The 57,430-nt window shown below is 51.1% G+C and carries 48 protein-coding genes, 3 tRNA genes and 1 other annotated feature; of the genes, 9 read left to right on the forward strand and 42 right to left on the reverse strand.

Annotated features, from left to right (window positions below; genetic code table 11):
- Positions 1-19: 19 nt before the first annotated feature.
- The 6 genes from argS to pheS are packed head-to-tail and all read right to left on the reverse strand — an operon-like array spanning position 20 to position 10,400.
- Positions 20-1,729: an arginine--tRNA ligase gene (argS, locus tag WKT05_RS05270; RefSeq protein ID WP_340413211.1), complete on the reverse strand. Its 1,710-nt coding sequence runs from the start codon at positions 1,727-1,729 to the stop codon at positions 20-22.
- A gap of 8 nt (positions 1,730-1,737) precedes the next feature.
- Positions 1,738-4,113 carry an endonuclease MutS2 gene (locus WKT05_RS05275; RefSeq protein WP_340413212.1) on the reverse strand — a complete coding sequence of 792 codons (2,376 nt, stop codon included), beginning with the start codon at positions 4,111-4,113 and terminating at the stop codon, positions 1,738-1,740.
- A gap of 29 nt (positions 4,114-4,142) precedes the next feature.
- Positions 4,143-6,413: a peptidase U32 family protein gene (locus tag WKT05_RS05280; protein ID WP_340413213.1), complete on the reverse strand. Its 2,271-nt coding sequence runs from the start codon at positions 6,411-6,413 to the stop codon at positions 4,143-4,145.
- Positions 6,400-6,957, reverse strand: coding sequence for a hypothetical protein (locus WKT05_RS05285; protein WP_215508808.1), 558 nt, complete (start codon positions 6,955-6,957; stop codon positions 6,400-6,402). The genes WKT05_RS05280 and WKT05_RS05285 overlap by 14 nt, the downstream gene beginning before the upstream one ends.
- Positions 6,958-6,967: 10 nt before the next feature.
- Positions 6,968-9,364, reverse strand: coding sequence for a phenylalanine--tRNA ligase subunit beta (gene pheT / locus WKT05_RS05290; RefSeq protein ID WP_340413214.1), 2,397 nt, complete (start codon positions 9,362-9,364; stop codon positions 6,968-6,970).
- Positions 9,365-9,377: 13 nt separating this feature from the next.
- Positions 9,378-10,400 (reverse strand): phenylalanine--tRNA ligase subunit alpha, encoded by a 1,023-nt coding sequence (gene pheS, locus WKT05_RS05295; RefSeq protein WP_340413215.1) that lies wholly within the window; start codon positions 10,398-10,400, stop codon positions 9,378-9,380.
- Between the two features lie 150 nt (positions 10,401-10,550).
- On the opposite strand from pheS, the gene WKT05_RS05300 reads away from it, so the two are divergent.
- Positions 10,551-10,624 (forward strand) — tRNA-Cys (locus WKT05_RS05300).
- Between the two features lie 129 nt (positions 10,625-10,753).
- Here WKT05_RS05300 and WKT05_RS05305 read toward each other — a convergent pair.
- From WKT05_RS05305 to hpt, 8 genes are all read right to left on the reverse strand, one after another.
- A complete protein-coding gene (locus WKT05_RS05305; protein ID WP_340413216.1) occupies positions 10,754-11,017 on the reverse strand; it encodes a DUF2700 domain-containing protein in 264 nt (87 codons plus the stop codon).
- Between the two features lie 57 nt (positions 11,018-11,074).
- A tRNA-Gly gene (locus WKT05_RS05310) sits at positions 11,075-11,149 on the reverse strand.
- Between the two features lie 3 nt (positions 11,150-11,152).
- Positions 11,153-11,228 (reverse strand) — tRNA-Phe (locus WKT05_RS05315).
- 82 nt (positions 11,229-11,310) lie between these two features.
- Positions 11,311-12,204 carry an Hsp33 family molecular chaperone HslO gene (gene hslO / locus WKT05_RS05320; protein ID WP_340413217.1) on the reverse strand — a complete coding sequence of 298 codons (894 nt, stop codon included), beginning with the start codon at positions 12,202-12,204 and terminating at the stop codon, positions 11,311-11,313.
- A gap of 9 nt (positions 12,205-12,213) precedes the next feature.
- On the reverse strand, positions 12,214-12,942 hold the full coding sequence (locus tag WKT05_RS05325; RefSeq protein ID WP_340413218.1) for a class I SAM-dependent DNA methyltransferase: 729 nt from the start codon (positions 12,940-12,942) through the stop codon (positions 12,214-12,216).
- Complete coding sequence (locus tag WKT05_RS05330) at positions 12,935-13,669, reverse strand: SIR2 family NAD-dependent protein deacylase (protein WP_340413219.1); 735 nt, start codon at positions 13,667-13,669, stop codon at positions 12,935-12,937. Before WKT05_RS05330 ends, WKT05_RS05325 begins: the two co-directional genes overlap by 8 nt.
- Positions 13,670-13,676: 7 nt before the next feature.
- Entirely contained in the window at positions 13,677-14,552 is an 876-nt protein-coding gene (locus WKT05_RS05335) for a CPBP family intramembrane glutamic endopeptidase (protein WP_340413220.1), read from the reverse strand.
- Complete coding sequence (gene hpt / locus WKT05_RS05340) at positions 14,503-15,024, reverse strand: hypoxanthine phosphoribosyltransferase (protein WP_340413221.1); 522 nt, start codon at positions 15,022-15,024, stop codon at positions 14,503-14,505. Before hpt ends, WKT05_RS05335 begins: the two co-directional genes overlap by 50 nt.
- Positions 15,025-15,111: 87 nt before the next feature.
- Here hpt and WKT05_RS05345 point away from each other — a divergent pair, with 87 nt between their 5' ends.
- Entirely contained in the window at positions 15,112-15,573 is a 462-nt protein-coding gene (locus WKT05_RS05345; protein ID WP_340413222.1) for a DUF4364 family protein, read from the forward strand.
- 58 nt (positions 15,574-15,631) lie between these two features.
- On the opposite strand, the gene WKT05_RS05350 is transcribed toward WKT05_RS05345, so the two are convergent.
- The 4 genes from WKT05_RS05350 to WKT05_RS05365 all read right to left on the reverse strand — a co-directional run bounded on the left by WKT05_RS05350 (position 15,632) and on the right by WKT05_RS05365 (position 21,558).
- Positions 15,632-16,129, reverse strand: a complete 498-nt coding sequence (locus WKT05_RS05350; protein WP_340413223.1) for a methyltransferase family protein — start codon at positions 16,127-16,129, stop codon at positions 15,632-15,634.
- A 171-nt stretch (positions 16,130-16,300) separates the two neighbouring features.
- Complete coding sequence (locus WKT05_RS05355; protein ID WP_340413224.1) at positions 16,301-18,964, reverse strand: valine--tRNA ligase; 2,664 nt, start codon at positions 18,962-18,964, stop codon at positions 16,301-16,303.
- Positions 18,965-18,993: 29 nt separating this feature from the next.
- Positions 18,994-19,181 (reverse strand) — a binding site (T-box leader).
- 49 nt (positions 19,182-19,230) lie between these two features.
- Complete coding sequence (gene trpS / locus WKT05_RS05360) at positions 19,231-20,220, reverse strand: tryptophan--tRNA ligase (RefSeq protein WP_340413225.1); 990 nt, start codon at positions 20,218-20,220, stop codon at positions 19,231-19,233.
- Positions 20,221-20,241: 21 nt separating this feature from the next.
- Positions 20,242-21,558, reverse strand: a complete 1,317-nt coding sequence (locus WKT05_RS05365; RefSeq protein ID WP_340413226.1) for an amidohydrolase — start codon at positions 21,556-21,558, stop codon at positions 20,242-20,244.
- 149 nt (positions 21,559-21,707) lie between these two features.
- On the opposite strand from WKT05_RS05365, the gene rpsD reads away from it, so the two are divergent.
- Together rpsD and murC are read left to right on the forward strand one after the other, a co-directional pair.
- Positions 21,708-22,301: a 30S ribosomal protein S4 gene (gene rpsD / locus WKT05_RS05370; RefSeq protein ID WP_215507993.1), complete on the forward strand. Its 594-nt coding sequence runs from the start codon at positions 21,708-21,710 to the stop codon at positions 22,299-22,301.
- Between the two features lie 69 nt (positions 22,302-22,370).
- Positions 22,371-23,771: a UDP-N-acetylmuramate--L-alanine ligase gene (gene murC / locus WKT05_RS05375; protein WP_340413227.1), complete on the forward strand. Its 1,401-nt coding sequence runs from the start codon at positions 22,371-22,373 to the stop codon at positions 23,769-23,771.
- A 91-nt stretch (positions 23,772-23,862) separates the two neighbouring features.
- On the opposite strand, the gene WKT05_RS05380 is transcribed toward murC, so the two are convergent.
- From WKT05_RS05380 to ftsE, 12 genes are all read right to left on the reverse strand, one after another.
- A complete protein-coding gene (locus tag WKT05_RS05380; RefSeq protein WP_340413228.1) occupies positions 23,863-27,327 on the reverse strand; it encodes an S-layer homology domain-containing protein in 3,465 nt (1,154 codons plus the stop codon).
- A 422-nt stretch (positions 27,328-27,749) separates the two neighbouring features.
- Positions 27,750-28,448, reverse strand: a complete 699-nt coding sequence (locus WKT05_RS05385; protein WP_340413229.1) for a hypothetical protein — start codon at positions 28,446-28,448, stop codon at positions 27,750-27,752.
- Between the two features lie 114 nt (positions 28,449-28,562).
- Positions 28,563-29,288 (reverse strand): class B sortase, encoded by a 726-nt coding sequence (locus WKT05_RS05390; RefSeq protein ID WP_340413230.1) that lies wholly within the window; start codon positions 29,286-29,288, stop codon positions 28,563-28,565.
- A 116-nt stretch (positions 29,289-29,404) separates the two neighbouring features.
- Entirely contained in the window at positions 29,405-30,127 is a 723-nt protein-coding gene (locus WKT05_RS05395) for an amino acid ABC transporter ATP-binding protein (RefSeq protein WP_215507981.1), read from the reverse strand.
- On the reverse strand, positions 30,111-30,800 hold the full coding sequence (locus WKT05_RS05400) for an amino acid ABC transporter permease (protein ID WP_215507980.1): 690 nt from the start codon (positions 30,798-30,800) through the stop codon (positions 30,111-30,113). Before WKT05_RS05400 ends, WKT05_RS05395 begins: the two co-directional genes overlap by 17 nt.
- A gap of 65 nt (positions 30,801-30,865) precedes the next feature.
- Positions 30,866-31,780 (reverse strand): transporter substrate-binding domain-containing protein, encoded by a 915-nt coding sequence (locus tag WKT05_RS05405; protein WP_340413231.1) that lies wholly within the window; start codon positions 31,778-31,780, stop codon positions 30,866-30,868.
- 323 nt (positions 31,781-32,103) lie between these two features.
- Positions 32,104-34,932 carry an excinuclease ABC subunit UvrA gene (gene uvrA, locus WKT05_RS05410; protein WP_340413232.1) on the reverse strand — a complete coding sequence of 943 codons (2,829 nt, stop codon included), beginning with the start codon at positions 34,930-34,932 and terminating at the stop codon, positions 32,104-32,106.
- A 15-nt stretch (positions 34,933-34,947) separates the two neighbouring features.
- Positions 34,948-36,918, reverse strand: a complete 1,971-nt coding sequence (gene uvrB, locus WKT05_RS05415) for an excinuclease ABC subunit UvrB (RefSeq protein ID WP_340413233.1) — start codon at positions 36,916-36,918, stop codon at positions 34,948-34,950.
- Between the two features lie 24 nt (positions 36,919-36,942).
- Positions 36,943-38,106 (reverse strand): S41 family peptidase, encoded by a 1,164-nt coding sequence (locus WKT05_RS05420; RefSeq protein ID WP_340413234.1) that lies wholly within the window; start codon positions 38,104-38,106, stop codon positions 36,943-36,945.
- 62 nt (positions 38,107-38,168) lie between these two features.
- Entirely contained in the window at positions 38,169-39,452 is a 1,284-nt protein-coding gene (locus WKT05_RS05425) for a murein hydrolase activator EnvC family protein (protein ID WP_340413235.1), read from the reverse strand.
- Between the two features lie 24 nt (positions 39,453-39,476).
- Positions 39,477-40,382, reverse strand: coding sequence for a permease-like cell division protein FtsX (ftsX, locus tag WKT05_RS05430; RefSeq protein ID WP_215507962.1), 906 nt, complete (start codon positions 40,380-40,382; stop codon positions 39,477-39,479).
- Positions 40,369-41,055, reverse strand: a complete 687-nt coding sequence (gene ftsE, locus WKT05_RS05435) for a cell division ATP-binding protein FtsE (protein ID WP_215508006.1) — start codon at positions 41,053-41,055, stop codon at positions 40,369-40,371. Before ftsE ends, ftsX begins: the two co-directional genes overlap by 14 nt.
- 81 nt (positions 41,056-41,136) lie before the next feature.
- Here ftsE and WKT05_RS05440 point away from each other — a divergent pair, with 81 nt between their 5' ends.
- Entirely contained in the window at positions 41,137-41,694 is a 558-nt protein-coding gene (locus tag WKT05_RS05440) for a 5-formyltetrahydrofolate cyclo-ligase (RefSeq protein WP_340413236.1), read from the forward strand.
- On the opposite strand, the gene larB is transcribed toward WKT05_RS05440, so the two are convergent.
- Positions 41,679-42,350: a nickel pincer cofactor biosynthesis protein LarB gene (gene larB / locus WKT05_RS05445; protein ID WP_340413237.1), complete on the reverse strand. Its 672-nt coding sequence runs from the start codon at positions 42,348-42,350 to the stop codon at positions 41,679-41,681. The genes WKT05_RS05440 and larB overlap by 16 nt on opposite strands.
- 103 nt (positions 42,351-42,453) lie before the next feature.
- On the opposite strand from larB, the gene WKT05_RS05450 reads away from it, so the two are divergent.
- The 3 genes from WKT05_RS05450 to WKT05_RS05460 are packed head-to-tail and all read left to right on the forward strand — an operon-like array spanning position 42,454 to position 46,042.
- Positions 42,454-43,206: an ABC transporter ATP-binding protein gene (locus tag WKT05_RS05450; protein ID WP_445323185.1), complete on the forward strand. Its 753-nt coding sequence runs from the start codon at positions 42,454-42,456 to the stop codon at positions 43,204-43,206.
- Positions 43,203-44,750: a COG1361 S-layer family protein gene (locus WKT05_RS05455; protein WP_340413239.1), complete on the forward strand. Its 1,548-nt coding sequence runs from the start codon at positions 43,203-43,205 to the stop codon at positions 44,748-44,750. The genes WKT05_RS05450 and WKT05_RS05455 overlap by 4 nt, the downstream gene beginning before the upstream one ends.
- Complete coding sequence (locus WKT05_RS05460; RefSeq protein WP_340413240.1) at positions 44,750-46,042, forward strand: ABC transporter permease; 1,293 nt, start codon at positions 44,750-44,752, stop codon at positions 46,040-46,042. The genes WKT05_RS05455 and WKT05_RS05460 overlap by 1 nt, the downstream gene beginning before the upstream one ends.
- 100 nt (positions 46,043-46,142) lie before the next feature.
- Here the strand turns inward: WKT05_RS05460 and WKT05_RS05465 are convergent, their stop codons facing one another.
- From WKT05_RS05465 to WKT05_RS05515, 11 genes are all read right to left on the reverse strand, one after another.
- On the reverse strand, positions 46,143-46,502 hold the full coding sequence (locus WKT05_RS05465; protein ID WP_340413241.1) for an FMN-binding protein: 360 nt from the start codon (positions 46,500-46,502) through the stop codon (positions 46,143-46,145).
- A complete protein-coding gene (gene tkt / locus WKT05_RS05470) occupies positions 46,502-48,493 on the reverse strand; it encodes a transketolase (RefSeq protein ID WP_340413242.1) in 1,992 nt (663 codons plus the stop codon). The genes WKT05_RS05465 and tkt overlap by 1 nt, the downstream gene beginning before the upstream one ends.
- On the reverse strand, positions 48,483-49,298 hold the full coding sequence (locus WKT05_RS05475) for a WecB/TagA/CpsF family glycosyltransferase (RefSeq protein ID WP_340413243.1): 816 nt from the start codon (positions 49,296-49,298) through the stop codon (positions 48,483-48,485). Before WKT05_RS05475 ends, tkt begins: the two co-directional genes overlap by 11 nt.
- Positions 49,273-50,373 (reverse strand): polysaccharide pyruvyl transferase CsaB, encoded by a 1,101-nt coding sequence (csaB, locus tag WKT05_RS05480; RefSeq protein WP_340413244.1) that lies wholly within the window; start codon positions 50,371-50,373, stop codon positions 49,273-49,275. Before csaB ends, WKT05_RS05475 begins: the two co-directional genes overlap by 26 nt.
- The gene (locus WKT05_RS05485) at positions 50,351-51,721 is read right to left on the reverse strand and encodes an O-antigen ligase family protein (RefSeq protein WP_340413245.1); all 1,371 of its coding nucleotides are present in this window, start codon (positions 51,719-51,721) and stop codon (positions 50,351-50,353) included. Before WKT05_RS05485 ends, csaB begins: the two co-directional genes overlap by 23 nt.
- Positions 51,706-52,266, reverse strand: coding sequence for a hypothetical protein (locus tag WKT05_RS05490; RefSeq protein ID WP_340413246.1), 561 nt, complete (start codon positions 52,264-52,266; stop codon positions 51,706-51,708). Before WKT05_RS05490 ends, WKT05_RS05485 begins: the two co-directional genes overlap by 16 nt.
- Before the next feature lie 2 nt (positions 52,267-52,268).
- Complete coding sequence (locus tag WKT05_RS05495) at positions 52,269-52,751, reverse strand: DUF4330 domain-containing protein (protein WP_340413247.1); 483 nt, start codon at positions 52,749-52,751, stop codon at positions 52,269-52,271.
- Entirely contained in the window at positions 52,741-53,868 is a 1,128-nt protein-coding gene (locus WKT05_RS05500) for a glycosyltransferase (RefSeq protein ID WP_340413248.1), read from the reverse strand. Before WKT05_RS05500 ends, WKT05_RS05495 begins: the two co-directional genes overlap by 11 nt.
- Before the next feature lie 11 nt (positions 53,869-53,879).
- A complete protein-coding gene (locus tag WKT05_RS05505) occupies positions 53,880-54,332 on the reverse strand; it encodes a hypothetical protein (protein ID WP_340413249.1) in 453 nt (150 codons plus the stop codon).
- A 109-nt stretch (positions 54,333-54,441) separates the two neighbouring features.
- Positions 54,442-54,783: a type II toxin-antitoxin system PemK/MazF family toxin gene (locus WKT05_RS05510; protein ID WP_215507919.1), complete on the reverse strand. Its 342-nt coding sequence runs from the start codon at positions 54,781-54,783 to the stop codon at positions 54,442-54,444.
- A 14-nt stretch (positions 54,784-54,797) separates the two neighbouring features.
- Positions 54,798-55,958 carry an NAD(P)H-hydrate dehydratase gene (locus WKT05_RS05515; RefSeq protein ID WP_340413250.1) on the reverse strand — a complete coding sequence of 387 codons (1,161 nt, stop codon included), beginning with the start codon at positions 55,956-55,958 and terminating at the stop codon, positions 54,798-54,800.
- A 234-nt stretch (positions 55,959-56,192) separates the two neighbouring features.
- Between WKT05_RS05515 and tyrS the strand changes: the two genes are divergently transcribed.
- Complete coding sequence (gene tyrS / locus WKT05_RS05520; RefSeq protein ID WP_340413251.1) at positions 56,193-57,419, forward strand: tyrosine--tRNA ligase; 1,227 nt, start codon at positions 56,193-56,195, stop codon at positions 57,417-57,419.
- The last annotated feature ends 11 nt before the right edge of the window (positions 57,420-57,430 follow it).

The following is a 57,430-nucleotide window of genomic DNA, read 5'->3' on the forward strand; positions in this document are numbered from 1 at the left end:
AGAGGCTTTCGCCTCTTTCTTACATTTTGTCCGGGGCTTCGATGCCCAAGAGATCCAAACCGATGCGGATCATGTTTTTGACGCCGTATACCAAAAGCAGGCGAGCCTGTTTCAGTGCGTCGTCCTCGACGAGAATGGGCGTATTGGTGTAGTATTTATTGAAAATTTTCGCACAGTCCGTAATGTAGCGGGTCACGAAATAGGGTTCGTACTTTTCGTGGCTGTCGACAATCACTTGGTTGAAGCCATAAAGTTTTTGCAAGAGTTCCTTTTCTTCTTTTGTGTTGAGCAGGGATGCATCGACGGGCGCATTTACGTCGAAGCCGCCTTTTTCCAGAAGCGAGTTCATGCGGGCGTGGGTGTATTGAACGTAGGGGCCCGTCTCGCCGTCGAAGCTTAAGGTGCGGTCCCAGTCGAAGACATAGTCTTTAATCCGTTGATTAAAGAGCTCCTGGAATTTCACGGCGCCGATACCCACTTGATGGGCCAGCTCGTCGCGATTGTCCATTTTCTTGCCGCTCGCTTCTTCACGCTCTTTTAAAATATCTTCCACTTTGTCTACGGCGCGGTTTAGAACATCTTCCAAATAGACGACCTTGCCCTTGCGGGTGGAGAGGGTGCCTTCCGGCAGAGAGACCATGCCGAAGGGCACGTGGATGCAGTCGTCGGCCCAGTCGTAGCCCATTTCTTTTAGTATGGCTTTGAGTTGTTGGAAATGGAGATTTTGTTGGCTGCCTACGACGTAAATGTTTTTGTAGAAGTCGTAGTGTTCTTTTCTGAAAATGGCCGTGGCAATGTCGCGAGTCAGGTAGATGGTGGAGCCGTCGCTTTTAATAATAATGGACGGGGGCAAATTGTATTTGTCCAAATTAATAATCTGTGCGCCTTGATCTTCCACTAAAAGGCCCTTTTCCTTAATTTCGTCTACGGCTTTCACCATTAATTCAGAGTAATAGGATTCACCGCGATAGGAATCGAAGGACACGTCCATCATGTCGTAAACTCGCTCGAATTCTTTTAAGCTCAGATCGCGGAACCATTGCCAAAGGGAGACGGCTTCTTCGTCGCCGCTTTCCAGCTTTCTGAACCACTCTCTGGCATTGTCCAGAAGTTCCTTATCTTCTTCCGCTTCTTTATTGATGCGCACGTAAAGTTTCACCAGCTCGGGAATGGCATTTTTCTCGATGACTTCGTCGTCGCCCCAACGTTTGTAGGCTTCGATCATCATGCCGAATTGGGTTCCGTAGTCCCCTAAGTGGTTAATGGCTTCGACCTTATAGCCAAGATGTTTGTAAATGCGCTTAATGGCGTCGCCGATAATGGTTGTGCGAATGTGGCCGATATGGAAAGGCTTGGCGATGTTTGGCGAAGAGTATTCCACGATGACGGTTTTGCCTTCACCGAGATTCGATGCGCCAAAGCGATTCCCTTCTTCGACCACGGCTTTCAGCACGTGTTCGGCCAGGGTTTTCGTGTCGATAAAGAAGTTTAAGTAGGGGCCTGCAACGGCAATTTCCGCGATGCCTTCCATGCCTTCAAGCTTTTCTTTCAGCTCTTGGGCGATGATGGCCGGGTTTTTCCGCATGGTCTTTGCCAGGGTAAAGGTAGGGAAAGCATAGTCTCCCATCTTCTTGTCCGGCGGCGTTTCAATTTTTAAAAGTAGTTCGTTTTTCTCCAGCCCCGTTTCCCGAGCCAGCCCGTCTGCAATTTGTTCTTTAAAATCGATCATAGTCTCTCCTATCTTAAGTATGCAATGGTCACGCCACTGCCGCCTTCTGCCGGCTCGGCATCTTCCTGTTTTTTAACCGAGGGATGGTGGCGCAAGTATTCTTTTACTTTCTTGCGAAGCATCCCCGTTCCCTTTCCGTGAATAATTCGAATTCGGTCAAGGGAAGCTAAATACCCGTCGTCCAACGCTTTTTCCAAAATGGGCTCCGCCTCTTCGAAGGTTTTTCCGCGAATGTCGAATTCTACCTTGGCGTGCTTTTGCTTCTTTTGCCGCACTTTCGACGCGTTGACTTTTTTCTCCGTCACGGCCCGGGGCTCGCTGCGAATCAAGGACACGGCAGGCAAGGTCATTTTCATGAGACCCGCCTGCACCAGGACATCGCCTTTGTTGTCGGGCCCTTCCAGCACCGTGGCGGACACACCCAAGGACTCCGCGTAGACTTCGTCTCCCGGCTTCAGAGCCTTGGCCGGCTTGGCCGCCCGCTTCAGCACGATGCCTTCGTCTTTGTCGCGGTACTTTTTTCCCCCTTCACGCAATAGATCCTGAGCCTGTTGCAGGGTTTGGGCATCTTCTTTTCTCAGCTGCTCGCGAATATCCCGTATTTCGGAGACGGCGAGGTCCGCATCTTCCTTAGCGGATTTTACGATGCGGCGGGCTTCATCTCTCGCGCGCTGCAAAATCTGATCCTTCTCGGCATTCAGCCGATTCGCCGTCTTCTTCGCCTCCGCCATTTCCCGCTTATACTCGCCGGTAAGTTGTACCAACTCCGCTTCACGCTTTTCCAGGCGGCTCCGCTCCGCTTCCAGGGTGGTGAGCACGTCTTCAAAGGCAATGTCTTCGCCTTCCAAAAAGTCCTCGGCGCCCTCTAGGATTTCTTTCGGAAGCCCGAGGCGGGAAGAAATTTCAAAGGCATTACTCTTGCCGGGTACGCCCACGTGGAGGCGATAGGTAGGCGTCAATGTTTCCACGTCAAATTCCATGGAAGCATTTTGCACGCCTTCCCGGGTTAAGGCGTAAAGCTTCAACTGCGTGTAGTGGGTGGTGGCCATAAAGCTCACGCCCTTGGCCATTAGGTGTTCGATAATGCTCAAAGCCAAAGCCGCCCCTTCCGTAGGGTCGGTACCAGCACCTAATTCATCGAAGAGAACCAGGCTGTTTTCATCGACGATTTGTAAAATATCCACGATGTGCACCATGTGGCCGCTGAAGGTAGAGAGGGACTGCTCGATGCTTTGCTCGTCGCCGATGTCGGCATAGACGCCGCTGTAAATGCCCACGGTGGTCCCCGGATCCGCGGGAATGTGCAGGCCGTATTGGGTCATGAGCACCATGAGGCCCAAGGTCTTCAAGCTTACGGTCTTGCCCCCGGTGTTGGGACCGGTAATGATGAGGCCCCGATTCTCTCCGCCTAATTCCAAATTCAATGGCACCACCTTGTGGCGATCGATTAAGGGGTGGCGGGCATTAACGAGCTTCGTGACCCGAGACTTAGAAAGTTTCGGGCGAATGGCGTTTTGATCCGAGGCCAATTTCGCCTTGGCAAAGATAAAATCCAGCTGACCGAAGAGCCGCTCGTTTTCCGCAAAGGCTTCCGGGTACTGACCCACTTCTTGGGAAAGTTCCGCTAAAATACGCTGAATCTCTTCCCTTTCTTCCAGCTCCAGCTGACGGATCTCGTTGTTCGCCTCCACAATGGCCATGGGCTCGATGTAGACCGTTTGGCCCGAGGCGCTCATGTCGTGAACCAAGCCCTTGACTTTGCTTCTCGCGTCGTGGCGCACGGGAACCACGTAGCGGCCTTCCCGCATGGTGACGATGGAATCTTGCAAGGATTCCTGTAGGTCCTGCGAATTTAAGATGGCCTGTAATTTATCCCGCACCTGATCTTTTTTTCGCGCCAGGCTACGGCGAATGGTCTTCAACTTCGGCGAGGCGTCGTCGTAAATGGAATCTTCCGATTCGATGGTGGCCTCGATGCGCTCCCTGAGATCACCCTGAGTCCACAGGGCCGATACCATGGCCCGTATGGAGGGGTAGGGATCTTCCACAGACTCGTCCACGACGGCCATGTACTTGCGCATGCGGGAGACCCCGCGAAGGGAATCGCCAATCTCCAGAAGCTCGCTAATATGGAGCACGCCGCCGCGAGAAGCGTAGTGGGCGCTTTTCGCCACGGGGCGAGCACCGGACAAGGGAGGGGCCGATCGTTCCACCAAGAGGCGTAGCGCCTCTTGCGTTTCCTCTTGCCTCTGTTCGATGCGGTCGGGATCGGCGGAAAACTTCATGGTTTCGCAACGCTTCTTGCCGATGCTCGACGTGGTGAGATTCTTTAATTGTTCGACAATGTCGTGAAATTCAAGAATGGCTTCGATTTTAGGCGCCATGCCTCCTCCTCTTCTCTATGCTTACGCGATTAAATAATGCCGCGATTAAAATGGCCTCGGGTAAATTCACTGACCACGGGTTTTTTCACGGCCTTTCCTTCGATGACCCGGCTCGCTTCCATAATGATTTTATTTAAGTTCTCGCCGATGCGCCCGCGAATTTTCAGCGCCGAGGGATTCATGGCCATGACGGACTTCGCCCGGTCGCCGAGGTAAATGGGGACGCTGTTGTAAATTTCCGTCATGTCGCCTATGCGGCGGAAGGAAAAGGCGGCGTTGCGCTCGTCTCTTAGCCTGTAATTTTTCCTGAAGGCGCAAGTGTCGCAGTGGCGGTTTACACCGCAGCCTTTGACCAAACTCATAGGGCAATGGCGCATGGTCATGGAGCGGGGGTAGCCGTAGTATAAAATTTCGCCGCAGGTGCCAAAGCGGCGATAAAGGGCTTCCAATTGCTGCCTTTTGCATTCGAAAGACGGAATGACGCTCTCAGCTTCCTGAAAGTGGCGGAAGCTGTAACTGTTAAAGACATTGAGCCCTTCTCCTGCCACGGCAACGCCCGCCACTTCTTCGAATTGCCCCAGATTTTGAACGATGCCGCCATCGAAAAAGTTTTTTATTTTCTCGTAGCCTGCCGGCGTTTCGTAGGGAAAGCTGTAGTAAACCGGCACGTCCACGCCTTTTAAAAAGTCCATGGCTTCTTTTGACGGCAGAAAATACAGCTCCAGGCGATTGATGACGCCATAGGGCAAGTCATAAATCGCCGCTTCCTCGGAGATCTCCACGGTGAGCAAGGTATTTTCCACGGCTTTTTTTCTAAAGCTTTCGAAAAAAGTGAAACTCGGACGCACCCGCCGGTCTTTTTTCTCGTAAAGGGCCAGGGCTCGCCTACGCAGGTCGTTTACCGTCGAAATAGGCAGGAAGACATCGTCGTCTACGTCCAGCTTCACATCTTTTAATGCGTAGACGGAGCCGTCGAACTTTCCAAGGTTTTCGCGAATATGATCCTTATTCACCTTCGCTTTTTTGGCTCGCTCCAGGGGATCGTCTCCTACGGCCTCAGCCCGGTGATCGCCCGTTAAGGTGAAACGGGGCAACTCGCCGATGTGGGCGTAGAAATGCCCTTCAATATCTCGGTTGTAGGCGATTTCTTCCGCTTCCCTCCCGGCGGCTTCGTTGAGCTTCACCGACGAAAGGCGAAGCACCGTGGTGCCCGCATCGGGCACAAAGGGAAGGTGCAGGGCCTCTTCCGCCTTGCCTGCAAACGTGTGGCGCTTCTTTTCTCCCGCCACGGTAAATTCCAAGAGATCCCCCTCGTCGGGTTCTCGCTTCCAATCCACCGTGGTGCCCTGTTGAGCATCGCCGTTTACCACCACGCCGATTTTCACGCCGCGGTGATTGGGCCGGGACTCGGTAATAAAACTGTTGCCGAAGTCGCCGAAACCCACTCCCTTGGTGTAGGAGCGGTTAAACATTTGGGCCATATCTTCGATTTTAAAATCCTCGCCGCCTAAGGCTTTGTTGTAATTGCTCGTCACCACCGCCACATATTCCGGGCTTTTCATGCGTCCTTCCAGTTTAAAGGAATAGACGCCGGCTTCCGCCAGTCGATCCACAAACGCGATGGTATTTAAATCCCTGGGGCTAATGACATACCCCTTGTCGTATACGGGATTTCCCTCAGCGTCCTCGATGGTGTACTGTTTCCTGCATGGCTGGGCGCAGTTGCCGCGATTGCCGCTTCTCGCGCCGATGTAAGAGCTCATTTCGCATTGACCGCTTATGGAGACGCAAAGGGCGCCGTGGCAAAAGGCTTCGATGTCAAGGTCCGTGCCTTCTTTGATGCGGCGAATTTCATCGGCAGAGATTTCTCGTCCCACCACCACGCGGCTGAAACCCATGTTTTCCAAATAGCGGGCGCCTGCAAGATCCATGACGCTCATTTGCGTGGAGGCGTGGAGTTCAAAATCAGGCAAGTAGTTTAAGACCAGCTCCGCAAAGCCGATGTCCTGTACGATCAAGGCGTCCACGCCTATTTCATAGAGATCCGCCGCATAATTCAAGGCCCGCTCGCATTCCTCGTCGGAAAGCAAAATGTTTAAAGTGACGAAGACGCGCTTACCCCTGACATGGGCATAGGAGACAGCTTTCGCCATCTCCTCTGCCGTGAAATTCTGTGCACTTGCTCTGGCGGAAAATTCCTTCCCTCCAAGATAGACGGCATCGGCGCCGCTGTTTATGGCCGCGTAAAAAGACGCCATATTGCCCGCCGGTGCCAACAGTTCCAGATTATTCCTGTTCATGGTCACCGCGCAAGACGTAAATTTCTTTATTCAGATCCACAAGACGCATTTGCGTTTCGTAGTTCTTTTCTTCCAGGGCGCGAATCTTTTCGTCCCGTTCACTTAATTGCTTTTCAGCGGATTCTTTTTCTTCGATTAAAGCCGCCTTTTCTCGCTCCAGTCTTTTCTTTTCGTCGTCTAACGATTTTAGGCGAGCGTCCGATTCTTGAAGCTTCTTGTCCTTTGCTGCCAGGGCATCGGAATTTTCTTTCAGACTTTTTTTCAGCGCGTCGATTTCTTCAAGCTTTTCCTTCACCCCTTGGGCGTCTCCCGCCAAGGCATCGGCGGCTTCTTGAGCCCGGGCCTGCTTGTTCTTTTCATCCAACGCATTTAAGAGACTTAAAATATAAACCTGTACGTCGTTTAAGCGGTAGTTAAGGCTTTCCACTTCTCGGATGCGCTCGTTGGCCTCATCCGCCAACGCCTTGACGTATGTCTCGTCGTCTTCGCCGATAACGTGAAAGGTCATGCCTGCAATTTCAACCTGTACGCGCGTCTTTGTCATCTTACACCTCTTATTCAGATCGTAATTTGGCGTTAAACTGTCCTTCAATTCCTTCAATAATGCCGTCGACAATGTGGGCAATTTCCGATTCTTTTAAGGTACGGTCGGCGTGACGGAAAGCAAGCTTCAGCGCAATGCTCTTCTTGCCTTCTTCGATGCCCTTGCCGAAGTAAACGTCAAAGACAGCCACCGATTCCAAAAGTTCGCCGCCTTCTTTTTCCACATAGTCAAGCAGATCTTGTGCCGCAAGTTTCTTATCTACGATAAAGGCCAAGTCCCGTTCGATGGAGGGGAAGCGGGCGATGGGCTTGTAGGTGATAATGTCTTTGGCTTTTTCTACGATTTTCGAGAAATCCAATTCGGCCATATAAACAGCTTGCTTCATTCCTAAATCCGCTTGTGCCTTCGGATGAATGCAGCCGAAGCGGCCGATGCATTCGTCTTCGATATAAACTTCCGCTTGACGTCCCTTGTGGAACAGGGGGAAGTCTTGAACTTGAACGAAGCGCACCCCGTCGATGCCGAGGCGTTTTAAGACCGTGGCCACGGTTTTCTTCAGGTAGTAGAAATCTTCTTCGCCGTAGAAGCCGATGGCGAGCTTCATGTATTCCTTGGGCAGGCCGTCGGCATCTTTGTCGACAGAGAACACATTGCCGAATTCAAAGCCGTAGGCCGAGGGATTTTTGTAGCTCATGTTCTTTACGAAAATATCCAACATATTGGGGAGAAGGGTGGTCCGCATAATGGAATACTCTTCGCCGAGGGGATTGGAGATTTTCACAGCCTCTCTCAGGGGATCGTCGGCCGCCAATTGAATCCGATCGAAAGCCGAGGGGCCCATGAAGGAGTAGGTCATAAATTCGTCGAAGCCGGCGGCGAGAAGCACGTCTTCCGCACGCTTTTGTACCCGGCGGAACAGGCTCTTGCCCCCGCGGGTCAAGGTGCCCTTTAAAGGAAGGGGCGTAATGTTTCCGAAGCCGTAAATCCGACCCACTTCTTCCGCTAAATCTTCCCAAATGTGCAAATCGCCTCGGAAAGTGGGGATCGTTGCGTGAAGCACGTCGCCGTCGAGGGTGGTGGGAATCAACAAAGATTCCAAAATTTTTACCATGCCTTCGCCGGAAATCTCCGTGCCCAAAAGGGCGTTGATGCGGCTTACCTTGGCATCCACCGTCCATGGAGCGACTTCCTTCGGATAGTGGTCGAAGCAACCCTTAGCTACTTTTGCCGCGCCGATTTCAACGGCCAGTTCGCAGACGCGATCCACGGCTTCTTTAGCCATATTCGGGTCCAGGCCCTTTTCGAAACGACTGGAGGCTTCAGAGCGGAGGCCTTGGCGTTTCGATGTCTTGCGAATGTGATCGGCTTCGAAATTGGCGCCTTCTAACACGACCATGGCCGTCGTTTCGCTGACACCGGAAATGTCGCCGCCCATAACGCCGGCGAGACCGATAATGCCTTCCTTGTCGGCGATGACGATGTCGTCTTCACATAAAATGTGTTCGTTGCCGTCTAAGGTGTGCATCTTTTCCTTGTCCTTTGCCATGCGAACGTGGATTTCTTTGCCTTTTAAATGGTCCAGATCGTAGGCATGGAGGGGTTGACCGTATTCCAACATGACGTAGTTGGTTAAGTCGACGATATTGTTAATAGGGCGCACGCCGGCGGCCATTAAGTCGTTTTGCATCCATTGCGGCGACGGTTTGATCTCAACATCGGTGAGCATACGGAGATAGAAGCGGGGCGCATTTTCCGTTTCCACATTGAGGCCGTTAAAGGCATCTTTCATGGCTACATCGCTGTTTTCCGTGACAGTGATGGTCTTTTCCTTTAACGCGCTGTTGGTGGAAGCCGCCGTTTCAACGGCCATGCCGCGCACGCTTAAGCAGTCCGGGCGATTCGGCGTGATTTCAAGCTCGATGACTTCCTTGTCCAGCTCCAGCAATTTTACATAGTCGCTGCCAAGGGGCACATCCGCAGGCAAAATATGAATCTCGTCCCGCGAATCCTTGGGGATGACGGAGGTATCCATGCCCACTTCTTCCAAAGAACACATCATGCCTTCGCTGGGCAGGCCGCGCATTTCCGTCTTTTTAATCTTCATGCCGCCGACTAGGGTGGCGCCATCTAAAGCGACAGGCACAACGGCGCCTTCAAAGACGTTTTTTGCCGCCGTTAAGATTTGTTTTACTTCGCCGCCGACATCGATTTGGCAGACCACCAATTTGTCTGCATTGGGATGGGGTTCGATTTTTAAAATCTTTCCTACGACGACGCCTCCGAGCCCTTTGCTGCGATCGATAATGGATTCCACGTGATTGCCCGTGGCGGTGATTTCATCGCACATGCTCCGCGTGTCGCCGGGAAGTTCAACGTATTTTTCAAGCCAAGATTTGGGTAATAACATCCTTCAGTACCTCCTAGAATTGGGACAAGAAGCGGTCGTCGTTTTCAAACATGAGGCGAATGTCCGTAATGCCGTATTTTACCATGGCGATGCGGTCGATGCCCATGCCGAAGGCAAAGCCGCTGTACACGTCCGGGTCGATGCCGCAGTTTCTGAGGACATTGGGGTGAACGACGCCGGCGCCCAAAAGTTCCATGCTCCAGCCCGTGTGATTGCAGGCGGGGCAGCCTTCCCCGTGGCAAACGAGGCAAGTAACGTCAACTTCCGTGGAAGGTTCCGTAAAGGGGAAGTTGTGGGGGCGGTATCTGATTTGCATATCGTCGCCGAACATTTCTTTGACGAAAACATTTAATGTATCGATTAAATTGGCCAAGCTCACGCCTTTATCCACGACCAGTCCCTCGAATTGATGGAACATGGGCGAGTGGGTGTCGTCCACGTCGTCAAAGCGGAAGACGCGGCCGCTGCTCACGATGCGAAGGGGCGCGCCGTATTCTTTCATGGCGCGGATTTGCATGGGCGAGGTGTGGGTACGAAGCAAGGTCTTGTCGTCAATATAGAAGGTATCGCTCTTGTCTCTGGAGGGGTGGTTTTTCGGCGAGTTCAAGGCGTCGAAGTTGTTTTCCACGCTTTCGATCTCCGGCCCGTCCACAACGGTAAAGCCCATTTCAACGAAAAGATCTTCCAATTCCTCTTTCGTCTTTAATAGGGGATGGCGGTGGCCGACGCGGAGTTTGCCCGCATCCAAGGTCACGTCCAAATACTCTTCTTCCATACGCGCCTCGTAGACGCTTTCTTTGAGGTTGACGATTTTTTCTTCAAGCTTTTCTTGAACTTTTTCCCGTACCTCGTTGGCAAAACTACCGACGACGGGGCGTTCTTCCTTAGACAACTTACCTAAGCCCTTTAAAATTTGAGTTAATTCACCTTTCTTACCAAGGTATTGCAAGCGAATTTTTTCCAAATCATCCATGGTTTTGGCGCCGTCAATGGCAGACAATGCGCCGGATTCCAATTTTTTAAGTAACTCTTTCATAAGTACTCCCTTCGGTATGTGCTCTGATCTAATGGTTCATTATACCACAGAATATTGGTCCATAAGGCTTTAGACGGTAATTTCTGAGCCAAAAAAATCCATCTTGCTTATATTTTATCTCTATGTTATACTTACATAGTCAATGCGTAAGGCGACATAGCCAAGTGGTAAGGCGCGGGTCTGCAACACCCTTATCCCCGGTTCAAGTCCGGGTGTCGCCTCCAAACCGTCGAGTGATCTCGGCGGTTTTTTTATGCCCTTTTTTCCTTCTTTCGACGCCACGCTTTCGTTCAGACATAAAAAAATAGCACCTGCTGAAACAGGTGCGCAAGCAAATAGTCCGGGCTTAAATGCTATTTACCCTTTGTATTCATCCCGATGATCATGCCTAACAACATGCCGATGGAGGTTCCGATGGCCAAGTTTTCCACGCCCCAGGCGATTCCCACTGCCGTACCGAGACCCATGCCCATGGCCATGCCCTCGGCCATATGATCCTCGGCTTTCTTCTCTTCGCTCCCATCCTCCGTATCCTCCATCTTTTTTGCTCGATGAACGGCATAAACGGCTAGCACACCGATTAATATCAGCGGCAAAAGGATTCTGATGATTTTCATTGAGTGGCCTCCTCGTCATGTATTTTAGCAAGAAAAAAGCCCGGTATAAACCGAGCTTGGAGCGGAAGACGAGATTCGAACTCGCGACCCTCGCCTTGGCAAGGCGATGCTCTACCACTGAGCCACTTCCGCAAATGGTGCCCAGAGCCGGAATCGAACCAGCGACACGCAGATTTTCAGTCTGCTGCTCTACCGACTGAGCTATCTGGGCAAGGTTATCAGCGACAACCTTTTTCTATCTTACAGAAACTTTACGGATCTGTCAAGAAATTTTTAGAGGGGTAGAAAGGAATCTACGCCTCGTCCTCGTGGGCCGAAAGCATGGCCGTAAGCTCCGATTCATCGAATTGGTACCGGCGATTGCAGAAATGGCAAGTGGCTTCGCAGCCCTTGTCTTCTTCGATCATTTCGCGGATCTCGAAATCAGGCAAAGCGGCAATGGACTCCGCCACTTTCTCCTTGGAGCATTCGCAAACATAGGCGATGGGCGCCTCGCTTAAAATTTTCAAATCGTAGCCAGGCAAGAGGGCGTGCAAAAGCCCCTGTGTATCAAGCCCTTGGGCCAAAAGTTCCGTCACGGACTTGACGCCCTTTAATGTTTTTTCCAGATGATCGATGTCCTCGCTGTCGGCACCGGGCATGATTTCGATGATGAAACCGCCGGCGTGTTTCACGCTTAAGTCCGTATCCACGGCGACGCCGAGGCCGACGGCCGAGGGAATCTGCTCCGATTGATACAAATATTGAGCCACATCTTCGCCGATTTCGCCGCTAACCAGGGCGACTTTTCCCGTGTAAGGCTCCCGCATCCCCAAATCCATGGTCACGGTCAAGGTGCCGGGTAAGCCTACGGCGGCGCCTACATCCAGCTTGCCGTCGGATTCGCGGCTGGGAAGATCCGCTTGGGGATGATCCACATAGCCTTTGATTTGACCGTTGTTTCTGCCGGTGACGACGATTTTCCCGAGGGGTCCCGCGCCGTCGACAATCATGGTCATGGACTCCTCTTTGCCTTTTAATTTATTTCGCAAGAGTAGCCCGGCAATCAAGCTTCGTCCCAGGGCCGCCGTGGCCGTGGCCGAGGTTTGATGGGTGATGCGGGCGGTCTCCACCATGGCCGTGGCCGTAGCCACACTCACCTTAATGGTTCCCTTTTCATTCATTGCACGAATACATGTATCGGTCATAACACTCCTTTATTTGTCGATTCCCGCGACAAAACTGATCCGCTTGGATTTTTCTGTCGCAGGAGAAAAACTATAGCCGTCGTACATGGCGAGCGCCTTCATGCCCGCTTCTTTCAACACGTTTTCCACGGTGTCAATGCTGTATGCATACTCGTCGTGAACTTCGTCGAAACGGGTGTAGGATCCGTCCTCTTCTTCTAAAAAGGCGGTAATGGCGTAGCGATTCACCCGGCCGTCAAAATGATTTTGCCAGGTCATAAAATAGCCTTCTTCGTCGCGAATTTCTTTTAAATCGCCGTATTCCCGAAAGCGGGCGGCGGTATTTAAGTCGAAGAGAAAACGGCCGTCCTCCTTTAAATGGGCACGCACCTGTTTGAAAGAGGTCAAAAGATCCGCCTCCGTCGGCAGGTAATTGAGTCCGTCGCAGAGGCATAGGATGAGGTCGAAGGATGTGCTGAAGGAAAAATGCCGCATGTCCATTTTCACCCACTTGGCTCTGGGGTTTTTGTAGAGCCTGCCGTAGGCCTGCATCAGCATGTCTTCCGAGCGATCGAATCCCATCACCGTGCCCAGGTCGGTGAGCTTTTCCGTCAGCTTTCCCGTGCCCATGGCCATTTCGAGAATGGCAAGGCCCTCCCTTTCGCCGAGGACTTTTTTTACCCAGCGAAAAACCTCGTCGTAATCGTAATTGGCCATAACGGCGTCGTAGATCAGGCTAAACCCTTCGTATTCACTCACTGAGTCGCTTCTCCAATTCTACCAAGATCGGCGAGGCTTCCCCGTCGAAAATCACATCGGCGTTGTGGTCGTAGGGCGTGGTGCCCTTGTTGATAATAATTAAATGCTCCACCATTCGCGGTAAGTAGGCCACGGGCATTACCTTTAGAGAACTCCCCACCACGATCATGGTATCGGCCTTTTCCGTTGCCCGCATGGCGTCGTCGAAAGCCTGAGGCATGGCATCGCCGAAAAGCACCACATTGGTTCGCATGTCGGCGCCGCATTTCGGGCACTTCGGCGGAATCTCGCCCGACTGCACCCGTTCGTCGAAGGCTTTAAAATCTTCCCGATAATTGCAGCGCTCACAGCGGGCCGTGGAGGCGTCGCCGTGGACTTGTAACACCTGTTTCGCACCGGCCGCCTGATGCAGATCGTCGATGTTTTGCGTAATGATTTCGTGAATAAAGCCTTTTTCCTGCATCTTCGCCAAGGCCACGTGGCCGGGATTGGGCTTTTTGCCCTCCAAATCCTTTAAAATCGTGTAGCCTTCTTTGTAAAAACGCGCCGGATTGCTTTCCAACACGCCGACGGACAGGGCATCTTCCGGAATGAAATTGGTGTAGTAGCCCCGATCACTTCTGAAATCGGGAATTCCCGATTCCGTGGAAATGCCGGCGCCGGTCAAGCAGACGGCGTACTTCGCGTGTTTTAAAATTTCTGTCGCTTGTGCTAATTTATCCATCATCGACCTCCTATACCATCAATTGAATTACATACACTACCGCAAGCATGGCGCAGGGGATCCACTCTTTTTTGCGCAACAGTTTTTTCCCTCGAGGCAGGGGCCGCTTCATGGATGTACGCAAAATAAGGGCGATGCCCAAGACGCTTGCCACAAGAAGAAATAGGGTGGTGGCATTTTTTATGCCCCCTAACCGCAAGACGACCCCCGCCTTTGAAAACGAGGCGATCCATCGTTCGTTGAAAAAGTGAATGAACAGGATGGACGACAAATTATAAATGAAATGAGAGAAAATACAGGCCCTTAAACCGCCGTAAAGGTAGATGTAGCCCAGAACCAAGCCAAAGAGCAACGGCGCCAAACTGTTTTGCGCCTCGAAATGAAAAAGGGCGAAAAGCGCCGCCGATAAAATCACGGCGCCTCTCGGGCTGCGACGGGAAAACTGTTCACATAAGACGCCGCGAAAAAAGAATTCTTCCATAATCGCCGGCGCCAAGGCCATGGTGAGGATTTGTTTAAAAAGCCCCACATCTCCCCTGAGCAGATCGAGGTTTTGATTTTCCAAAAGATAGATGCGGCTCAATCCCTCTAAAAAAATGCCGTTGATCACGAGAATAATGGGAAAAACGGCCACGGTCAAAAGAGCCGCCTCGCCCAATGCCATGCCCCTGTGCTTTTTGGCGCCCAGTCGACCCCTGAAGTAGATGGCCGGGACAAAAATCGCCACCGCCTCCGTGAAGACGATGCCGAAAAAAGGATCCCTTCGGGAAAACAGCGGCCCTAAAAGCAAAAACAGAATCCCGGCCAAGACGCACCAATAGAGCAGGCCGATAAAACTAATCTTCGTAGGTGTAGATGTAGGGTTTGTTTCTGTAGTACGGCCCATAATTCAATCCATAGCCTACGATAAAGACATCGTCAATGGTAAATCCTGTGAAGTCTGCGGAAAAGTCTACCTCTCTGCGAGAGGGTTTGTCCAGCATTACCGCGGTCTTCAAGGACGCCGGCCCCATTTTATTGATGGCTTCCGCCACTGTTTTCAGGGTGTGGCCCGTGTCGATAATGTCGTCGACGATAAGCACGTGGCGACCGCCTACTTCACTGCGCAAGTCGCCGAAGACCTTTACATCTCCTGTAGAAGATTCGTTGTTTTCGTAACTGGATGTGGTCATAAAGTCGATTTCCATTTTGCTTTCCATGTCCCGCACCAGGTCCGAACAAAAGACGAAGCTGCCGCGCAACAGGCCGATGACGAGAATCTCCTCGCCGTCGTAGGCATCATCGATTTCTTTCGCCAGTTCCTTCACGCGCCGAGCAATGGCTTCTCTGGAATACAACACCAATTCTTTCTTTTCCATAGGCTCCTCCTTTTTACTATTGTTTCATTATATCAGAATCCGACCCATCTTTTCCCCTTCGGTGCTATAATTCTTGTAGGTGATATTATGAAAAAAGAAACGCTGCACACATTGGCGGCGGACAAACTCTATCTGCTTTCCTCCATCGACGCCTGGAACGGTGCGCCCGGCCGAAAGGCATTTTACGACGCCGTTTTAAACGAAGGGCGCATGAACTACTTCTTTCTCTGCCAATACATGAGCGAATTATTAGATGCTGATTTGATCAAACGGGTGGACGACGCCTTCTTTCTTACTGATGAGGGCAAAAATGTCCTCGCCATGTTCGGCGACGAAGCCGAGCCCATGGCCGGGAGAGAAAAAACGCCTGAAGTACACTACGCCGTTTACGACGAAGGCCATTTCAGGGTCTATCAAAAACGCGTGGACGATGCGCTCGTCTTTTCACTGGCACTTTCAAAAGATGCCTTTGATTTGAATCTTTCCGGCTCAGATGAGGCACAGGTAGAAGAATTGATGCAACGCATAGAAGAAGATAAGAATCGGTAATTTTTCTCCCACAACAAGAAAACCATTGGGCACAGTGTCTCAATGGTTTTTTTAAACCTCATGATTTCCTTTTCGGAAACCACGGAATCACGCGGTTCACTTCTTTACAATAAGCCGCATATTCCTCGCCGAATTGACGAAGGAGCCACTTCTCCTCCGTCTGTTTCATTAGCAGCGTAAGCATCGCCCAAAAAATAAAAGGCAGAATCAACAAGATCACATTGGCGGCGAAGAGCAAGGCGCCGGTGAAGATGAAGATAAAGGCGGTATACACCGGATTTCGAACTACGCTGTAGACGCCTGTGGTAATTAATTCCGAGGCACGGGCCTTAGCATTGATTTTTTGAATGATTACTGCCTGTATCCAAAGGTAAAGCCCGGCGAGAAAAAAGAAAATCCCTGCCGCGATGAATAAATACCTTCCCTTTTCCATGCGCCCCACGGCAATAAAGCCCTTGTTCCGACAAAGAATGCCCATGGCCGTCAAAAAAAGACAACTCAACACATACATAGGGCCCACGCCAAAAGCAGGCATATTCCCGCGATCCGATCCCATAATTCCTCCCTGATTTTTTATTTTCGCTCTTTGATACTCATTCTCTTTTCTATTATATCGCAAAAGAAAAACCGGAGCATGGAAAAACGGATGCTTTCACCTTCAGCATCCGTTTTTCGCTATGAATTCAATTAATCGCAGGTGGTCAAACTCAAAATACTTTCTTAAAACCTAATCCGCCAATTGTTTTTCGACGAAAGCGGCCCGCTCTTTTAAGTTTTTGAGGTTTTCTTTATACATTTCCAGTTTTTCCCGCTCTTTTTGTACGACTTCGGGTTTCGCTTTGCTGACGAAGTTTTCGTTGGCCAGCTTCTTTTCCGCCCGCTCGATTTCCGCCTCGGTTTTTTCCATGTCTTTTTTCAGCCGTTGGGCTTCTTTGTCGTAATCGACCAAGTCTTTCATTGGAAGGAAAAGTTCCGCTTTTTCCACAACCACGGAGATAACGTCGTCGGAAACGGCGTCACGATCGGGAATTCGCTCGATGGCGGTGCAATTGGCCAAATTGGCGAAATGAGCTTTCAACTCGTCGTAGACTGCCGCCCGGGCGTCGTCGTCGGTTAAGAGGTAGAGCTTGCTCTTTCTAAAGGGCTCGATATCCATTTCCGCTTTGGCATTGCGAATGCCGCGAATGGCTTCTCTGAGAATGGAGATTTTTTCCACATCGTCGTGGTAGCTGTAGATGCCGCTTTCCGGCCAGTCACTGACGATGAGATCGCCCTCGGTGGACGGAAGGAAGGCGTAAATTTCTTCCGTAATGTAGGGCATAAAGGGATGGAGCATCTTTAAAATCTTTTCCAATACATCCAACAGGACGCCGTAGACTACTTCTCGGTCTTCGATGTCGTCGCCGTAGAGGCGGGGTTTCACCATTTCGATGTACCAGTCGCAGTATTCGTCCCAAATAAAGTCGTGTACGGCTTCGGCGGCCATGCCGATGTCGTATTTTTCGATTTTTTCCTGAACTTCCACGATGGTTTCGTCGACGCGGGTTAAAATCCAGCGGTCTTCCGAATGGAGTTTGTCCTTCATAACCTTGGCGTCGTAGAAATCCTCCGGCAGATTCATCAGCACGAAGCGAGACGCGTTCCACAATTTATTGCAGAAGTTGCGGTTGTTCTCTACCCGCTTGTAGCTGAAGCGCATGTCGTTGCCCGGTGTGGATCCGGTAATCAATGTAAAGCGAAGGGCGTCGGCGCCGTATTGGTCGATGACATCCAAGGGATCGATGCCGTTGCCCAAGCTCTTGGACATTTTGCGGCCCTGTTCGTCGCGAATGAGCCCGGTGAGGTAAACGTCGGTGAAGGGCAATTCCTCGGTGATTTCCAGGGCGGAGAAGACCATGCGGATAACCCAGAAGAAGATAATGTCGTAGCCTGTGATTAACACATCGGTGGGATAGTAATAGTCCAAATCCGGCGTGGAATCGGGCCAACCCATGGTGGAGAAGGGCCACAAGGCGGAGCTGAACCAGGTGTCTAATGTGTCTTCGTCTTGGCGAATGTTTTTGCCGCCGCAGGCACTGCAAGTGTGGACGGCTTCTTTCGATACCATCACCTCGCCGCAGTCGTCGCAATAGTAAACGGGCAGGCGATGGCCCCACCACAATTGACGGGAGATGCACCAGTCGCGAATATTTTCCAGCCAGTGGGTGTAGATCTTTCCGAAGCGTTCCGGAACGAAGTGGAGCTCGCCTTTTTCGTAGGCTTCCAGTGCGGGCTTGGCCAATTCTTCCATGGCGACGAACCATTGCTTGGAAAGCATGGGTTCGATGACGGTTTTGCAGCGCTCGCAGTGGCCCACGGCGTTGTGGTGATCGTCGATTTTCACCAAGTAGCCGCCTTCGTCGAAATCTTTGATGATGGCTTTGCGTGCCTCTTCGCGGCTCAGACCTGCATATTTTCCGGCGTTTTCGTTGAGTCGGGCTTCTTCATCCATAATCAGCAATTGGCCCAAGTCGTGGCGAGCGCCGACCTCGAAGTCGTTGGGGTCGTGGGACGGGGTGATTTTTACGGCGCCGGTGCCGAATTCTGATTCCACGTAGCTGTCGGCGATAATGGGAATCTTCCGCCCGATGACGGGGATGACGGCATGCTTGCCCACATAGTTTGTAAAGCGTTCGTCGTCGGGGTTCACGGCGATGGCCAAGTCCCCGGGAATGGTTTCCGGTCGGGTGGTGGAGATCATAATGGCGTCGTCTTCGCCGTCGATGGGATAGCGGAAGGTCCACATTTTGCCTTCTTGCTCTTCGTGTTCCACTTCCGCATCGGAAAGGGCGGTTTTGTCGTGGGGGCACCAGTTAATGATGCGGTCGCCCTGATAAACCAGGCCTTTGTTGTAGAGGCGAATAAACATTTCTTCGACGGCGGCGGATAAGCCTTCGTCCAATGTAAAGCGCTCTCTGGACCAGTCGCAGGAAACGCCCAGTTTCTTTAATTGGTTTTTAATGTTGCCGCCGTATTCTTCCGTCCAGGCCCAAGCGGCTTCCAAGAATTTTTCCCGGCCCAAACTGTCTTTGGATTTGCCTTCGTTGCGAAGTTTTTCCACGACTTTTACTTCCGTGGAAATGGACGCATGGTCTGTCCCCGGAATCCACAGGGCGCTGTAGCCTCGCATACGCTTGAAGCGGATCAAAATGTCTTGCAGGGTGTTGTTCATGGCGTGTCCCATGTGCAAGTTCCCCGTCACATTCGGCGGCGGCATGACGATGGTAAAGGGCTTTTTGCCCGCTTGCTTATCCTTTTCGCGATCCGGCGTAAACTCGCCTTTTTCCATCCAATGGGCATAGATGCGTGCTTCGAAATCCTTGGGATTATAGGTTTTCTGCATACTGTTCATAATTCCTCCTACAAAAAAAATCTCGCCCTGAAAAGGACGAGATTCCGCGGTACCACCTTTATTCCGTATTGCTACGGCACTTCTTCCCCATAACGACGGGACGCCGTTTCGCTCTCGCGAAAAATGATGAAGGCGACCTTCAATTGCTTCGCCGACCGCTTCCACCACCCGCGATCTCTCTTTAGACGAGGAACAATCTACTCCTCCTTCACTTGTGTAAAGATAGGTTCATTATAGAAAATCTTCTGTGAAAAATCAAGACTTGTTTAAAATTGTACTAATCCGACTTTTCTATAGACTTTTCTTAACGTCTTTTGTGCCAGGTAAGACGCTTTTTCCGCGCCTTCTCTGCAAATGGCTTCCAATTGCTCTTTGTCGCCGCGAATGGCGTGGAAGCGCTCTTGCACCGGAGCAAGGCCTTCGACCACCGCTTCGCCTACGGCTTCTTTTAATTCGCCGTAGCCTGCGGATTTAAATTCACGTTCCGCTTCTTCCGGGCTAATGTGTTTAAAGGACGAATAGATGTCCAGAAGGTTTTTAACCCCCGGTTGCTCGTCGGTATAGGCGATGGTTCCCTTGGAGTCGGTAACCGCCCGTTTGATTTTTCGGCGGATGACATCGGGTTCGTCTAAGATTAAAATAAAGGCATTTTCGTCGGGATCGGATTTGCTCATTTTCGATGTGGGATCTTGCAAGCTCATGATCTTCGCTCCCACCTTCGGCGCCATAATGTCCGGAATGGTAAATGTAGGCGAATAACGGGTGTTAAAGCGTTCGGCAATGTCGCGGGTGAGCTCGATGTGTTGCCGTTGATCTTCCCCGACGGGCACGAAGGAGGATTGATAGAGGAGAATGTCCGCCACCATAAGTACGGGGTAGTTTAAAAGCCCGGCGTACACTTCTTTTTGTTTTTTGGATTTATCCTTAAATTGGGTCATGCGATTTAATTGGCCGACGGAGGTAATGGTGTTTAAAACCCATGCCAATTCCGTGTGCTCAGGCACTTGGGATTGGATGTAGAGAATCGATTCCTTCGGATCGATGCCGCAGGCCACATAGAGTGCGATTAAATCCAGGGTCCGCTTTCTTAAATCGGCGGGATTTTGGGGCACGGTAATGGCGTGCATATTGGCGACGCAGTAAATGCATTGGTACTCTTTCTGCAAATTGGAAAAATTGCTGAGTGCGCCTAAGTAATTGCCGATGGTCAAACTACCGGAGGGTTGAATGGCCGAATATACCACTTTCTTATCCATAATGTCCTCTCTTTCCGCGGCCTAAAGGTCGCCTTTTATTGCATCGCTTAATTCTTTACGTTCTAAAAGTTGTTGGAATTTTCTCTCCACCTCTGCCCGAATGTCGTCGAGGTTAACCCGGGTCAGTTTCCGGTCCTTCAAGACAAATTCGCCGCCGATTAAAACGTGTTTCACATCTTCCGCCTGCGCCGAGTAGCACAGGGCGCTGATTAAATTATTTCTCGGCGTAAAGCTCGGTGAATTTAAATTAAAGCAGGAAATGTCCGCCAGCTTTTCGACTTCGATGGAGCCGATTTCATCTTCGCGTCCCAACGCCTTTGCCCCGTTAATGGTGGCCATGCGCAGCACATCTTCCGCCTTCAGTACCTCGGGATCGTAGCTTGTGCCCTTGGCGATAAGACTGGCTATGTGCATTTCCTCCAACATATTTTGATTGTTGTTGGAGCTGTCGCCGTCGGTACCCAATGCCACGGTAAGGCCTTTGTCCATCATTTTTTGAATGGGGGCGATGCCGCTTGCCAGTTTTAAATTGCTGGAGGGGTTGTGTACCGGGAAAAATTTCTCGGGATCCACCAAATCCATGTCCTCTTCCGTCATATGCACGCAGTGAGCGGCAATGGTGTGTACCTGATCCAGCCCCAAGTCCCACATGTAGCGAATGGGCGTCGTGCCGTACAGGTCCGCGGCGTCGTCCATTTCCTTCATGGATTCGGACAAATGAGTGTGGAGTATGCCGTCCAATTCTCCGGTAAGTCGGATGATGTCTTTAATGTAATCGCCGCTGCAGGTGTAAATGGCGTGGGGCGCCGGTGCCACTTCCACCAAATCGTCGCCCAGGCCGTGGCTGTTAATGTAGAGCATGCGTGTTTCTTCTAATTTTTCATCTCCGCCGCCGTCGATGTCTGTGAGTCCGCGGGTCAAGAGCCCCCGCATACCGATGGCGATGGCCGCCTGAGCCACCATGTCCAAGTGGTAGTACATATCGCAGAACGTCGTCGTTCCCGATAAAATCCCCTCCGCCATGGAAAGCAAACTGGCCCAATAAATGTCTTCGCGGGTCAAATGGGCTTCCATGGGCCATATGGCCGTGGTAAGCCACGTGTTCAGATCCATGTCGTCGGCGTAATTTCTGAAATAACTCATCCCCAAATGGGTGTGGGCATTGATAAAGCCCGGCACGAGCAAAAGATCCCGACCGTCGATGATCTCTGCTCCGTCCAGTGTGCAGGCATCTGCAATGGCCGCAATCTTGCCGTCTTTTATCTCGATGTCTTTGTGGTCAAAAACCTTTCCGGCCAACACATCGACGTATTGCGTGTCTTGAAAAATGGTATGCATAAGTCCTCCTCGCAAGTCTTTCTTTAGTATAGCACAAGGGATAAAAAAGCGGAATATAGCCTTTTTTCTCTTTACATATCATCAATTTTCTTGTATAATACCAGAGGTTCTAAATTATCGCGGCAAATTATAATTTAGGAGTGAAGACAATGGCAAAAATGATGGGACCTAGATTCAAACAATCCAGAAGATTAGGTCTGAATGTATGTGGACATCCGAAGGCGATGAACCGCGCCGGCAGAGGCACGGCTCGTTCCGACAAGAAGTTAACCGAATACGGCAAGCAATTGTTGGAAAAACAAAGACTCAGAGCTTACTATGGCGTAATGGAAAAGCAATTTTACCGCTACGTCCTCGATGCACAAAAAGCTGAAGAAGAAACCGGCCCTGCACTTGTTAAGCGCTTAGAAGTCCGCTTAGATAATTTAACGTATCGTATGGGTTTTGCTTCTTCCATTCGTCAAGCAAGACAAATGGTTACCCACGGTCACATTCACGTAAACGGTAAGAAGATCAACATTCCCTCTTACCAAGTCCAAGTCGGCGACGTGATTTCCTTAAGCGACCGCGGCCGCAAAGTTGACATGTTCAAAGAAAACTACGAAACGAACTTCGTCAACGCCTATCCCTACATCACGAAGGAAAAGAACAATCGAGCTACCTTAAGCTCCGAACCCGCTCGTGAAGATATCCCTGTTGAAATCGAAGATCAACTGATCGTCGAATTCTACTCCGGAAAATAAGAAATTGCGGATTTTCCGCAATTTTTTTATTTGTCGTCTTATAAATAACTACCAGGAAGTGAGGTAAGTATGTTTCAATTCCGATTTGGAACGACGGATTATCACCATATCCACTTTATCGGCATCGGCGGCATCAGCATGTCCGGCCTCGCGGCTCTGATGCTTTCAAAAGGTTACACCATCTCCGGCAGCGACCGAAAGGCTTCGCCCATTACGGAGCACTTACAAGAATTGGGCATTACGGTTTACGAAGACCACGATCCCGCCCAAATCGAAGATGCGGATCTCGTCGTTTACACCGACGCCATTCAGATGGACAATCCCGAATATCGGGCGGCCATTGCCAAAAAAATCGACGTCGTAGATCGCGCCACCTTCTTAGGCGCCGTCATGAAGAATTTCCACGTGTCCATCGCCGTTTCCGGCACCCACGGCAAGACCACCACCACGTCCATGATCGCCACGGCCATTAAAGACGAGCCCTTCTCCCCGACCATTATGGTCGGCGGCAACCTCGGCGAAATCAGCGGCAATGTACGCATCGGCGAAGGGGACTTCTTCCTCACCGAAGCCTGCGAGTATCGGGCCAATGTATTGAAATACTTCCCTTCCACGGCGATTATTTTAAACATCGACGAAGACCACCTGGACTTCTTCGACAACATCGACCACATTCTGGAAACCTTCCGTGCCTACGCCGGCAACCTCGGCGAAGGGGATGTGTTGATTTTAAATAAAGACGACGACTACGCCTACAGCATGAAAGACTCCACCAAGGGCCGGGTCGTGACGTTCAGCTACAAGGGCGATGCCGATTACGAAGCCCGTAATATCGTCATCGATCCCCACACCGGTCGCCCCGCCTACGATTTATACATTCGCGGCGAAAAGATTGCGCCCATTCAGCTGCAAGTGATGGGGCTGCACAATGTGTCCAATTCACTGGCCGCCATTAGCGCCTGTGTGGAAAACAACATTCCCGTGGAAGATGCCATCAAAGGCGTCCTCGGCTACCACGGCGTGGGCCGCCGCTTGGAATTTAAAGGCGAGGTGAACGGCATTCGCGTCATCGACGATTACGCCCACCACCCGACGGAGATCGCATCTACCCTCCACGCCTTAAAGCCCACGGTGAAAAATCGGCTGATCTGTATCTTCCAGCCGCACACCTACACCCGCACGAAGCTTTTGTTGGACAGCTTCAGCCACAGTTTTAAGGAATCGGACATGACCATTATCGCCGATATTTATGCGGCGCGGGAAAAAGACTACGGCGACATCCACTCCAAGACTTTAGTGGAAGCGGTAAAGGCCAATCACGATTCAGCCATTTACATCGGCGAACAGGACGATATTTTGGACTATATCAAAGACAAAAGCCGCCCCGGCGATGTGATCCTCACCATGGGCGCCGGCGATATCTATCGCGTCGGCGAACGCTTCTTGGAAGACCTTAAAGGGCAAGCATAAAAAACAGGACTGAGCACAACCCCCGACACTCATGCGGTGTCGGGGGTTTTTTCGCCCAATGGAAAACTCCCGGCAGAACCGGGAGTTATTTTTATCTTAACTTATTCATGTTAAACACAATTTGAGCGATTTCCGCTCTCGAAAGTTGTTTCTTGCCTTGGAATGTGCCGTCTTCCATTCCGTTAAGAATTTTCGATTTAGAAAGTTCTTTTACGGCTTCTCTCGCCCATTTAGGGATCTTATTTTGGTCTTTAAATTGTTTTGCCTGACCGTCGAAGTTGATTTTCTTCATTTGCTTGTAGCGGTAAAGAATGGTTGCCATTTCTTCTCTTGAAATGGTCTTATTCGGCGCGAAATGGGTCGCGTCCATTCCGTTTACAAGGCCCATTCCCTTGGCCCAGTTTACATACTTGCCGTAATAGGCACCCATATCAATATCTTGGAAACTGATATTCGCGGTGAACACGTTTACTTTTTCGAATCTACCTAAGATGGCAATGAATTCTGCCCGTGTCATGGCTTTATTCGGTTCAAAGCGATCGCCTTTTACAATATCTTCAAAGAGTTTTTCCTTCAAGCTAAAATTGATGGCTTCTTTTGCCCAGTGGTTTTCAACATCCACGTAAGTCGGCGATTGCTCCTTGGCCTTTTCCTTGTGTTTCTCCTGTTCCTTCGGCGGAGCAGACTTGAAAAAATTAAAGTTGTACCATCCTCTTCTCGGAGCGGCTTCTTCCTTTCTCTTCGGTTTCAAAGGACTTGGAGGCGTCGGTTTCGAAGGACCCGGAGGCGTCGGCTGTGACGGATTCGGTTTCTGCGGATTGTTCGGATCAGGCGTCGGCTTCGACGGATTCGGTTTCTGCGGATTGTTCGGATCAGGCGTCGGCTTCGACGGATTCGGTTTCGACGGATTGCCCGGATCAGGCGTCGGTTTCGAAGGACCCGGAGGCGTCGGCTGTGACGGATTCGGTTTCGACGGATTGCCCGGATCAGGCGTCGGCTTCTTCGGATCCTGCGGTGTCGGCGCAGGCGGCGTTGATTGATCTTGTTTTACTTCCTCTAAGACCTGCTTCAGACCCTTGATTGCCGCATTCATACCGTCAAGCGATTGCCCTTGAAGTGCCGTTTCAGCATCCTTTAAGGTATTTTTGAGTTTTTCCTTCAGATTCGATGTTGGGGAAAGATTGATCGCCTTTGCTTCTTGAACGAGTTTTTCCAGCTCAATTTTAGCCGCTTCCAAAGTTTTTGCCTTGTTCTTTTCGGCTAAATTTTCCGCATTCTTACGAGCAGCGTCTTCTTGAATGGATTGAATTTCAGCGACACTGCCAGCGCCATTGATTTGCTCCACATACTTCGATACCTCATCCGGCTCTAAATCAGAGAGCTTTTTCACTTCTTCAATCGCCATCTTGCGCGCATTTTCAAGTTCCGTCTTTGCCGCGGCTTTTTCTTGATCGCGTTTTTTGTATCTTTCTACAATAGGTTCGATCTGGACGAGCGCTTTTGTCGCCATAATTTCTTGTCTCGCCGAGTTGACTTCACTCTCGCTTAAATTTTTGAATTCTGCAATTTTATCCAGTGCAGCGGACTTAGCTTTGTTTAAGTTAAACTGAACCGCACCGTCATATGCTTCTTTTACGAGATCGAGAGTATCGGCTTCTTGAATTTCCTTCGTAAACCGCTCTTTGTCATCGGCGCTTAATAAAGCGAGAGCCTCCAACTTGCCAATATACTCTTTCTTGGCATCGTCGAGATCTTTCTTCTTCATAGCAGCTTCACTTAACGATTCATACTTTTTAACGACCTCATCAATTTGTTCCTTATCTGCCGCAGCTTTTAAGTCATTATCCGCTTGACTCAGCTGATCGGCCGTTAAGCCCGGGAGACCTTGAATCTTCGCGAGAGCGTCTTTTTTCGCTTCGAGGATCTTCGCCGCATTTTCCGCTTCCTGATTCTTTGCCTCTGCTTCCTTTAAGAGGGTTTCTACATCGGGTATCGTCGTGGCAGCTTGAATCTTTTTGATGATCTCCGTCTTATACGCCTCGTGTTCCCCTGTAAGGAAGGTGTATTTCTCATTAATCGTTTTAATGGCAGCTACTTTTTTCTCATTCAGAGGGCGATTCTTTTCGTCTTCTATCTTCTTATCTTCGGCTTGCGCATCCTTTACGAGCCTTTCAATTTCTTCTTTGGATGAAGCGTGAATTATTTGCCCTGTATAATATGCTCTCCTACTTTCATTTAGGTTTTTTAAGTTCTCGATGGTTTTGATCGCTTCTTGTCGCTTGGCTCCATGCTTATCGCCGAGATTTGGTAGAATGATGGTTTCTAAAGCATTGGTAGCCTTATCCACCTCTTGTTGGGTTCTTCCTTCCTTCTGAAATGTACTCTGAATGTTGGTAATGGCTTCTTTAAACTTACCTTTTTCCTCGTCGGAGTATTGATTGAGTTTTCCGAGAAGTTGGTTCGCCTTCCTCATATCCACCTTATAGGTCTTTGTTACGACCGTAGAGGGCTTAAAGTTTTCTCCCTCTTGAGAAAATTTAATTTCCGTGTTGTTCGGCGTATCCTTTGGGACGGCATAAAACACCCCGCCATTTACCAATTGAAGTTCTTGAGGCTTATTTGTCTTTTCAAGGGTAAAGGTCTTTTCTTCACTTCCCTTTACAACCTTCAACTTCGGCAATTTCTTTTGAATGGGCGTCGGATCCAGGTTCGGATTATCGGGCAGAGAAATGGTGAAGCCCGCCATTTTATCTTTGCTTTCTCTCTCTTTGCTTTCTCTCTCTTTAAATTCTACACTAGGCGCATCGTAGGTATCTTTAAGAACCATTTTTTTGCTAATGGTTTTTCCCTTGCCCTTTTCTTGGTGGACGACGACGTACTCGTCGCCTGCATTCGCTCCATAGGTGCTCTTCAACTTTTCCATGGGAAAGTCGTAGGAAATCGCGTTCGGAACATTCTTTTTGTCGAACAAGAAATTTTTCCATTTACCATCTTTCTTGGTGTAAATGTACATGTTCAAAGACCCCGTCATTTGCGAAGAGATCATGATCTTATCTTTGGTCTGTTCCACAACAGGCTCTAAGCTTTTTTCGCCTTTAATAGAGACACGGCCAACTTTCGTTTCTTGGTTGCCCTTTACGACGTAAAGCTCGACGACATCGCCGCCGCTAAATTCTCTGAAGGGGATAAGCGGTACTCCGCCGGCACCCATGATTTGATCAGAGGTGTAGTCCTCTTTGATGTGCTCTTGTTTTACCGGATCCAGTAAGTTCTTTTTATAGGTTTCACCGCCGACGATGAGCTTCATTCGCAGCGTATCGCCAAGTTCGAGTTTGTTGTCATCTTTCAATTTTTTCGTATTGATGTGCAGTTTTGTGTCGCCGATTTCAGGTCGTTTGTGGAAATACATTTCCATCTCTTGCCCTTGGCTTTGTACAATTTCATTGCCCATTGTTCCCGTTTCGGCATAGACAACACCGCCGGAAAATGACGTAGATAACGTCGCAAGGCTTAATGCCAACGCAAGTGTTTGATTTACTTTATTATATTTTCCCATAAATCCTCCTTCTGTATTTTTATTTTATAGGAGAATCACTTGCCCTGTCACCTCTTCGCCATTTCACAGTTTTTTCACCAAGCCCTCGTTTGTAATTTACGATTTTAACCATTCTTTCATCCCTGCCCTTGTAAACCCCGTTTAAATATTCATTCTATTTCAATATTTTTATTTTTTAAAATAGGCATAGAACATACAACTCGTTCATACGATGCTCAAAATGCATTATTTTTCAAATCTTCAATTTCTTTTTTTTATTTTTACACAAACGGCTCTCACGAAAATTTCACTGATAAAAAATCCTATTTACTTCTTTCTTCCTATTAAATGCTTTCTTCCTTTTCTTGCCTGTTTTTCCCATGAAAAATCCCCCGATTCTTCCGGGGGATCTGTCTTGTTTTTGAAAAATGAATTAACGGCGCCTAATTGGCGTCCTTCCGAAAGCGGGCCGCTTTTTCATTGAGGATGCCTTCCAATTGATTGTAGGTGTTCATCATCTTCGGCTTCTTTGAATTCCCTCGAAGGGTAGTTAATCTTTCCCGCGCCCGGTCAAAATGGCCTTCTGAAATCTCTTCCATGAGATAAAGTTGACCCACGCTTTCTCCATAGGTGGCGTGCTCTTCAAAGCTTGCGAAAAAAACCTCGTTCGCTTTGAAAATACGGTCGAAGGACGGCAGATCCTCCAGTTTAAAATAAGCTATGGCCAGATTGAGGCGGTAGACCAACTTGAGGTTCTTGTTTTTTAAATAGTTCACGTCCATGGATTCATAGAGATCCACCAACTTGGCGGGCTGATTTAAATCCAGATAGCCTGCCCCTAAATTAAGCTTCATGATGTTTTGAAGGTATTTATTCCGCGTTCCCGAAATCAAGTTCTCCAATTCATCGACGAATTTTTTGTAGTCTCCCCCTTCGTAAAGGGCCATGACGGGCTTCAACTGTCGTAACTTGTAAAAATAATAGCCGGTGTTCACGATGGCCACAAGAAGGATTAAGGCCAAGCCTAATTTCCAATAGACGGAAAGAAAAGCCCTCTCGTCGATGTGAAGGACGTTCGTTAAAACCAAAAGGACGATTCCCAAGACCACGCCGGAGAGAATCACTTTCAGGCTATGTTTCATCGTCGTCTCCTTTTTAGAATTTTTCTCATTATACCATGGTCCTGCTGACGATCGAAGCAAAAAAAGTCGCAAAAATAAAAAGCGTCTCATCGACAAAGAGACGCTTGTTTGCGCTTAGTTTTCCTCCACGAGGCGGCCGTGAAGGACCATGCGCTCTTCTTTTCCCGAGCAGGTTTGCAGGGTAATGATCTTTTCTCCCTGCCAGTTCAAGGGGCCTTTCAGAATATTTTTTGTTTCCAGTCGCGTGCGGAAGGCGGCGAGGCGCTTGCCTTCGTAGTGAACGGAGCGGAAATCTTCGTAGGGACCCGCCTTGTATGCAGCAAAAATTTCATAGACTTTTCGCCCTTGTTCCGTGTCCACGATGATTTTCGGCGCCGTCTTCACAAAGGCCGGATCTTCATAGGACAAAAGGGGATGAAAGACTTTGCCGCTTTTCACGCGGTGGCCGTAGATAATCGTGTTCCCGTCTGAAAAATCCACCTTGTTTCGGTAATCCATAAAGGGCACGCCGAGGGCGTTTCGGCTTTTCTCGATGTCGTGATTTAGGTAATAGTCGTTGTCCTTCCCCTGCACCACGGGCAGGGAGAGGGGCGTTCCGGGAATTTCGATCCACGCCACCAAATCGGGGTAGTCTTTTTTCAGGGTCGCGATTTTCTCTGCCGCCGCTTGATCATCATCTTCCGCGCCTGCCTTTTCTCCCGCTCTGTACTTTTCCTCGATGCGGGCTTCGTTTCGATCGTAGATGTATTGATCTTTGTAATAGAGGCCGATCTTTCCCAGAGAAAACACCAGTACGAGGATTAAAACGAGCCGCAAGCCGTTTAATACATTTTTATTCATAGCGCTCCTTTCCCCAGATTCATACCCGTTTCGAAAACACATTCCCAAAAAAAATCGAGCGGCCTTATGCCCCTCGATTCTTCGGAATGATAAATAGGAATGTGTCTGCAATGATTTTACAGCACTTTGTTTAAGAATTCTTGCGTCCGAGCTTCTTTCGGGTGGCCGAATACTTCTTCCGGCGTGCCTTCTTCAAGCAAGTAGCCTTCGTCTAAGAAAAGGATCCGATCCCCCACTTCTCTGGCGAAGCCCATTTCGTGGGTAACCACCACCATGGTCATGCCCTCTTTGGCAAGCTGTTGCATAACGTCCAACACTTCGCCGACCATTTCCGGGTCCAGTGCCGACGTGGGTTCGTCAAAAAGCATGACCTTAGGCTCCATGGCTAAGGCACGCACAATGGCAATCCGTTGCTTTTGCCCGCCGGAGAGTTGATTGGGGTAGCTGTCTTTTTTGTCCAAAAGGCCGACGCGGTCCAAGAGCTTTTCCGCCTTGGCTTCAGCCGCCTTTTGATCCACGCCCTTTACCAACATAGGCGCCATGGTAATATTTTCCATGACGGTTTTGTGGGGAAAGAGATTAAAGGATTGAAAGACCATGCCCATGTCTTCGCGAATTTTTTCGATTTCCGTGTTCTTGTCGTTAATGTCCACGCCTTCGAAGATGATTTCGCCGCCGTCGGCTTCTTCCAGGCGATTCAAGCAGCGCAGGAAGGTAGACTTCCCGGAGCCCGAAGGCCCGATAACGACGACCACTTCCCCGTCTGCGATTTCCGTGGAAATGCCTTTTAAGACTTGGTTGTCGCCAAAACTTTTTGTCAGATTATGAATGCGAATCACTGTTAGCCAACCTCTTTTCAAACACACTGATGACCTTGGAAAGGCCGGTTACGAGAATCAAGTAGATAAGCGCCGCCGTTACATAAGGCATAAAGGGCTTGTAGGTGGCCCCTTGGGCGACTTTTGCCTGATACATTAGGTCGCTTACGCCGACGAGGGCAACGATGGCCGTTTCTTTAATTAAGGTAACAAACTCGTTGGCCAGAGCGGGAAGCACGGTCTTAATGGCTTGGGGCAAGATAATGTAGCGCATAATTTGGCTTTTCTTCATCCCCAAGGACGCTGCCGCTTCCCCTTGGCCGCGATCCACGGCGTTGATCCCGCCGCGAATGATCTCCGACACATAGGCCGAGGAGTTCATGCACACAGCGATCAAGCTTAAAGCAAAGGGATTTTTTAAGGCCGCGTATTGATCCGGCAGAACGCTGGAAAAACCGTAGTAGAATATCGTTACTTGAACCAATAATGGCGTGCCCCGAAAAATCTGCACGTAAATTTTGGCGATGGCTTGCAGGGGCTTTAACTTCGACCGACGAAGCAGCACGATCAAAATACCCAAGAAAAAACCGAAGAACACCCCTAAAAAGGAGAGCTTTAGGGTCATTAAGGTGCCCTCTAAATAGGATGAACCGTACTTACCCATAAAGGCCATCCATGAATTCATTAAGTTCATTTTTCCTCCTCGATAGAAAAAACTGTTTCACCAGGAAACAGTTTTAACTCTATGGTTCGGGCAATTTATTTGCCGTTGTTTTCTGCTGTGGCTTCCTCAGCACCTTCATTACCAGTGGATTCGTCGGCCAGTTTTTCGTATTCTGCGATCAAGTTTTTGATCTTGCCTTCATCGATTAGTTTTTGTACCACTTGGTTAATGTAAGCGGTCAAGGCGTCGTCGCCTTTTTTATTGGCTACACATACGCCCGGTTCTTCAGGAACACCTGCGTCGATGACGACGAGTTCGGGGAATTGCTTGGCGTATTGTTCACCGGAGCTTTTGGAGATAACCAGTGCATCGGCGGTTTTGTTCTTCACTTCCATGGCAAGGTTGTTTAACTTGGAGAGGCTCTTTAATTCGACATCTTTCGGGAAGTTTTCTCGAACGGTTTCTTCTTGAATGGAGCCGGTTTGTGCGCCGACGACCTTGCTGGCAAAGTCTTCCATCTTCTTGTATTTGTCTGCATCTTCTTTGCGAACGAGAACCACTTGTTCGTTGGTGAAGTACGGTACGGAGAAATTCACCGCTTCTTCACGTTCCGGCGTGGCGGAAAGACCGGCGATACCGATGTCTGCTTGGCCGGAGGTGATACTCGGAATAATGCCGTCGAAGTCCAAGTCCTTGATCTCGAGTTCGACGCCCATTTCCTCGGCAATGGCTTTGGCGATTTCAATATCGAAACCGACGATTTCGTCTTTACCGTCTTTTAAAAGGTGCCATTCGTAAGGGGGGTAGTCGGCGCTGGTAGCCAAGACCAATTTGCCGTTGTCCTTAATTTTCTTCACGGCGGCGTCCATGTCTTCTTGGCTCACTTGAGCGGCCTCTTTTTTGCCTGCGTTGTTCGCTGCGTTTTCACCGTTTTTCGCACCGGATCCGCAACCGACCAATGCAAATGCCAGTACCATGGCTAAAATTGTAAGTAGTGCTGTCTTTTTCATTTTATTCTCCCTTCAATCTCAAATACATCGGCTGTCATTCCTGTCGGCATTGTCTTTTAGGGCCGGACGCGCAAGTCGAATGGATTCTTCCCTTGCGACAATTCCGATCGCTCTCGAAAAATTTTTCTGTATTCAAGATTAAGGCCTCCTTCTTTGTTTTTTCTTTTGTGAGATTATACTATAGTACGTTAAAATCTACAAGAAAATCCGAAAGAAAACGAGAAACGGTGTTTCTCGCCGAGGCCTTTCTCGAAACCCATTCCCTTTTGCGAAAAATCTTCTATAAACGGTGCCCCTCATTAAATGCCTTGCATCGCATCCCTTTATTTCTCCAGCAGCGGTTTCAAATAGATGCCCGTGTAGGAGGTTTCGTTTTTCGCCACATCCTCGGGCCTGCCCGTGGCTACCACTTCGCCGCCACCGTCGCCGCCGTCGGGGCCAAGGTCGATAATGTGATCCGCCACTTTAATGACGTCCAGATTGTGTTCGATGACCACCACGGTGTTGCCCATGTCCACGAGCTTCGAGAGGACACCTAAGAGCTTTCGAATGTCTTCGGCGTGGAGGCCGGTGGTGGGCTCGTCGAGGATATAGAGGGTGTTGCCCGTTCCCCGCTTGGATAGCTCCGTGGCCAACTTGATTCTCTGAGCCTCGCCGCCGGAAAGTTGGGTGGAGGGCTGACCGAGCTTAATGTAGCCAAGGCCCACTTCCTGCAAGGTGGTGATTTTTCGCAAGATCCGCGGGTGATTTTCGAAAAATTCCGCCGCCTGATCCACGGTCATGTCCAAGACGTCGGCGATGTTTTTTCCCTTGAATTTGACCTGAAGGGTCTCCCGATTGTAGCGCTTGCCGCCGCAGACTTCGCAGGGCACGTAGACGTCGGGGAGAAAATGCATTTCCACTTTTAAAATCCCGTCGCCCTTACAGGCTTCGCAACGGCCGCCCTTCACATTAAAGGAGAAGCGGCCCTTGGCGTAACCGCGGATTTTCGCCTCGTTTGTTTGGGCGAAGACGTCACGAATGGAATCGAAGACGCCGGTGTAGGTGGCGGGATTGGATCGAGGCGTGCGGCCGATGGGGCTTTGATCGATGGAGACGATTTTGTCCACGTGCTCCAAGCCCTCGATCTTTCCGTATTTTCCGGGACGCACTTTGTTTTTGTTGACCTTTTGCGCCACGGCCTTTTTCAGGATTTCGTTAATAAGGGAGCTTTTCCCCGAACCGGAGACGCCGGTGACACAGATAAACTGACTCAGAGGGAAGTGCACGTCGATGTTTTTTAAATTGTTTTGCGCTGCGCCGTAGACGACGATTTCATCCCCCGTGTAGGGACGCCGCTCCTCGGGCACGGCGATTTTTTTCTTTCCGGAAAGGTATTGCCCTGTGAGGGATTCTTCCACTTGAATGATCTCGTCGTAGCTGCCCTGTGCTACAATGTGGCCGCCGTGGACACCGGCACCGGGGCCGATGTCCAAGATTTCGTCGGCTTCCCGCATGGTGTCCTCATCGTGTTCAACCACAATCAGGGTGTTGCCGATGTCCGTAAGGTTCCGGAGGGATTTCAGGAGCATGGCATTGTCTTTTTGGTGGAGGCCGATGGAGGGCTCGTCAAGTACGTAGGTGACGCCGACGAGGGCGGAGCCGATTTGGGTGGCGAGGCGAATGCGCTGGGCTTCGCCGCCGGATAAGGTGCCCGCCATGCGCGCCAGGGTGAGGTAGCCCAAGCCCACTTCTTTTAAAAAGGAGAGGCGCTCGTGGATTTCCTTTAAAATCTGATCGGCAATGCTTCGATCCATGTCGCTAAGTTCCAGTGAATCGAAAAATTCCATGGCGTCGATGACGGAAAGGAGGGTGGATTCGTAAATGTTTTTTCCGCCCAGCTTAAAGACCAAAGATTCCACCTTGAGCCGAGCCCCGTGGCAATCGGGACAGGGAATATCGGAGAGGAAAGGCTCGATTTTTTCTAAGGTGCGATCGCTGGCATTTTCCGAGTAGCGTCGATTTAAATTCTTCAGAATGCCCTCAAAGGGGCCGCTGTATTCTTTGTCTCCGCTGAAGTAGGAATTAAAGACGAAGTGCAGCGGCTTTTTCGTGCCGTACATTAATTCGTCGATCATGGCTTTCGGTGCCTCTTTAATCGGCGCCTTGGTGGAAAAATCGTATCTTGCCGCGATTTGGTCGATGATTTCTTTGTAGTAGGTGCCTTCCGTGGTGCCGTAGCAGGCGATGGCGCCTTCGTCGATGGAAAGGTCCTTGTTGGGAATGATGAGCTCCGGATCCGCCCGACGGCTGCTTCCCAAGCCCTTGCAGGTAGGGCAGGCTCCCATGGGCGTGTTAAAGGAAAAAGACCGGGGCGTGGCCGGCTCGATGGCAATGTCGTGTTCCGGGCAGGAATAACTCGTGGAGTAAAGCTTTTCGTTGCCGTCCATGGTGTCGACGATGACCGTGGAGCCGGAGATCTCAAGAGCCGTCTCGATGCTGTCGGTAAGGCGGCTCTCGATGCCCTCCCGAATAATGATTCGGTCCACGACGACAAAAATGTCGTGCACCTTGTTTTTATCCAGCTCGATCTCTTCTTCCGTTCGGTGCATTTCCCCGTCGATAATCATGCGCAGAAAGCCGTCTTTACGAATGCGGTTTAAGACCTTTTTGTGCTGTCCTTTTTTCTGACGCACCACCGGTGCCAAGAGCTGAAAGCGGGTGCCCTCTTCCATTTCCATGATCTTGTCCACGATCTGATCTTCCGCAAAAGCCTCGATGGGCTTGTTGCACACCGGGCAATAGGGCTTCGCCACCCGTGCGTAGAGCAGGCGGATGTAGTCGTAAATTTCCGTCACCGTGCCCACGGTGGAGCGGGGATTTTTCGACGTGGTCTTTTGATCGATGGCGATGGCCGGGCTCATGCCCTCGATGTAATCCACCTCGGGCTTATCCATTTGGCCCAAAAATTGCCGCGCATAGGAAGACAAGCTTTCCACGTAGCGCCGCTGCCCTTCGGCGTAAATGGTGTCGAAGGCCAAGGAGCTTTTTCCGGAGCCGGACAGGCCCGTAATGACGGTCATTTTATTTCTCGGAATATAGACGTCGAGGTTTTTTAAATTGTGTTGGCGCGCCCCGTGAATGTGGATCGCCTGTTCAATGGATGGGTTCATCTATTTCCTTTCTCTCTATTCATTTAATCCGTAGCGTTCTTTTATCTCTTTTATTTGATCCCGAATGCTCGCCGCCCGCTCGAAATCCAATTGCTCGGCGGCTTTAAACATTTCCGTTTCGAGGTTTTTCAGCATGGCCAGAATATCTTCCTTGGCAAATTCTTCGTCGAAGGCTTCCACTTCTTCCGCCGCAATGGTGTTTTCGATGGTGTCGCGAATGCCCTTGACGATGGATTTGGGCACGATGCCGTGTTTCTTATTATAGGCCATTTGAATGGCGCGGCGCCGTTCGGTTTCTTCGATGGTGCGGGCCATGGAGCCGGTTATGGTGTCGGCATACATAATGACGCGGCCTTCCACATTTCTCGCGGCGCGGCCCGCCGTTTGAATGAGGGAGGTTTCCGAACGCAAAAAGCCTTCCTTGTCCGCATCCAGTATGGCCACAAGGCCCACTTCGGGAATATCCAAGCCCTCCCGCAAAAGGTTAATGCCTACGAGCACGTCGTAGACGCCGAGGCGAAGATCCCGAATGATCTCCATGCGCTCAATGGTCTTCACGTCGGAGTGGAGGTAGGCCACTTTCATGCCCATGTCCTTAAAATACTTGCTCAAGTCTTCCGCCATGCGTTTCGTCAAGGTGGTGACCAAGGTCCGCATATTCTTTGCGGTCATGTCGTTGATCTGTTCCGTTAAATGGTCGATTTGATTCTTCGTGGGCACCACGTCGATCTTCGGATCCACGAGGCCTGTGGGGCGAATGATCTGTTCCACCCGCTGCATCTCGTGTTCCGTTTCGTAAGGCCCCGGTGTGGCGGAAACGTAGACCACCTGATTCTGCAGAGCCTCAAATTCCTCGAAGCGCAAGGGGCGATTGTCCAGAGCCGAAGGCAGGCGAAAGCCGTATTCCACCAAGGTTTCTTTTCTCGCCCGGTCGCCGTTAAACATGCCGCGAATTTGGGGCACCGTGGCATGGGACTCGTCGATAATGGTCATAAAAACCTCGGGGAAGTAGTCGATGAGGGTGTAGGGGCGGCTCCCCGCTTCCCTGCCGCTTAAGTGACGGGTGTAGTTTTCGATGCCGGCGCAAAAGCCCATTTCCTCGAGCATTTCCACATCGTAATTGGTGCGCTGTTCCAATCGCTGGGCCTCCAGGAGTTTTTCCTGATCCCTGAGGGTGAAGAGTCGCTCTTCCAATTCCTTGCGAATGGTCTTCACGCCCCGTTCGATTTTTTCCGGCCGCGTGGCAAAGTGGGACGCCGGAAAGATGGACACGTGGTTTCGATAGCTTTCGATGTGGCCGGTGACGGCGTCCACTTCGGCGATTTGATCGATTTCGTCGCCGAAAAATTCCACGCGAATGGTCTTATCCGAATTGCCGGCGGGGAAAATTTCCAGCACATCGCCGCGAACGCGGAAGGTGCCCCGGGAAAAATCCACGTCGTTTCTCACGTATTGAATGTCCACCAGCTTGCTCATAAGGGCGTTTCTGTCCCATTCCATGCCCGGGCGCAGACTCACCACCAAATTCTTGTAATCGATGGGGTCGCCTAAGCCGTAGATGCAGCTCACCGATGCCACAATGATGACGTCCCTGCGCTCGAAGAGGGCCATGGTGGCGGAGTGGCGCAGCTTGTCGATTTCGTCGTTAATGCTGGCGTCTTTTGCGATAAAGGTGTCCGTCCCCGGCACATAGGCTTCCGGCTGGTAGTAATCGTAGTAGCTGACGAAATATTCCACGGCGTTGTCCGGGAAAAATTCGCGAAACTCCGATGCCAATTGGTAGGCCAGGGTCTTGTTGTGGGCGATGACCAAGGTGGGCTTTTGCACCCGCTCGATGAGATTGGCCATGGTAAATGTCTTGCCGCTTCCCGTCACCCCCAACAGGGTTTGGTGCTTCATGCCCTTTTCGATGCCCTCGGCCAATTTATCGATGGCCTGTGGCTGATCGCCGGTGGGTTTATATTTGGAATGAATTTTAAAATCCATACATCCTCCTGCAAAAAGAGCGATCTAACGACCGCTCTTCTCTATAATGGCAATTGCCTTTTGCAATTGTGTGTCCTGATCTCGATGCTCCAGTCCGATGGCCTTCACATTCTCCGGCAGGCTGACTTTCACATCGGGCTCAATGCCCTTGTCTTGAATACTTACCCCGGAGGGCGTGAAATATTCACTGGTAGTAAGCTTTATGCCGCCGCCTCCGGGCAGAGGCACCAGGGTTTGCACCACGCCTTTGCCGTAGGTCTTTTCGCCGACCAAAGTGGCCGCCTTGTTGTCCTTTAAGGCACCGGCCACGATTTCCGACGCGGAGGCGCTGCCCCCGTTGACCAAAACCACGATGGGCTTCTTCCAGCTTGCTTCGTCGGAGGTGTAGTGGAAGACTTCCTTGTTTCGATTGTCCTTGGCACTGACGATGTCCGCCTTGGGAAGCAATTGATCGCTGACGCCGACGGCGGCTTCGAGAATGCCGCCGGGATTGCCTCGCAGGTCGAGTATCAATCCCTTTTTCCCCGCCGCGGCCTTCATGGCCTCGGTAAATTCCTCTACCGTGTCCTCTTCAAATTGGGTGAGGCCGATGTAGGCAATGTCTCCGATGGAGCCTGTGATTACCGATTCCATGTGGATCTCATCGCGGGTGATCTTCACATCCCGCACTCGGCCTTCCCCTTCAGACATGATGCCCAGAGTCACCACGGTGCCCTTGTCGCCCTTAATGTGTTTCACCGCCTCTTCCATTTCATCGACGGTGTATTCCACCCCATTGACGGAGACAATTTTATCGCCGGATTTCAATCCCGCCGCTTCCGCGGGGGAGCCTTTTATGGGCGCAATGACGGTAATCAGTTTAGAGTCTGCCACGGCGCCGATTTGCACGCCGATGCCGAAAAATTCGCCGGTGGTGGATTCCATAAACTGTTTGTACTCATTTTCGTCGAAGTACTGGCTGTAGGGGTCTTTCAGTGCGGCGACCGTACCCTTTTTCCTGCCTTCAATAAAATCTTTCTCCGTGATTTCGTCGCTACGAAGGTAGTATTTTTTTAAGAAGTGCTCCAAAACTTTCGTCTGCGCCACTTCCTTGACACTGCCCGTGGCCAATTGCACGGAAGCGAAGGCGGTGATGATATTGGTCACGAGCAAAAGGGCAAGGATGCCCGCCAAGTGTTTCTTTTTCATAGGAACTCCTCTTTGTAAATGGAAGAAAGAACCTTCCCGAAGAAAGGTTCTTTTGCTTTCGATTATAAATAGTTAAGGGGGTTTTGCACCGCGCCGTTGACCCGCACTTCAAAGTGCAAGTGCGCGCCGGTACTCATGCCCGTGCTGCCCACGTAACCGATGGTTTCGCCGGCGGATACCGACTGCCCCGGGCTTACGGCTCTGGACGATAAGTGGCCGTAGACCGTAACCTTGCCGCCGTGATCGATCATAACGCAGTTGCCGTAGCCGCCCATAAAGCGAGAGGCAATGACCGTGCCCGATGCAGCGCTCACCACCGGTGTGCCGTTTGGTGCGCCGATGTCCACGCCGGTGTGGAGTTTGCGGTATTTCAAAATCGGGTGAATCCGATAACCGAAGGGCGAAGTGATCCGGTGATGACCCGGTACAGGCCAATACAATTCGCCGGTTCGCTCTTCCGGTGTCGCCTTGGCGCCATACTGAACCACGTCGGCAGAGGCACTGCTTTCGGCAGCCCTTGCACGGGGCGCAGATGCTTTTTGGCGACGTACTTGTTGCGCCGCCCGTTGTTTGGCCAGGCGCGCCGCTTCTTCTTGTTTCGCCTTTTGAATGGACAGATCCAAATTCGCGATTTGCGATTCAATGGCATCGGATTCCCGAAGCATGGCGTCGTATTGTGCTTCATAGGCACTTAAATTGTTCATCAGGCTGTTCATGTAGCCTGCCTTTTGCGCATTGGCCGCCTCAAGATTGCTCCGTTCGATGCGAGCTTGTTGTTGCTTTTGAGCCAACTGCTTTTCCTGCTCGGCGAGAAGGGCTTGCTTCTCTTCGATTTCCTTCACCTTGGCGTTAATTTCGTCGATAAGCTCGCGGTCACTGGTGGCGATGGAGCGAATCATGCGGGCATTTCCGATTAAGGACGTGGCGTCCGTGGAATCCAGAAGTATATCTAAGTAGCCGCGGTCGTTGGCGATGTACATGGCGCGAAGGCGCTTGGCGTAAAGCTCTTTTTTCTCTAAAAGTTCCGCCTTTGCTGCCTCCAGCTCCGCTTTCGTTTTCGCAATCTCAGCTTGAAGCTTTTGCATTTCGCCGTTTAATTGATCGATCTTTATATTGACCCGAGTGATTTGTGCATCCAAGGCGCTCATTTCCGCCTGAACCGCAGCCACTTGGCCTTTCGTTTGACTGATCTTGGATTGGGTGCCGGCCATATTGGATCGGATCGAGCTTTTCTTTTGAACCGCTTTGGAACGGGCGGCTTCTAAACCCGACGCCGCTACCGGCTGTGAACTTAACATTAAAATAGCGAGAGCCGCGGAAAGTTTCTTCCTGTGATTCCCTTGCAAAGTGAACCTCCTTCTGTTTACCGTCTATACATCTAAGAACCGCTTCAGCGACAGAGAGCTTCCGATTAAGCCGACGCCGACGCCGATACATAGAAACATAATGGCCATGTCTTTCAGCATATCCGCGGGGCGGATCAGCTTCAGGCCCATAAGGACATTGAGTTTTTCATCGAACAGGCCGAACATGCCTTTGTAGCCTAAGTACACCAGTACCAAGGCCAAAGCACCGGCCACAATGCCGAAGACCATGCCTTCGATCAAAAGCGGCCGACGGATGTAGCCGTCGCTGGCGCCGATGTATTTCATGATCTGAATTTCCTGACTGCGATTGGCGATGGTGGATTTAATGGTGTTGTGAATCAGCACGATGGCGATAATTAAAAGAATCGCCACGATGACCACACCTAAAATGCGTACCCAATCGTTGACTTGCACGATTTTGCCGATTAATTCATTGAGGTAATCCACTTGATAGATCCCGGGCATGCCCTGTAAGGTATTGGCCACGGTTTTCGCCTGCTTTATGTTGGACAGCTGCAAAGTAAGGGAGGCGGGCAGGGGATTTTTTTCCATGCCTTCCAAGAAATAGGCGTCGTTGGTAAGCTCCATGTTCTTGGAAAAATCCTGCCAAGCTTGTTCTTTTGACGTGTAGCTGACCTCTTTCACATAGCCCGTAGCCTCGGCCTTTTTAATAATGGCCCGTATGCTGTCTTCGTTGGCATCGTCATTTAAGTAAACCACCACTTTGTCCACTTTCTTTTCCGTTTCGTTGACGATGCCGGTCATATTTAAGACCAACAGCACCACCACGCCGAAGAGGACCAAAACGGCCATAATGGAAATGACGGACAAAAGGCTCATGCCCTTGTTTCTCGCGATGCCTTGAAAGGCTTCTTTTATGTTATTGCCGAACTGTCTAATCCACCGCATCGTAACCTCCCACGTTCACATCGCTGATGATTCGACCGTTGTCGAGGGTAAGGACCCGGCGTTGCATATGGTTGACAATTTTTCTGGCGTGGGTGGCCATAATCACCGTGGCACCATCATCGTTAATGCGCTTTAAGGTTTGCATGACGGTCATGGCCGTCTCGAAGTCTAAATTTCCCGTGGGCTCGTCGCACACTAAAACAGGCGGTTTGTTTACGATGGCACGGGCAATGGCGAGGCGCTGCCCTTCCCCACCGGACAATTCGCCCGGATAACTGTTTAATTTATCGCTTAATCCGACGAGCTCCAACACTTCCGGCACGCGCTTTTTAATGGTACGGCCGCTTTCGCCGACGATTTCCAAGGCATAGGCCACGTTTTCGTAGGCGGTCTTTTTTTGAAGCAGGCGGAAGTCTTGAAACACGACGCCGACTTGACGCCGCAATTTGGGTATATACCAAGAAGACAATTCGGTAATGTCTTTATTGTTCACATAAATGTGGCCGCGAGTCACTTTTTCCTCGCAGATCAACAATTTAATTAAGGAACTTTTGCCTGCGCCCGATGCGCCGACGATAAAAACGAATTGACCGTATGGGATTTCCAGATTAATGTCCATTAAAGCTTGTACGCCGTTTTTGTACTCTTTATAGACATTTTGAAACGTAATCAACAACACACCTCATTCCATACAATTTATCTCATTTATTATAGTATAAGTTACAAAAATATGAAAGGCGGGAGGCCATTTGCCATGAAAAAGAAATGTTTACGTAACAATTACATCGCCATTCGAGATAAGATTCCCGAATCGACGCGAAAAGAAAAGTCCCGGGCGATTTTTTCTCGCCTTAAGTCCCTGGATGAATACAAAAAGGCGCGTCGGATTTTCATTTTCGTCTCCATGGGAAGCGAAGTGGAGACCATTCATTGGCTCGACGATTTGCTGAAGGGAAAAGAGGTCTTGATTCCCGCCACGAAAAAAGGCGATCCGGAAATGAAAATGGCCCGCCTTTTATCGAAAGACGAGCTCGTCGAAAATTATTGGGGCCTTTTGGAACTTCCGGAGGAATTGGCTCGGGAACGGGAAGAAACGACCTGCGATTTAATCATCACCCCCGGCCTCGCCTTCGACCATTCCGGCTACCGCATGGGCTACGGCGGCGGCTTTTACGACCGCTTCTTCTCGAGCCACGAGGGCTTTCGATTAGGCGTAGGCTTTCACGAACAACTGGTCGAGAATGTGCCCCGCGACGAATACGATCTGCCCGTGCACGCCTTTTTGTCCGAGGAGGATTACCTCGTCTTTTGATTCATCTTACAGACGATTTCCGCCGCCATGTAGGCAGCACCGTAACCGTTGTCGATATTCACCACGGCCACGCCCTCGGCGCAGGAATTGAGCATGCTCAATAGGGCCGCCACGCCGTTAAAGGACGCACCGTAGCCCACGGAGGTCGGCACGGCAATAACAGGCGATGTCACCAACCCCGCCACCACGGAGGGCAGGGCCCCGTCCATGCCAGCGCAGACGACGATGGCGTCGCTGCGGCCGATGGCGTCGATCTTTTCGAAGAGGCGGTGGATTCCCGCCACGCCGACGTCGTAATAACGCTCCGCCTTTACGCCGAAATAAGCGAGGCTACGCACGCATTCTTCCGCCACTTTACTGTCGGCGGTTCCCGCCGTCACCACGGCTACAGAGCCTACGGGCTCTTTTTTTGTGCCCGCCACGGCGGTTTCAGAGAGGGGATCGTAATCCAGCTTCTCTTTTAATTCGCCTAATTTTTCGTAGGCCGCCGGCGAAAGGCGGGTGACGAACACCTCGCTCTGTGCTTCTAAAAGCCCTTCGATGCAAGCCTTTAAATGCTCCGGCGCCTTGTTTTCTCCGTAGACCACTTCGCCGAAAAGTCGCCTTTCTTTTCGATTCCTATCCAAATTGTAAAACTGTTTTCCGTCTCTATTCATGGGCCGCTTCTTTCTATCTTTGACAAGTCTTAAAATAAGTCACTTCTTTGAAATGTACATCATTCTTTCACAAATGGTACAATGATAGGAAGGATGTGATGCTTTGGATCCATTGATTCGCATAAAGAATTTGTACCGAGTCTACCACATGGGCGAAGAAAAAGTCTATGCCCTTCGTGGCGTCAATTTAGATATTCAGAAAGAAGAAATTCTCTGCCTACTGGGAACCTCCGGCAGCGGGAAATCCACCCTTTTAAATATGATGGCCGGATTGGATCGACCCAGCAAGGGCGAAATTATTATAAACGGTAAAATCCACATGGAGAAACTTTCCGAGGAAAAGCTCACGAAGTTTCGCCAGTTAAACGTGGGCTTTGTCTTTCAGTCCTATAATTTAATTTCCACCTTGACGGCCACGGAAAACGTGAGTCTGGGGCTTATCTTCAAGGGCGTAAAAAAACAGGAACGGGAAGAAAAGGCCCGTGCCATTTTAGAGCGGGTGGGCCTGGGCAATCGCCTGGACCACAAGCCCAGCGAAATGAGCGGCGGCCAACAACAGCGGGTGTCCATCGCCCGGGCTTTTGTGGACGCGCCGCCTATTCTCTTTGCCGACGAGCCCACGGGGAATTTGGACACGAACACCTCCGTGGAGATCATGGAAATGATGTGCGACCTCGCCAAAGAACATAAGCAAACCCTCATTATCGTCACCCACGATTTGGAAACCGCCGTTTACGCCAATCGCATCGTCGAACTAAGAGACGGAAAAATTGTGCGAGACGAAACGCAACAGATTATCGAAAAAGCACGGGAGCTCGAACTTCTCCCCCAAAACAACAACGAGGAGACCCTATGAAAAAACAAGCATGGCTTTTAGCCGGTTGTCTGATACTTACAAGCGTCGCCCCCCAAGTGGCAACGGCGGCAAACAACGCCGATGCCATTCCCCCGGCAAAGGTGGAATCCACGAGCCACGCCCCCATATCCATTCTGGACTTCACCGACATAAGCTGGCCCCACGACGACGGCAGCGGGGCCGACATTCCCATTCGCTTTTCCATTAAAAATAACGGCAAGGGCGGGGCAAAAAACATACGCATTCAAGCGGAATCTCAGGATTTAAACGGCTTGGTGCCGAAATCGGTGACCACGGTCAATGCCAAATACTTCGCGCCAAATCAAAAAGAAAGCTACACCTTTACTTTTCAAATGACCCCCAGCGCAGAAGGCAAAAACTATCCCGTGAAACTTTCTGTCGCCTACGTTGATGTAAACACCAACGAAGTCCACGAAAGCAAACAAATCGTCACCGTTCGCTCAAACTCCGCCTCAGCTCCCTCCCCGGCTTCCGCCTCTTCCGGCGATTTCTCCGGCGGATCCATGGGCGATTTCTCCGGCGCAGACATGGGCGCGCCCCTTCCCGTTACGGGCTCTGAAGGCGCTTCCTCAGGCGGCGGCCAGGCCCCTACGGGCAACAATACGCCGAAGCTTGTCATCGACCACTACTCCTACGATCCTGTGGATGTCAAAGCCGGTGTGCCCTTTACTTTGTACTTCAGAATTCTAAATACCAATAGCAAGAAAACCGTGCAAAATCTGCGGGTCGCCCTTTCCGCCGATGCAGCGGATGCCGTGGACGTGCCCACATCCTCCGGCCAGAGCGCCCCAGGTGCCATGGAAGCCGCAGCTTCGGCTTCGGGCGGCGGTGGCGGCAGCGCCTTTATTCCCATCGGAAGCAGCAATACTTTTTTTATCGACAAGATAAAGCCGAAAAAACATGCGGAAAAAGAAATTACTTTGACGACGGCACCGGACACAGCCCCCCGTACCTACACCATTACGGCGAATTTCGAATACGAAGACAGCGCAGGCAATTCCTACACTTCTTCGGAAATCATCGGCATTCCCGTGATCCAAAGTGCGGAAATCGAATTGGGGGATTTGAAAGTTGACAAAGAGGGCTTTGTCGGCGGCGAAATGCCTCTGTCCCTGGAATTTTTCAACACGGGCAAATCTGTGCTCTCCAATGTGATGGTGAAAATGCGGGGCAATTTCGATGCGGATACCAACACCTATTTCGCCGGCAATGTGGCGCCGGGCAGCGCCCAAACCTACGACGTGAACATTACGCCTCGGGCAAAGGGCGAGCAAAAGGGCGAAATCGTCATTACCTACGACGATGCCACGGGCAGAAAACAGGAATTGGTGAAGCCTTTTGTGGTTCAGGTGGAAGGCGATATGCCCGCCCCTGAAGATGAAGGCGAAGAAACGTCCCGCCCCGCATGGGCCATTCCTTTAGGCGTCTCTCTTATCGCCGCCATTGTCGGTGCCATCGCCTTCTACGTCTATAAGAAGCGTAAAAACGCCGGCGACAACAACGACGAGGATTTGACGATCTGATGAGTTACCGCGACCTATTTGACATGGCGAAGAAAAATCTCCTCGCCAGAAAACTTCGCACGGGCCTCACCCTTCTCGGCGTGGTCATCGGCTGTGTCTCCATCATCATTATGCTCAGCTTCGGCTACGGCATGACGGAAAACAACAAGCGCATGATCGAAGACTTCGGCGATGTGAAAAACATCAATGTGACGCAGAAAGAAGAAGGCGGAAAGGGCAAGGCCCTCACGAGAAAAACTATTTCGGAATTAAAAGAGCTGCCTCACGTCGTGGACGTGACGCCGGTTTACAACACCAGCGTGAGCATGAAGATGCGAAAATTTCAATCGGATTTCGTGGGCATTACGGCCATGGAAAAACACACCTACGATTCCCTTGGCTGGGAAATGGACAAGGGCAGTTTCTTCCATGGCGACGGCAAGGGCCAAATGCTCTTCGGCAGCAATGTAGTGGATATGTTTTACGACCCCACGGGCTCCACAACCATGCCCGCCATGGACGAGGACAAGGATCCGCCGCCGCTTTTTAACGCCGCAGGCAAAGCCATGACTATTACCTCCTCCGACGTCTCCATGATGGGAGGCACCGGGAGCGGCACCGGTCTATCGACGGAATTAAAAGTCACAGGGCTTATCGCCAAGACGAAAAAAATGGACTACGACAACAATGTCTTTATGACCGTGGACGGCTATATGGATTTAATGGACCGCTTAAAAATGGATCGGCCCAACACCCACAACTACGACCGCATTCAGGTGCGGGTGGATGACATGAAAAATGCCGAAGAGGTATCCGACGGCATTAAGGCCCTGGACTACGACGCCATGGGCATGCTGGAAATGATCAAGAGCATGAACAAGGCTATGACCATCGTCAACGCCATCTTCGCAGGCATCGGCTCCATCTCCTTTGTCGTCGCCGCCATCGGCATTGCCAACACCATGATTATGTCCATTTACGAGCGCACCCGTGAGATCGGCGTCATGAAGGTTATCGGCGCGTCGATTCAAGACATTCAGAAGCTCTTTCTCACCGAAGCCGCCCTTATCGGCTTTATCGGCGGCGTCATCGGGGTGGCGCTGAGTTTAATGATGAGCGCGGGCTTTAATCTCATCGGCAACCGCTTTGCCATGGCTCAAGGCGCGGAAGAAGCGGTAAAGATCTCCCACATTCCTCTGTGGCTCGTGTTGGTGGCCCTCGTCTTTTCCACCTTGGTTGGTATCGCCGCCGGCTACTTCCCCGCCAAGCGCGCCATGAACCTCTCGGCTCTGGACGCCATTCGCAGCGAATAAAGGTTTATAAATAAAAAATCGGAAATGCCTCATGCGGCCATTACCGATTTTCAAAAATTTTTCTATTGAAAAGGACCCCTGTTTTTACAGAGGTCCTCTTTTATTTTCCGGCCTTATGAAGCGCATCGATTACGGCGGCGCTTAATCCCGCGGAAGTTTCCGTGGCGCCGGCAATGCCGTCGACGGTGGCGGTGTTTTTTCGCACCATGGCGCCGGGGAGTTTCTCCAGGGCGCTTTCCACCTGAGGCACTTGCTCCGTCGATTCTCCGTGGCTTTTTACGGCAATGTCTGCGATGCGACCGTCGTCGATGACCACGCGAAGGACGATGGGCTCCTTTTCGTTATGGCCCTTTCCCCGCCCTTCGTAGGTGCCGTCTTTGTAGGTGCTTTTCTCAGTGCAGCCGCCTAAAGACAAGGCGAGCACTAAGAGCAACGCCGCTGTTTTTCTTCGAGACGTCATTACTTTCTGCTCGTTAAATAGGCCTTGGCTTGTTCCGTTACGGCTTCTGCGGTGAGGCCGAAGCGTTTAAAGACTTCCGATGCCTTGCCCGATGCGCCGAAGGAATGCATGCCGATGGCCAAGCCGTCCAGGCCCACGTACTTGTACCAGCCCATGGTGGTTGCCGCTTCCACAGAAATTCGGTTGCGCATGGTCGAGGGAAGCACGGCTTCTTTGTATTCCTCCGATTGTTCGTCGAAGAGTTCTTGAGAGGGCATACTTACCACGCGGACGCCGTGGCCGTCTTTTTCGAGGGCTTGGGCGCTTTCCATGGCCAGGTGCACTTCGCTGCCCGTGGCGATAAAGATGAGATCCAGTGCATTGGCTTCTTTTTTCACCACATAGGCGCCATTTAATGCGTCCTTAGATGAGCCTTCAAGCTCCGGCAGGGTTTGACGGGTGTAAATCATGCTCACAGGTGTGGATTCGCTGTGCATGGCCACGTACCAAGCGACGGCCACTTCCGTGGAATCCGCCGGGCGGAAGGTAATCATATTGGGAATGGAGCGAAGCATAGCCAAGTGCTCTATGGGTTGGTGGGTCGGGCCGTCTTCGCCGACGCCGATGCTGTCGTGGGTAAAGATGTAGGCCGTGGGAATGCCCATGAGGGCGGCGAGGCGGAGCTGGGGCTTCAGGTAGTCGCTGAAGACCAGGAAGGTGGCACCGTAGGAGCGGAAGCCGCCGTGGAGATAAATGCCGTTCACGATGGCGCCCATGGCGTGTTCTCTGACGCCGAAGTTAATGTTTCCTCCTAAACGATTGTCCACGCTGTATTGGCCTTCGCCTTTCATATCGCTCTTGTTGGAGGGGCCCAAGTCGGCGCTTCCGCCGAAGAGATTGCCCATGCCGGCGGCGACGCGCTGCAGCATTTCGTGGGAGCTGGCTCGGGTGGCCATGTCTTTTTCAACCGGCGCCCAGTAAGCATCTTCGTCCGTAAAGGAGAGGTCTTGCTTTTTCGTATCGTAGCTTGCCAGGAAGGCGTCGTATTTTTGTGGGAAGGCTTCTTTGTATTTTTCTTCCAATGCCTTCCATTCGTCGTAGACCTTGCGCTTTTCTTCCAGCTTCTCGTCGACTAAGGCCTTCACTTCGTCGGCCACTTCAAAAGGCGCCACGTCGTAACCTAATTTGTCGCGGGTGGCTTGGTTCTTTTCTTCGCCAAGGGGCGAGCCGTGGACGCCGGCGGAGCCTTCCAAAGGCGAGCCGTAGCCGATGGCGGTTTTAATTTCGATTAACGTGGGCTTGACCTTTTCCTGTTTCGCCGATTCCACGGCCCGGGAAATGGCATCAATGTCCGTGCCGTATTCCACGGTGAGCACTTGCCAGCCCAAAGCGCGGTAGCGGGCGGCAATGTCTTCTTTAAAGGACAGCTCCGTATTGCCTTCGATGGTAATGTTATTGGAATCGTAGAGGACGATGAGTTTGCCCAGTTCCAAGGTACCGGCGATGGAGGAGGCTTCGTTGCTCACGCCTTCCATTAAGTCGCCGTCGCCGCAGAGGACGTAAGTATAGTGGTCGATAAAGTCGTAGCCCGGTTCATTGTAGATGGCGGCGAGGCGAGTTTCCGCCATGGCAAAGCCGACGGCGGTGGAGATCCCTGCGCCTAAGGGGCCGGTGGTGGTTTCCACGCCGGCGGTGTGGCCGTATTCCGGATGGCCCGGGGTCTTCGAATCCAGTTGACGGAAGTTCTTTAAATCTTCCGCTTTAAGACCCAAGCCGAAGAGGTGGAACAGAGAATACAAAAGGGCGCTTCCGTGGCCGGCGCTTAAAATAAAGCGGTCGCGATTTGGCCACAAATGATCCTTGGGATCGAAATTTAATGTATTGGCCCACAGTGCCCACGCCATGGGTGCCGCGCCCAAGGGCAGGCCCGGGTGACCGGAGTTGGCTGCATCAATTTGGTCGATGGATAGTGCCCGCAAGGTGTTGACCGCGAACTGTTCGTTATGATTCATGAGATCCTCCTCTGTTTTCTTTCACGACGGAGACCGCCTTTTTGTTTGTTGCGATGGTCCATAAGAATTTCGGAATGGCCATTTGCCGCCCGATTCTCGACGGGTTTTTTAACAGGCGATAAAACCACTCCAGGTGGAGTCGGATGAAAACCTCCGGCGCCCGCTTGGCTTTTCCCGCCAACACGTCTAAGACGCCGCCGTTTCCGATGGCCACGACAATGTGCTCGAGCTTGTCTTTGTTGTTTAAAATAAACTGTTCCTGCTTCGGAAAGCCCAATCCCACAAAGAGAATCGACGCGCCGCTTTCGTTGATGGCGCGGATCACCGCCGCCTCTTCCTCGGAATTTTCATAGCCGCGGTGGGCGCCTTTAAAATACCCGTGGTGCTCCCCCGCCACAATGGGCCCGTACTTTTCTTCTACCCGTTTTTTCGCTTCCGCCGCCACATGAGGCTCGCCGCCTAAAAAGAAAATCTGCTTGTTCTTTTCTTTGGCCAGCTCAAGAAGGAAGATGGACAAATCATAGCCGGTAACCCGCTCTTCCAAGGGATGGCCCCCCATTTTCGAACCGATGACCAAACCGATGCCATCGGGCACCACGAGATCGGCCGCGTTCATCACCGCCGCTTGTTCGGCGTCGTCTTTCAGCGCCATGACGATTTCCGTATTGGGCGTGAAGATTCGATGGAAGCCGCCTTCATCTAAAAAATCGGAAAGAATTCTGCGGCTCTCTTCCTCGCTCACGGGATCCACCACGGTGTTAAAGATTTTGATCTTGTCCTTAGGATTGTAAAAGGTCGAAGACATGGTTCACATTCCTCCTGCTTTTTTCCAAGAGCACCCGGTGCTGGGCCTCGAGGCGCGCCCGCTCCACATCCCGCTTGCCGTACATAGCCACCACGGCATTTAAGAGCTTTTTCTCGTCCATGCCTTCGGCTTGTATGTCCGCGTCGATGGACAGGGCTTCCAATTGGGCCTTGACCTTCGGGTCGTAGACCACGCCCACCGCCGGCGTTTTCGATGTGACGGCATAGATCAAGGCGTGGAGGCGCATGCCGATTAAAAGATCGCACAGGCCGATGATCCCTTCCATCTCTTCCACGCCGTAATTGCCGCTTAAGACGTAGCAGTGATCCTTGTGCACCATTTTCGCCTTGATGCTCTCGGCGAAATGCTTGTCTTCCGGATAATGCAGGGGCGTAAATAAAATTTCAAGGCCTAATTCTTCGTGGGCCCGATCGGCGACGTAGGCGATTTTCGTCGCCAACGCAGGGGCTTTTTTCCACTGGCGCACGGCGATGGCGAGGAAGCGTTGATCTGCATCAATGCGTTCTTGCCGCAAAATAGCTTTCGCCGCCTCCGGGCTGATGCCTTCGATGCCGTACACGGGATCGGCGGTGACTTCCACCGGCGGCACGTTTACGCCAATGTCTTGAAGGACCTTGGCGCTGTCCGCATCCCTCAGGGTAATGTAGTCCACCTTGTTTAGAATGCGCGCCGTCAGTTTTCGGTTCAAGGCCTTGTGAATGGGGCCGACGCCGTTGGCATAGACGTAGATCTTTTTTCCCAAACGCTTCGCCAGGGCCATAACCCCCAAGTAGTAATACAAGCTCCTGGAGGAGGTCTCGTCTTGGAGGAGCGAGCCGCCGCCACTAATTAAGAGATCCGTTCCCATGAGGGCCTTCTTCACGGATTTGTAGTGAAAGCGCTGGGTGGCATTGACGCCGTATAGCCTACGGGTTCGCGGTGGATCGTAGGAGAGGACATTTAATTGTACGGTGGGATCACAGGCCCTGATGTCGCTTACGATGGCGTGTAAAATCGCGTCATCGCCGCTGTTATCGAAGCCGTAATAGCCGCTAAATAAAACTTTCTTTCCCATAAGAATCCATCCTTTTCTCCCCTTTCTCTGCGGAGAGATGTTTTTTACAAATGCGTACCAGGGCGAAGGAAATGGCCAGCAAGAGCCAGAAGGTAGTGGTGATTTTGGTCATGTAGAAGATGTTTTCAAACATCCCGTGAAAGAGCATGCCGGCAAAGGAAGCGCAAAGGGCCGCACCCATGATCTTTAAATACCTGTCTTCGCTCTTTAAGGGGTAGCGAGCCAAATTGACAAAGATGCTCACCATAAAGATAAAGAACAGAACGAACCCCACCAGCCCCATTTCCGCAAAGACCTGCAAAAAAGTATTGTGGGCGTGGTAAATGGGCATAGTGCGAATGTATTGCTCGAAGACCATTTTAAAGGGCAAATGCCCCAGGCCCAGTCCCACGATGAAGTGATCGTGAATGATCCCCTCGGTGATCTCCCATATTTTAAAGCGATAGGAGGTGGACGAGTCGGCCAGATTGAAAATGGTCATAAAGCGATTGACGATGCTCTCAGGCACCACAAACACCGCCGCACCCATGAGGGGAATGGCCAAAAGCAAAAGCTCTTTTCGCACGAGACAAATAAAGATGAAGGCCGCCACGGCGAGGCCGAGCCAGCCGCCGCGGGACATGGTCATAAACAATGACAAGACCTGCACGGCGAAGACGGCCAAGAAAAGCAGCCGCACGCCGTCTCGCTTCGTAGACCAAAAGAGGCCCACACAAAGAGGGATGGTCATGACCAAATACTCGGCGAAAATATTGGGATTGCCGAAGACCGAATAGGCCCGGGCACGAATGGCGCCGTTGGAGCTGGTGTCTACCCATTCCTTCTTAATATCCACGCCGACGACGTATTGGTAAATGCCCACTAGGGCGAGAAGCGTCGCCGCACAGACCACGGCGACGATGACGCCGTGAACTTGTTCCACGGTTTTTACTTCGTTAATCATAAAGATTAAATACATAAAGCCCGCCGTGTGAATGGCCAAATCCCTTAAAGAACCCATAAGATAGACGGACGTGGCCGTTTGAATCACCATTAAGAGAAAGTAAATGTAGGGCACCACCTCGTGGCCCGCCACGATGAGTGGATCGTCTTTTTTGAAAAACTTTCTGAACAGATACAGGCCGAAGGTACCGTACAAGAGCATAAGGACCAAGAGATCCGGCAAAAAGATGTAGCCGAAGGTGGTGGCGAAGAGGCAGACCATGGGATTTTCGAAAAAGACCACAAGGCCGATCAAGCCTGCAAAGAGCAGGATCACAAAGGGAATCTTAATGCTCAGTCCCACGCCGCCGACAACAAAGCCCAAAGCGAGTAACAGGAGTGGATTTATTTTTACGCGTGTTTCCACGGCTCCACCTCCTTATCGTGTAAAAGCAGGCGCCACAAAGACCGAAATCCCTTCAGCACAAAAGAGCTGCCTGCGATTTCATAAATATTGCCTGCGATTCTATACATGAAGAGGCCTGCGAGAAGAAAGAAAAGTCCCGAAACGCCCCAAAGGCTACGGTGCAATAAAGAAAGAATCAACACGCTTAAGCCGAAGCCCACGCTAATCATGCCCGTGGTTTTAAAAGCCGAATCCCAGGCAGTGTAGCTATCTGCGATGTCAAAGCCTACGGAACCGGATACGGCACCCGCCAGGCGGATGCGTAGCCAATGAGCGATGGTATTGAACAGGCGGTAGAAAAATCGAAGGATGCGAAAAAAGAAGGTGCCGGCGAAAACCGCCTCGGCCCCGTCGAGCATATGTCGCAATCCCGATGCCCGCCACTGCCTTTGCACCGCGCCGCCCACGGCCGCAAAACAGCCGTGAAGGAAACTTTGCTTATACCAATTCTCCAATGCCCTCACTGCGGAAAGTAGTAGTTGAATCAGTACACTGGATTGAATCATAATTACTTCCCGTCTTTAGTAATGCCTACGCAGACACCTGTAAATGCAGAGGTCTTTGTCTTGACGCGGTATTCGTTGCCGACGCGAATTTCTTCGCCGCCCACCACATAAGACTTATCCGATTCCTTAATGTCCACATTCACATCCAGGTAGACGGAATACTTTTCCGGCACCGGCGCGTTGATCCATTGCCCTTCGTATTCCACGGCATCTTCGTAAGGACGCACGGTCTTGCCCACGATTTTGCCCATAAAAATGCCTTTATCGTAGCTGTAAAGGTCTTGCCCCTCCATCATGTTTTCCACTGTCGGCGTCCGCACCTTGTCTACAAGGAGGGTCATCTTTCCCTTCGACGTACTTTCCACGGCAATGGAGGAATCTTTAAAGCGAGAGATGCCGCCCACGACGGCGACGATAAGGATGAGTAAGAAGAGGCAGTCAATAATATTGATCTTGCCGAAGAGTTTTCCTTTTTTATCGATCATGTTGGCTCCTTTTAAGAATTTTCTGATATATTTCCGCATGGCTTTTGGCCATGGCTTCCTGACTGAAGTGTTCGTTTACGTATTCATAAAGGCCTTCGCCCCGCGCCTTCATTTCATCGGGATGATTCAGGGCATAAAGCATTTTCCGACTCATGGCTTCGGCATCTTTCGGTTGAAAGACCATGCCATAGTCCCCCGCCATTTCTCCGATGCCGCCGACGTCCGTGGCAATAAAGGGAATTTTCGCCTTAGCCCCTTCGAGAAGGGCGTAGGGGAAGCTTTCCGATACGGAAGTGAGGAGATTCACATCCCCCGCCCCGTAAAGGCTGAAGGGATCGGAGACCTGGCCCAAGAATGAAACCAAATCTTCCAGACCCTCATCTTTCACATAGGCCATGAGCTTTTCCCGCTCCAGCCCTTGCCCGGCGATGAGTACGTGTCCGTCTGTGAAGGCTTCCTTGTTTAAGGCCACCGCGCGCAAAAGGGTCATGTGGTCTTTGACCAAATCCAGGCGGGCGGCAATGACAAAGAGCATGCGCTCGGCGTATTTTTTCAATCCGTAGCGATCCAAAAAGCGATCTTTATCTACGGCGAGCTCCGTCTTTTTCATGTCGATGCCGTTGTAGGTGACAAAAATGGCGTCTTCCGGAAAGCCACGACTTACCAACATGGTCTTGAAGCGCTCCGTAATGGCGATGTAGTTGTCGAATCGCTTTAAGGCGTATTTGTTTAAAGGCGTAAAGACCTTGTCCTTAATAAAATTGTCTTTGAAGTCCAGAAGGTAATCGCTGTGCAAGGTGGTGACCATGGGCACATCCACGCGCTTTCTCAGGTACAGGGCGTTAAAATTAGCCCTCGCGCCATGGCAGTGGATTAAATCGAATCCCTCGTCCTCGATCATGCGGGCCACTTCTTTTAATGCCCCCATGTCGAAGCGATTTTTCTGCTCTACGAGGCGGGCATCAATGCCCAGATCCAAGGCGCCGTCGAGAAAAGGCCCGGGACAGAAACACACCATGCTCACTTTGCCATAGCTTTCCAGGCCTTTCAGCAAAGTATAGATGTGGGTCTTCGCCCCACCGGTGTCGCCGCCGCTGATAAGATGAAGAACTTTCATCGTCATCCCCGTTAAAGTCCTCGTACCACGCGGTAATTTCCCCGCGCGAGTACAATGGCGTCGGTGGCGGCCACAAGGCCACGGCCGTCACTTCTCGGTGCAATGAGCATATGGTTTAAGGGCGCTTTCTCCCCTTGTTTTAAATCCACGCCGACGGTAATGTCGCTGAGGCCGCCTAATTCTTGGGCGATGGTGTCCACCCGCCCGCTTCTCGGAATCAGTTCTGCCCCTTGGGCCGCGATAATTTTATCGCCCGCCTTCAGCTCCACCACTTCCATGGTACCGGAAGTTGCAACGGCCGCCGGTTGTTGGTTTTGTTTTTTTTCTATGGCTTCAAGCCTTTGGTTTAAATAACTCAAGGAAACCAAAGGATCGTCATCTTTGGCAAAAGCGGGAATGGCCGCGCCCATAAACATCAATCCGAGGGCACAGGCCGCGATTATTTTTTTCCAATTGCGTTTCACAATCTCATCCTTTCTGTGTTTTAATTCATCTCATCTATTATACAACAATCCAACGCTTAGACCAATGAAAACGACAAAAGCGCGGGGCTTGCCCGCGCTCGTCTATGTATTACAGACCGATGCTGATTTTTAATGCTTCGTCGACGTCGTCCATAATTTTTGTGCCGAACTTGCCGATTTTTTCCCGCAACCGCTTTTTATCGATGGTACGCACCTGTTCCAAAAGAATCACGGAGTTTTTCGGCAAATCATTGTTCGCCGCCTTCACCTTGACGTGAGTCGGTAGTTTTGTCTTGTTCATTTGCGATGTAATCGCCGCAACTATCGTCGTAGGCGAATACTTGTTGCCCACATCATTTTGAATGATGACCACGGGCCTTACGCCGCCTTGTTCCGAACCGATAACCGGGCTCAGATCGGCATAAAACACATCGCCTCTCTTAATAACCATAGATCACAACCTTTCTATTTCCGACAGATCTCTCTCGCGGCCTCGAGGCGGAGGAAGGCTTCAGGCAAATACTCGATAAGATCCGAAGCGATCATTCCCCGCTTGCTTTTATGTAAAGCGGCGAGATCTCCTGCCAGTCCGTGTAAGTATACCCCCAGGCGGGCCGCTTGAAAACAATCCATGCCCTGGGCCAAAAACGATGCGATAACGCCGGTTAAAACATCGCCGGAGCCCGCCGTCGCCATGCCGGCATTGCCCGTTTCGTTGACTACGCGGTCGTCTTTCGAAGCCACGACGGTGTCGTGTCCCTTCAATACCACCACGCCGCCGTAGCGACGAAGGCAGACGTCCACAGCTTCGTCTCGGTGGGCGTTCACCCAGGCCACATCGCGATCGATGAGGCGGGCCATTTCCCCTACGTGAGGCGTATAAATTTTCGGCCCCCTAGAGAGGGGCCTTGCTCCCGCCAAATGGTACAGCCCGTCGGCATCGACGACCATGGGAAGGGCGAGGCCGTATACTTTTAAAAACACATCCCGCGCCCTGTCGTCGCGGCCCATGCCCGGACCGAGCCCCAAGGCGTCCACGTCCTTTAAATCCTCCGCCACACTTTGTTTTTTTACGATGACTTCGCGCATACGCAAAGAAAAGTCGCGGAAAATATCGTCGGGAACGTAGGCGTAACTCAGGCCGCAACCGGCCCTTAATGCCGCCGAGGCGGCGAGGTCTACGGAGCCGAACATCCCGGCGCATCCGCCGACGACGGCCGCCTTTCCCCGAGCGCCTTTGTGGTCACTCAGATTCACGACAGGGAGCATTTTCGCCGCCTCCTTCGACACCGAAGGCCCCTCGCCTGTCCTGAGCCGCGCCACGGCGACGGCGTAGTCTTTTTCATGAGAGATGGATAAATCAAAGAAATGCTGCTCAAAGCGTCCGTAGGGTGCGCCGCCTTCGTCGTAGAAAACAAGCAGGTTTTTAAAGCCCGCCTTAAACAGACCCGCACCCAATGCCTTGGCCATGGCCTCTTTTGCGGCAAAGTGTGCGGCCACGGTATTGGGGTGCAGGCGCATATTCGCCCGTTCCTCAGGCGAAAACACTTTTTGCAGAAAAGCCTCGCCTCGCCTGTTCAGTATTTCTTTTACTCGCGGTATGTAAACCAGATCCACGCCAATCATATGCCACCTCTTTTTCATCATAACACAATTTTCAGAAAAAAACGCTTTTTTGCTTGACAAAGTTTTTGTCCCTCCATATAATGGATATCAAATTCATAGATACGATGATGGCGTCCCCAAAATTACAGCGCCGGAGTATGATAATTTGCTTGAGGCTTTTTGCGAAGAAAGGTGGTACCGCGTTGGAAGACGCCCTTTCGCAGGAGCTTTTTTTGTGCTTAAAAAGGAGGCATCATGACTGAAAACGTATTTGATCTACTTGAAAGAAGAGGTTACATCGACCAAGTAACTTTCCCCGAAGAATTGCGCGAACGCTTGGCAGAAGGACCGATTACTTTTTATATCGGCTTTGACGCAACGGCGGATTCCCTTACTTTAGGTCACTACCTTCAAGTAAAAGTTCTTCAACATTTCCAACGTGCAGGCCACGTGCCCATTACCCTTTTCGGCGGCGGCACCACCTTGATCGGCGACCCCTCGGGCCGCAGCGATATGCGTAAAATGCTCACCCCCGAAGATATCAACTACAATATTGAATGCTTCAAACGGCAATTATCTCATTTTATCGATTATTCCGACGGCAAGGCCATCGTCGCAAACAATGCGGATTGGCTCTTGGACCTGGGCTACTTGGACTTTATGCGTAACATCGGCGTGCATTTCTCCGTCAACCAAATGCTGAAGTTGGATGCCTACGCCAACCGCTTGGAACAAGGACTCACTTTCTTTGAAATGGGCTACATGCTCATGCAGTCCTACGACTTTTTGATTCTCTACAGAAAATACAATTGCCAATTGCAATTAGGCGGCTCCGATCAATGGAGCAACATGCTCGGCGGCTACGACTTGGTTCGCAAGCTCGACGACGGCAAGGTCTACTCCATGACCTTCAAGCTTTTATCCACCGCCGACGGCCAAAAGATGGGCAAATCCATGAAGGGCGCCATTTTCTTGGATCCCAACAAGACGCCGCCCCACGAAATGTTCCAATACCTGCGTAACTGCGACGACCGCGACGTCGTGAAGTTCCTGAAACTCTTAACCGACGTCAGCGACGAAGAAATCGCCGATTACGAAAAATTGGAAGGCCAAGAGCTGAACGTAGCCAAAGAACGTTTGGCTTGGGAAATCACCAATGAAGTTCACGGCAAGGAAGAAGCGGACAAGGCTCTGGAAGCTTCCCGCGTTCTCTTCGGCGGCAGCGGCGATACGGAACACATGCCCACCACGGAGCTTGCAGAAGAAGATGTGAAAGACGGCATCACCATTGTGGAACTGATGCAAAAAGGCGATCTCATCGCCTCCACCAGTGAAGGACGCCGACTCATTCAACAAGGCGGCGTGTCCGTCGACGACGAAAAAGTCGCTTCCCACGATGCCATCATCACTTTAGATGCCCTTAAAAAAGGTGTCCACGTCCGCAAAGGCAAGAAGGTTCACCACCTGTTCAAATTAAAATAAGCCCATACAAT

Origin of the sequence: Peptoniphilus sp. HCN-40583, assembly GCF_037892835.1 — a bacterium.
Classification (GTDB): domain Bacteria; phylum Bacillota; class Clostridia; order Tissierellales; family Peptoniphilaceae; genus Aedoeadaptatus; species Aedoeadaptatus rachelemmaiella.

Bases quoted from the DNA above. Each gene is read 5' to 3' on its own strand.
- WKT05_RS05305 (WP_340413216.1), bottom strand. From the start codon at position 11,017: ATGAAAATCATCAGAATCCTTTTGCCGCTGATATTAATCGGTGTGCTA.
- WKT05_RS05405 (WP_340413231.1), bottom strand. From the start codon at position 31,780: ATGAAAAAGACAGCACTACTTACAATTTTAGCCATGGTACTGGCATTT.
- pheS (WP_340413215.1), bottom strand. From the start codon at position 10,400: ATGAAAGAGTTACTTAAAAAATTGGAATCCGGCGCATTGTCTGCCATT.
- WKT05_RS05510 (WP_215507919.1), bottom strand. From the start codon at position 54,783: ATGGTTATTAAGAGAGGCGATGTGTTTTATGCCGATCTGAGCCCGGTT.
- larB (WP_340413237.1), bottom strand. From the start codon at position 42,350: ATGAATAGAGACGGAAAACAGTTTTACAATTTGGATAGGAATCGAAAA.
- WKT05_RS05420 (WP_340413234.1), bottom strand. From the start codon at position 38,106: ATGAAAAAGAAACACTTGGCGGGCATCCTTGCCCTTTTGCTCGTGACC.
- WKT05_RS05275 (WP_340413212.1), bottom strand. From the start codon at position 4,113: ATGGCGCCTAAAATCGAAGCCATTCTTGAATTTCACGACATTGTCGAA.
- WKT05_RS05455 (WP_340413239.1), top strand. From the start codon at position 43,203: ATGAAAAAACAAGCATGGCTTTTAGCCGGTTGTCTGATACTTACAAGC.
- WKT05_RS05390 (WP_340413230.1), bottom strand. From the start codon at position 29,288: ATGAATAAAAATGTATTAAACGGCTTGCGGCTCGTTTTAATCCTCGTA.
- hpt (WP_340413221.1), bottom strand. From the start codon at position 15,024: ATGGAAAAGAAAGAATTGGTGTTGTATTCCAGAGAAGCCATTGCTCGG.
- hslO (WP_340413217.1), bottom strand. From the start codon at position 12,204: ATGACCGATACATGTATTCGTGCAATGAATGAAAAGGGAACCATTAAG.
- argS (WP_340413211.1), bottom strand. From the start codon at position 1,729: ATGATCGATTTTAAAGAACAAATTGCAGACGGGCTGGCTCGGGAAACG.
- trpS (WP_340413225.1), bottom strand. From the start codon at position 20,220: ATGGATAAGAAAGTGGTATATTCGGCCATTCAACCCTCCGGTAGTTTG.
- WKT05_RS05335 (WP_340413220.1), bottom strand. From the start codon at position 14,552: ATGGGCCGTACTACAGAAACAAACCCTACATCTACACCTACGAAGATT.
- WKT05_RS05400 (WP_215507980.1), bottom strand. From the start codon at position 30,800: ATGAACTTAATGAATTCATGGATGGCCTTTATGGGTAAGTACGGTTCA.
- WKT05_RS05460 (WP_340413240.1), top strand. From the start codon at position 44,750: ATGAGTTACCGCGACCTATTTGACATGGCGAAGAAAAATCTCCTCGCC.
- WKT05_RS05345 (WP_340413222.1), top strand. From the start codon at position 15,112: ATGAAAAAAGAAACGCTGCACACATTGGCGGCGGACAAACTCTATCTG.
- WKT05_RS05495 (WP_340413247.1), bottom strand. From the start codon at position 52,751: ATGATCGATAAAAAAGGAAAACTCTTCGGCAAGATCAATATTATTGAC.
- WKT05_RS05440 (WP_340413236.1), top strand. From the start codon at position 41,137: ATGAAAAAGAAATGTTTACGTAACAATTACATCGCCATTCGAGATAAG.
- WKT05_RS05350 (WP_340413223.1), bottom strand. From the start codon at position 16,129: ATGGGATCGGATCGCGGGAATATGCCTGCTTTTGGCGTGGGCCCTATG.
- ftsX (WP_215507962.1), bottom strand. From the start codon at position 40,382: ATGCGGTGGATTAGACAGTTCGGCAATAACATAAAAGAAGCCTTTCAA.
- WKT05_RS05365 (WP_340413226.1), bottom strand. From the start codon at position 21,558: ATGCATACCATTTTTCAAGACACGCAATACGTCGATGTGTTGGCCGGA.
- tyrS (WP_340413251.1), top strand. From the start codon at position 56,193: ATGACTGAAAACGTATTTGATCTACTTGAAAGAAGAGGTTACATCGAC.
- WKT05_RS05465 (WP_340413241.1), bottom strand. From the start codon at position 46,502: ATGACGTCTCGAAGAAAAACAGCGGCGTTGCTCTTAGTGCTCGCCTTG.
- pheT (WP_340413214.1), bottom strand. From the start codon at position 9,364: ATGTTATTACCCAAATCTTGGCTTGAAAAATACGTTGAACTTCCCGGC.
- csaB (WP_340413244.1), bottom strand. From the start codon at position 50,373: ATGGGAAAGAAAGTTTTATTTAGCGGCTATTACGGCTTCGATAACAGC.
- murC (WP_340413227.1), top strand. From the start codon at position 22,371: ATGTTTCAATTCCGATTTGGAACGACGGATTATCACCATATCCACTTT.
- WKT05_RS05500 (WP_340413248.1), bottom strand. From the start codon at position 53,868: ATGAAAGTTCTTCATCTTATCAGCGGCGGCGACACCGGTGGGGCGAAG.
- WKT05_RS05475 (WP_340413243.1), bottom strand. From the start codon at position 49,298: ATGTCTTCGACCTTTTACAATCCTAAGGACAAGATCAAAATCTTTAAC.
- uvrB (WP_340413233.1), bottom strand. From the start codon at position 36,918: ATGGATTTTAAAATTCATTCCAAATATAAACCCACCGGCGATCAGCCA.
- WKT05_RS05515 (WP_340413250.1), bottom strand. From the start codon at position 55,958: ATGATTGGCGTGGATCTGGTTTACATACCGCGAGTAAAAGAAATACTG.
- WKT05_RS05330 (WP_340413219.1), bottom strand. From the start codon at position 13,669: ATGATGGATAAATTAGCACAAGCGACAGAAATTTTAAAACACGCGAAG.
- WKT05_RS05385 (WP_340413229.1), bottom strand. From the start codon at position 28,448: ATGAAACATAGCCTGAAAGTGATTCTCTCCGGCGTGGTCTTGGGAATC.
- rpsD (WP_215507993.1), top strand. From the start codon at position 21,708: ATGGCAAAAATGATGGGACCTAGATTCAAACAATCCAGAAGATTAGGT.
- tkt (WP_340413242.1), bottom strand. From the start codon at position 48,493: ATGAATCATAACGAACAGTTCGCGGTCAACACCTTGCGGGCACTATCC.
- WKT05_RS05280 (WP_340413213.1), bottom strand. From the start codon at position 6,413: ATGAACAGGAATAATCTGGAACTGTTGGCACCGGCGGGCAATATGGCG.
- uvrA (WP_340413232.1), bottom strand. From the start codon at position 34,932: ATGAACCCATCCATTGAACAGGCGATCCACATTCACGGGGCGCGCCAA.
- WKT05_RS05380 (WP_340413228.1), bottom strand. From the start codon at position 27,327: ATGGGAAAATATAATAAAGTAAATCAAACACTTGCGTTGGCATTAAGC.
- WKT05_RS05285 (WP_215508808.1), bottom strand. From the start codon at position 6,957: ATGACAAAGACGCGCGTACAGGTTGAAATTGCAGGCATGACCTTTCAC.
- WKT05_RS05355 (WP_340413224.1), bottom strand. From the start codon at position 18,964: ATGAACAGTATGCAGAAAACCTATAATCCCAAGGATTTCGAAGCACGC.
- WKT05_RS05490 (WP_340413246.1), bottom strand. From the start codon at position 52,266: ATGATTCAATCCAGTGTACTGATTCAACTACTACTTTCCGCAGTGAGG.